53 protein-coding genes (1 of these 53 only partly in view) are annotated in these 57,045 nt (G+C 57.5%); 29 read left to right on the top strand and 24 right to left on the bottom strand.

Annotated features, from left to right (window positions below; genetic code table 11):
- On the top strand, positions 1 to 556 hold the 3' portion of the coding sequence (locus JL015_RS20200; RefSeq protein WP_201019693.1) for an SCO family protein. 80 nt of this gene lie to the left of the window's left edge; only the last 556 of its 636 coding nucleotides appear in the window; its start codon lies beyond the left edge, outside the window; the stop codon is at positions 554 to 556.
- A 47-nt stretch (positions 557 to 603) separates the two neighbouring features.
- On the opposite strand, the gene JL015_RS20195 is transcribed toward JL015_RS20200, so the two are convergent.
- The 3 genes from JL015_RS20195 to JL015_RS20185 are packed head-to-tail and all read right to left on the bottom strand — an operon-like array spanning position 604 to position 3,114.
- Entirely contained in the window at positions 604 to 1,377 is a 774-nt protein-coding gene (locus tag JL015_RS20195) for a MetQ/NlpA family ABC transporter substrate-binding protein (protein WP_201000896.1), read from the bottom strand.
- Between the two features lie 55 nt (positions 1,378 to 1,432).
- On the bottom strand, positions 1,433 to 2,107 hold the full coding sequence (locus JL015_RS20190; RefSeq protein WP_201019692.1) for a methionine ABC transporter permease: 675 nt from the start codon (positions 2,105 to 2,107) through the stop codon (positions 1,433 to 1,435).
- Complete coding sequence (locus tag JL015_RS20185) at positions 2,107 to 3,114, bottom strand: methionine ABC transporter ATP-binding protein (protein WP_201019691.1); 1,008 nt, start codon at positions 3,112 to 3,114, stop codon at positions 2,107 to 2,109. The genes JL015_RS20190 and JL015_RS20185 overlap by 1 nt, the downstream gene beginning before the upstream one ends.
- Positions 3,115 to 3,426: 312 nt before the next feature.
- Here JL015_RS20185 and katE point away from each other — a divergent pair, with 312 nt between their 5' ends.
- On the top strand, positions 3,427 to 5,574 hold the full coding sequence (gene katE / locus JL015_RS20180) for a catalase HPII (protein WP_201019690.1): 2,148 nt from the start codon (positions 3,427 to 3,429) through the stop codon (positions 5,572 to 5,574).
- Positions 5,575 to 5,627: 53 nt separating this feature from the next.
- On the opposite strand, the gene JL015_RS20175 is transcribed toward katE, so the two are convergent.
- The 4 genes from JL015_RS20175 to JL015_RS20160 are packed head-to-tail and all read right to left on the bottom strand — an operon-like array spanning position 5,628 to position 8,452.
- Positions 5,628 to 6,353, bottom strand: a complete 726-nt coding sequence (locus JL015_RS20175) for a PA5502 family lipoprotein (protein WP_201019689.1) — start codon at positions 6,351 to 6,353, stop codon at positions 5,628 to 5,630.
- 38 nt (positions 6,354 to 6,391) lie between these two features.
- A complete protein-coding gene (gene znuB / locus JL015_RS20170) occupies positions 6,392 to 7,180 on the bottom strand; it encodes a zinc ABC transporter permease subunit ZnuB (protein WP_201019688.1) in 789 nt (262 codons plus the stop codon).
- Entirely contained in the window at positions 7,173 to 7,970 is a 798-nt protein-coding gene (znuC, locus tag JL015_RS20165; protein WP_201000889.1) for a zinc ABC transporter ATP-binding protein ZnuC, read from the bottom strand. The genes znuB and znuC overlap by 8 nt, the downstream gene beginning before the upstream one ends.
- Positions 7,970 to 8,452, bottom strand: a complete 483-nt coding sequence (locus tag JL015_RS20160; protein WP_025257811.1) for a Fur family transcriptional regulator — start codon at positions 8,450 to 8,452, stop codon at positions 7,970 to 7,972. The genes znuC and JL015_RS20160 overlap by 1 nt, the downstream gene beginning before the upstream one ends.
- A gap of 67 nt (positions 8,453 to 8,519) precedes the next feature.
- Here JL015_RS20160 and znuA point away from each other — a divergent pair, with 67 nt between their 5' ends.
- Positions 8,520 to 9,461 (top strand): zinc ABC transporter substrate-binding protein ZnuA, encoded by a 942-nt coding sequence (znuA, locus tag JL015_RS20155; RefSeq protein ID WP_201019687.1) that lies wholly within the window; start codon positions 8,520 to 8,522, stop codon positions 9,459 to 9,461.
- 95 nt (positions 9,462 to 9,556) lie between these two features.
- On the opposite strand, the gene JL015_RS20150 is transcribed toward znuA, so the two are convergent.
- Positions 9,557 to 10,507, bottom strand: a complete 951-nt coding sequence (locus JL015_RS20150; protein WP_201019686.1) for a homoserine kinase — start codon at positions 10,505 to 10,507, stop codon at positions 9,557 to 9,559.
- Between the two features lie 37 nt (positions 10,508 to 10,544).
- Positions 10,545 to 10,829 (bottom strand): DUF2782 domain-containing protein, encoded by a 285-nt coding sequence (locus tag JL015_RS20145; RefSeq protein WP_201000884.1) that lies wholly within the window; start codon positions 10,827 to 10,829, stop codon positions 10,545 to 10,547.
- A gap of 74 nt (positions 10,830 to 10,903) precedes the next feature.
- On the opposite strand from JL015_RS20145, the gene polA reads away from it, so the two are divergent.
- Positions 10,904 to 13,672, top strand: coding sequence for a DNA polymerase I (gene polA / locus JL015_RS20140; RefSeq protein ID WP_201019685.1), 2,769 nt, complete (start codon positions 10,904 to 10,906; stop codon positions 13,670 to 13,672).
- Positions 13,673 to 13,878: 206 nt separating this feature from the next.
- Here polA and yihA read toward each other — a convergent pair whose 3' ends face one another.
- Complete coding sequence (gene yihA / locus JL015_RS20135; protein WP_201019684.1) at positions 13,879 to 14,517, bottom strand: ribosome biogenesis GTP-binding protein YihA/YsxC; 639 nt, start codon at positions 14,515 to 14,517, stop codon at positions 13,879 to 13,881.
- Between the two features lie 348 nt (positions 14,518 to 14,865).
- Here yihA and JL015_RS20130 point away from each other — a divergent pair, with 348 nt between their 5' ends.
- The 7 genes from JL015_RS20130 (at position 14,866) to JL015_RS20100 (ending at position 22,507) form a co-directional block, all read left to right on the top strand.
- Complete coding sequence (locus JL015_RS20130) at positions 14,866 to 15,480, top strand: c-type cytochrome (protein ID WP_201000878.1); 615 nt, start codon at positions 14,866 to 14,868, stop codon at positions 15,478 to 15,480.
- Between the two features lie 187 nt (positions 15,481 to 15,667).
- Positions 15,668 to 16,312, top strand: coding sequence for a thiol:disulfide interchange protein DsbA/DsbL (locus JL015_RS20125; protein WP_201019683.1), 645 nt, complete (start codon positions 15,668 to 15,670; stop codon positions 16,310 to 16,312).
- A 12-nt stretch (positions 16,313 to 16,324) separates the two neighbouring features.
- A complete protein-coding gene (locus tag JL015_RS20120) occupies positions 16,325 to 17,200 on the top strand; it encodes an endonuclease/exonuclease/phosphatase family protein (protein WP_201000874.1) in 876 nt (291 codons plus the stop codon).
- Positions 17,197 to 19,308, top strand: coding sequence for a GGDEF domain-containing protein (locus JL015_RS20115; protein ID WP_201019682.1), 2,112 nt, complete (start codon positions 17,197 to 17,199; stop codon positions 19,306 to 19,308). Before JL015_RS20120 ends, JL015_RS20115 begins: the two co-directional genes overlap by 4 nt.
- A 96-nt stretch (positions 19,309 to 19,404) precedes the next feature.
- On the top strand, positions 19,405 to 20,184 hold the full coding sequence (locus tag JL015_RS20110; RefSeq protein WP_201000870.1) for an N-acetylmuramoyl-L-alanine amidase: 780 nt from the start codon (positions 19,405 to 19,407) through the stop codon (positions 20,182 to 20,184).
- A gap of 85 nt (positions 20,185 to 20,269) precedes the next feature.
- A complete protein-coding gene (locus JL015_RS20105; protein WP_201019681.1) occupies positions 20,270 to 21,889 on the top strand; it encodes an EAL domain-containing protein in 1,620 nt (539 codons plus the stop codon).
- A gap of 132 nt (positions 21,890 to 22,021) precedes the next feature.
- The gene (locus tag JL015_RS20100; RefSeq protein ID WP_236250243.1) at positions 22,022 to 22,507 is read left to right on the top strand and encodes a hypothetical protein; all 486 of its coding nucleotides are present in this window, start codon (positions 22,022 to 22,024) and stop codon (positions 22,505 to 22,507) included.
- 217 nt (positions 22,508 to 22,724) lie between these two features.
- Here the strand turns inward: JL015_RS20100 and JL015_RS20095 are convergent, their stop codons facing one another.
- Both JL015_RS20095 and algB read right to left on the bottom strand, forming a co-directional pair.
- On the bottom strand, positions 22,725 to 24,512 hold the full coding sequence (locus tag JL015_RS20095) for a KinB sensor domain-containing domain (RefSeq protein ID WP_201019680.1): 1,788 nt from the start codon (positions 24,510 to 24,512) through the stop codon (positions 22,725 to 22,727).
- Between the two features lie 10 nt (positions 24,513 to 24,522).
- Positions 24,523 to 25,869 carry a sigma-54-dependent response regulator transcription factor AlgB gene (algB, locus tag JL015_RS20090; RefSeq protein WP_201000867.1) on the bottom strand — a complete coding sequence of 449 codons (1,347 nt, stop codon included), beginning with the start codon at positions 25,867 to 25,869 and terminating at the stop codon, positions 24,523 to 24,525.
- Positions 25,870 to 26,292: 423 nt separating this feature from the next.
- Here algB and JL015_RS20085 point away from each other — a divergent pair, with 423 nt between their 5' ends.
- The 4 genes from JL015_RS20085 to JL015_RS20070 all read left to right on the top strand — a co-directional run bounded on the left by JL015_RS20085 (position 26,293) and on the right by JL015_RS20070 (position 29,012).
- Positions 26,293 to 26,574 carry a hypothetical protein gene (locus JL015_RS20085; RefSeq protein WP_201019679.1) on the top strand — a complete coding sequence of 94 codons (282 nt, stop codon included), beginning with the start codon at positions 26,293 to 26,295 and terminating at the stop codon, positions 26,572 to 26,574.
- Positions 26,575 to 26,631: 57 nt separating this feature from the next.
- Positions 26,632 to 26,796: a DUF1328 domain-containing protein gene (locus JL015_RS20080; protein ID WP_025257796.1), complete on the top strand. Its 165-nt coding sequence runs from the start codon at positions 26,632 to 26,634 to the stop codon at positions 26,794 to 26,796.
- Positions 26,797 to 26,799: 3 nt separating this feature from the next.
- On the top strand, positions 26,800 to 27,264 hold the full coding sequence (locus JL015_RS20075; RefSeq protein WP_201000865.1) for an inhibitor of vertebrate lysozyme family protein: 465 nt from the start codon (positions 26,800 to 26,802) through the stop codon (positions 27,262 to 27,264).
- A 179-nt stretch (positions 27,265 to 27,443) separates the two neighbouring features.
- Positions 27,444 to 29,012, top strand: coding sequence for a SulP family inorganic anion transporter (locus tag JL015_RS20070; RefSeq protein WP_201019678.1), 1,569 nt, complete (start codon positions 27,444 to 27,446; stop codon positions 29,010 to 29,012).
- Here the strand turns inward: JL015_RS20070 and aroE are convergent.
- Both aroE and hemF read right to left on the bottom strand, forming a co-directional pair.
- Entirely contained in the window at positions 29,009 to 29,833 is an 825-nt protein-coding gene (gene aroE / locus JL015_RS20065) for a shikimate dehydrogenase (protein ID WP_201019677.1), read from the bottom strand. The genes JL015_RS20070 and aroE overlap by 4 nt on opposite strands.
- A gap of 107 nt (positions 29,834 to 29,940) precedes the next feature.
- The gene (gene hemF, locus JL015_RS20060) at positions 29,941 to 30,852 is read right to left on the bottom strand and encodes an oxygen-dependent coproporphyrinogen oxidase (RefSeq protein WP_201000859.1); all 912 of its coding nucleotides are present in this window, start codon (positions 30,850 to 30,852) and stop codon (positions 29,941 to 29,943) included.
- A gap of 172 nt (positions 30,853 to 31,024) precedes the next feature.
- Between hemF and JL015_RS20055 the strand changes: the two genes are divergently transcribed.
- Positions 31,025 to 32,002 carry an NADPH:quinone reductase gene (locus tag JL015_RS20055; RefSeq protein WP_201019676.1) on the top strand — a complete coding sequence of 326 codons (978 nt, stop codon included), beginning with the start codon at positions 31,025 to 31,027 and terminating at the stop codon, positions 32,000 to 32,002.
- Here JL015_RS20055 and JL015_RS20050 read toward each other — a convergent pair.
- The 3 genes from JL015_RS20050 to JL015_RS20040 form a co-directional block, all read right to left on the bottom strand.
- Entirely contained in the window at positions 31,999 to 32,556 is a 558-nt protein-coding gene (locus JL015_RS20050) for an L-threonylcarbamoyladenylate synthase (protein ID WP_117180589.1), read from the bottom strand. The two genes, JL015_RS20055 and JL015_RS20050, sit on opposite strands and share 4 nt — an antisense overlap.
- 38 nt (positions 32,557 to 32,594) lie before the next feature.
- A complete protein-coding gene (gene dprA / locus JL015_RS20045; protein ID WP_201019675.1) occupies positions 32,595 to 33,710 on the bottom strand; it encodes a DNA-processing protein DprA in 1,116 nt (371 codons plus the stop codon).
- A gap of 123 nt (positions 33,711 to 33,833) precedes the next feature.
- Positions 33,834 to 34,859: a LysM peptidoglycan-binding domain-containing protein gene (locus tag JL015_RS20040; RefSeq protein ID WP_201019674.1), complete on the bottom strand. Its 1,026-nt coding sequence runs from the start codon at positions 34,857 to 34,859 to the stop codon at positions 33,834 to 33,836.
- A 127-nt stretch (positions 34,860 to 34,986) separates the two neighbouring features.
- Here JL015_RS20040 and def point away from each other — a divergent pair, with 127 nt between their 5' ends.
- The 4 genes from def to trkA are packed head-to-tail and all read left to right on the top strand — an operon-like array spanning position 34,987 to position 39,201.
- Positions 34,987 to 35,493 carry a peptide deformylase gene (gene def / locus JL015_RS20035; RefSeq protein WP_201000852.1) on the top strand — a complete coding sequence of 169 codons (507 nt, stop codon included), beginning with the start codon at positions 34,987 to 34,989 and terminating at the stop codon, positions 35,491 to 35,493.
- A 56-nt stretch (positions 35,494 to 35,549) separates the two neighbouring features.
- Positions 35,550 to 36,494: a methionyl-tRNA formyltransferase gene (fmt, locus tag JL015_RS20030; RefSeq protein ID WP_201019673.1), complete on the top strand. Its 945-nt coding sequence runs from the start codon at positions 35,550 to 35,552 to the stop codon at positions 36,492 to 36,494.
- Positions 36,491 to 37,813, top strand: a complete 1,323-nt coding sequence (gene rsmB, locus JL015_RS20025; RefSeq protein ID WP_201019672.1) for a 16S rRNA (cytosine(967)-C(5))-methyltransferase RsmB — start codon at positions 36,491 to 36,493, stop codon at positions 37,811 to 37,813. Before fmt ends, rsmB begins: the two co-directional genes overlap by 4 nt.
- Before the next feature lie 14 nt (positions 37,814 to 37,827).
- Positions 37,828 to 39,201 carry a Trk system potassium transporter TrkA gene (gene trkA / locus JL015_RS20020; RefSeq protein WP_201000847.1) on the top strand — a complete coding sequence of 458 codons (1,374 nt, stop codon included), beginning with the start codon at positions 37,828 to 37,830 and terminating at the stop codon, positions 39,199 to 39,201.
- Positions 39,202 to 39,351: 150 nt separating this feature from the next.
- Here trkA and JL015_RS20015 read toward each other — a convergent pair whose 3' ends face one another.
- The gene (locus JL015_RS20015) at positions 39,352 to 40,239 is read right to left on the bottom strand and encodes a lysophospholipid acyltransferase (protein WP_201019671.1); all 888 of its coding nucleotides are present in this window, start codon (positions 40,237 to 40,239) and stop codon (positions 39,352 to 39,354) included.
- Between the two features lie 285 nt (positions 40,240 to 40,524).
- Between JL015_RS20015 and JL015_RS20010 the strand changes: the two genes are divergently transcribed.
- The 3 genes from JL015_RS20010 to JL015_RS20000 are packed head-to-tail and all read left to right on the top strand — an operon-like array spanning position 40,525 to position 43,664.
- Positions 40,525 to 42,354, top strand: coding sequence for a PAAR domain-containing protein (locus JL015_RS20010; protein WP_201019670.1), 1,830 nt, complete (start codon positions 40,525 to 40,527; stop codon positions 42,352 to 42,354).
- The gene (locus JL015_RS20005; RefSeq protein WP_201019669.1) at positions 42,347 to 43,006 is read left to right on the top strand and encodes a DUF2931 family protein; all 660 of its coding nucleotides are present in this window, start codon (positions 42,347 to 42,349) and stop codon (positions 43,004 to 43,006) included. Before JL015_RS20010 ends, JL015_RS20005 begins: the two co-directional genes overlap by 8 nt.
- On the top strand, positions 42,993 to 43,664 hold the full coding sequence (locus JL015_RS20000; protein ID WP_201019668.1) for a DUF2931 family protein: 672 nt from the start codon (positions 42,993 to 42,995) through the stop codon (positions 43,662 to 43,664). The genes JL015_RS20005 and JL015_RS20000 overlap by 14 nt, the downstream gene beginning before the upstream one ends.
- Positions 43,665 to 43,686: 22 nt before the next feature.
- On the opposite strand, the gene JL015_RS19995 is transcribed toward JL015_RS20000, so the two are convergent.
- Positions 43,687 to 44,256, bottom strand: a complete 570-nt coding sequence (locus tag JL015_RS19995) for a DNA-3-methyladenine glycosylase I (protein ID WP_201019667.1) — start codon at positions 44,254 to 44,256, stop codon at positions 43,687 to 43,689.
- Between the two features lie 79 nt (positions 44,257 to 44,335).
- On the opposite strand from JL015_RS19995, the gene glyQ reads away from it, so the two are divergent.
- From glyQ to JL015_RS19970, 5 genes are all read left to right on the top strand, one after another.
- Positions 44,336 to 45,283: a glycine--tRNA ligase subunit alpha gene (gene glyQ, locus JL015_RS19990; protein WP_122315186.1), complete on the top strand. Its 948-nt coding sequence runs from the start codon at positions 44,336 to 44,338 to the stop codon at positions 45,281 to 45,283.
- Positions 45,280 to 47,334, top strand: coding sequence for a glycine--tRNA ligase subunit beta (gene glyS / locus JL015_RS19985; protein WP_201019666.1), 2,055 nt, complete (start codon positions 45,280 to 45,282; stop codon positions 47,332 to 47,334). The genes glyQ and glyS overlap by 4 nt, the downstream gene beginning before the upstream one ends.
- 10 nt (positions 47,335 to 47,344) lie before the next feature.
- Complete coding sequence (gene gmhB / locus JL015_RS19980; protein WP_201019665.1) at positions 47,345 to 47,890, top strand: D-glycero-beta-D-manno-heptose 1,7-bisphosphate 7-phosphatase; 546 nt, start codon at positions 47,345 to 47,347, stop codon at positions 47,888 to 47,890.
- A gap of 60 nt (positions 47,891 to 47,950) precedes the next feature.
- Positions 47,951 to 48,721, top strand: a complete 771-nt coding sequence (locus tag JL015_RS19975; RefSeq protein ID WP_201019664.1) for a lysophospholipid acyltransferase family protein — start codon at positions 47,951 to 47,953, stop codon at positions 48,719 to 48,721.
- A 206-nt stretch (positions 48,722 to 48,927) separates the two neighbouring features.
- The gene (locus tag JL015_RS19970) at positions 48,928 to 49,695 is read left to right on the top strand and encodes a hypothetical protein (protein ID WP_201019663.1); all 768 of its coding nucleotides are present in this window, start codon (positions 48,928 to 48,930) and stop codon (positions 49,693 to 49,695) included.
- A gap of 60 nt (positions 49,696 to 49,755) precedes the next feature.
- Here the strand turns inward: JL015_RS19970 and JL015_RS27760 are convergent, their stop codons facing one another.
- The gene (locus tag JL015_RS27760) at positions 49,756 to 50,049 is read right to left on the bottom strand and encodes a GNAT family N-acetyltransferase (protein ID WP_268939679.1); all 294 of its coding nucleotides are present in this window, start codon (positions 50,047 to 50,049) and stop codon (positions 49,756 to 49,758) included.
- A gap of 346 nt (positions 50,050 to 50,395) precedes the next feature.
- On the opposite strand from JL015_RS27760, the gene JL015_RS19960 reads away from it, so the two are divergent.
- Positions 50,396 to 50,605 carry a hypothetical protein gene (locus JL015_RS19960; protein ID WP_201000827.1) on the top strand — a complete coding sequence of 70 codons (210 nt, stop codon included), beginning with the start codon at positions 50,396 to 50,398 and terminating at the stop codon, positions 50,603 to 50,605.
- A 126-nt stretch (positions 50,606 to 50,731) separates the two neighbouring features.
- On the opposite strand, the gene gyrB is transcribed toward JL015_RS19960, so the two are convergent.
- Genes gyrB through dnaA form a run of 4 tightly spaced genes read right to left on the bottom strand, consistent with a single transcriptional unit; the run spans position 50,732 to position 56,945 of the window.
- On the bottom strand, positions 50,732 to 53,149 hold the full coding sequence (gyrB, locus tag JL015_RS19955; protein WP_201019662.1) for a DNA topoisomerase (ATP-hydrolyzing) subunit B: 2,418 nt from the start codon (positions 53,147 to 53,149) through the stop codon (positions 50,732 to 50,734).
- A 4-nt stretch (positions 53,150 to 53,153) separates the two neighbouring features.
- Positions 53,154 to 54,257, bottom strand: coding sequence for a DNA replication/repair protein RecF (gene recF / locus JL015_RS19950; RefSeq protein WP_201019661.1), 1,104 nt, complete (start codon positions 54,255 to 54,257; stop codon positions 53,154 to 53,156).
- A gap of 22 nt (positions 54,258 to 54,279) precedes the next feature.
- Complete coding sequence (gene dnaN, locus JL015_RS19945) at positions 54,280 to 55,383, bottom strand: DNA polymerase III subunit beta (RefSeq protein ID WP_201000820.1); 1,104 nt, start codon at positions 55,381 to 55,383, stop codon at positions 54,280 to 54,282.
- A 38-nt stretch (positions 55,384 to 55,421) separates the two neighbouring features.
- Positions 55,422 to 56,945: a chromosomal replication initiator protein DnaA gene (gene dnaA / locus JL015_RS19940; RefSeq protein ID WP_201000818.1), complete on the bottom strand. Its 1,524-nt coding sequence runs from the start codon at positions 56,943 to 56,945 to the stop codon at positions 55,422 to 55,424.
- Positions 56,946 to 57,045 lie beyond the last annotated feature (100 nt).

Below are 57,045 nucleotides of genomic sequence, written 5' to 3'. Positions count from 1 at the left end.
GTCCGGCAAAGGCGCAGCCGATCAGACTGCCCTGATCGATGCGGGCATTATCCTGCTGCCGCAAAGCCGCAACCTGCCTGACCTGAGGATGATCGACCAGAACGGCGGCTCGGTAGCCATCAATCAGTTGAAGGACAAGTGGACGCTGCTGTTCTTCGGTTACACCTTCTGCCCGGACATCTGCCCGACCACGCTGGCGCAGATCCGCCAGATCAAGAGCGAACTGCCCAAGGACGTCGTCGGTAACTTGCGCGTGGTGCTGATCAGCGTCGACCCGAATCGCGACACGCCGCAACAGCTCAAGCAATACCTGGGTTATTTCGACAAGGAATTCATCGGGCTCACCACTTCGGTGGCGGATCTTCAGAGGCTGGCCAATGCGGTGAGCATTCCGTTCATTCCTGCCGATACCAGCAAGCCGAACTACACCGTTGACCACAGCGGGAACCTGGCACTGCTGGGGCCGGACGGCACTCAGCGGGGCTTCATTCGTGCACCGTTGAGCAGCCAGAAGCTGGTGGTGCAATTGCCAGGGTTGTTGCAGAGAAACCAGTAGGAGCGAATCGGGCGGCGCTCCGCCCGATTCGCTCCTACGCGGTTTTATCAGAACGCCGGAACCACAGCGCCTTTGTACTTCTCGACCAGGAACGCTTTCACTTCAGGAGTGTTCAGCGCAGCAGCCAGTTTCTTGATGGCGTCCGAATCCTTGTTGTCCGGACGGGCAACCAGAATGTTGGCGTAAGGCGATTCAGCACCTTCGATCACCAGTGCATCCTTGGTTGGATCAAGCTTGGCGCCCAGCGCGTAGTTGGTGTTGATCAGCGCCAGATCGACCTGGGTCAGCACGCGCGGCAGGGTTGCAGCTTCCAGCTCGCGGAACTTCAGGTTTTTCGGGTTGTTCGCAACGTCTTTAGGCGTAGCCAGGATGCTGGTCGGGTCCTTGAGGGTGATCAGACCGGCCTTGGCCAGCAACAGGAAAGCACGGCCTTCGTTGGTGGCATCGTTTGGCAGCGCGACGGTTGCGCCGTTTGGCAGGTCTTCCAGTTTCTTGAACTTGTCGGAGTAAGCGCCGAACGGTTCTACGTGAACCTTGGCAACGGTAACCAGATCGGTGCCTTTACCCTTGTTGAACTCATCCAGGTACGGCTGGTGCTGGAAGAAGTTGGCGTCCAGGCGCTTTTCGGCAACCTGTACGTTCGGCTGGATGTAGTCGGTGAAAACCTTGATTTTCAGGTCTACGCCTTCCTTGGCCAGTGTTGGCTTGATGAACTCCAGAATCTCGGCCTGCGGTACAGCAGTCGCGGCGATACTCAGGGTTTCGTTGGCCTGCGCAGACAATGCTGTAACGGCGGCAAATACGGCCAAAAGTTTTTTCATGCAACAGCTCCTTTTATGAGGCCCGCACCAAGCAGGCCCTTACCAACAAATTCGGTTAACGATGGGTGAAATGGGCAACCAGCTTGTCGCCGACGGTTTGCAGTATCTGCACCAGCACCAGCAGCAGTACGACCGTCACGAACATCACGTCGTTCTGGAAACGCTGATAACCATAGCGGATCGCAAGGTCACCCAGTCCGCCAGCACCCACGGCGCCGGCCATGGCAGTGAAGGACACCAGCGCAATGGCGGTCACGGTAATGGCCGCCAGAATGCCGGGGCGCGCTTCGGGCAACAATGCCTTGACGATGATCTGCCGGGTCGTGGCACCCATGGCCTGGGTCGCTTCGATGATGCCTTTGTCCACTTCACGCAGGGCGGTTTCCACCAGACGGGCGAAGAACGGCGTGGCACCGGCAATCAGCGGCGGCAGCGTACCGAGAATACCCAGCGATGTGCCGGTGATGACTTCGGTCAGCGGCATCATCACGATCAACAGGATGATGAAGGGCAGGGCGCGCAGCATGTTGACGATCAGCCCGACCGTCGCATACAGCTGCTTGTGTTCCAGCAACTGGCGAGGCGAGGTCAGGAACATCAGCACGCCCAGAGGCAGGCCCAGCAAGATGGTGAAGCCCAGCGAAACACTGAGCATGATCAGGGTATCGCCCGTGGCGACCCAGATTTCATACCAGTCGACGTTGGAAAACAGATTCAGGAAAGCGTCCATCAGCGCAGCACCTCCATGTGAACGTCAGCGGCGGTGAAGCGAGCGAAAGCGGCGTCAATGTCGCCGCCGGTAATGGCCAGCGTCAGTTGACCATAAGGTGTGTCCTTGATGCGGTCGATACGGCCCGCCAGGATGCTGTAATCCACGCCGGTTTCCCGAGCGACCGTGCCCAGCAATGGCGCGTAAGTCGATTCGCCCTGGAAGGTCAGGCGCACGATACGACCCTGAACATGAGCAAAATCGTCACGCTGCTCGTTCTCGTCGATCTGCTCATGCTCCTGCACGAAACGCTTGGTGGTCGGGTGCTGCGGATGCAGGAACACGTCGGCCACATTGCCCTGTTCGACAATCACACCGGCGTCCATCACGGCCACCTGATCGCAGACACGGCGAATCACGTCCATTTCATGGGTGATGAGCACGATGGTCAGTTTCAGCTCTCGATTGATCTCGGCCAACAGCTGCAAGACCGACGCAGTGGTCTGTGGGTCCAGAGCGCTGGTGGCTTCATCGCACAGCAAAATCTTTGGCTTGGTCGCCAGGGCGCGGGCAATGCCGACACGCTGCTTTTGTCCGCCGGACAATTGCGCCGGGTATTTCCTGGCATGGGCAGACAGTCCGACCCGCTCCAGCAGCTCGGCGACACGCTTGTCGATCAGCTCACGGGACAGGTCGCCCGCAAGTGTCAGCGGCATGGCCACGTTGTCGGCCACGGTCTTGGAAGCCAGCAGATTGAAGTGCTGAAAAATCATCCCGACCTGCTGACGGAAACGCCGAAGGCCGTTGGCGTCGAGTGCCGTGACATCTTCGTCGTCAACCACGATCTGCCCGCCACTCGGGGTTTCAAGGCGGTTGATCAGGCGCAGCAAGGTACTTTTGCCCGCGCCGGAATGGCCGATCAGGCCGAATACCTGGCCGTCTTCGACACGCAGGCTGGTGGGATGCAGAGCCGGAATATCCTTGCCTGCAACCCGATAGGTTTTGTGGACGTTATGAAACTCGATCACGGAGCGAACCTTGTGGGGGCGCGTTAAAAAATCAGCGCAGTGACCTGGGGCAGCCACTTGCTTCGTTACCTCGGCGGGGTAAGCCGGGCGCGCATTTTAGCCTGTCCGCACAGCACTGCTTAGCATTTATTTGCCAGCACACATGCTCAATTGGCATAACGCGACCGGTGGTGCCAATGGCCGGAAAATTTAATGAACGGCACTTTTCCAGACGGGTCACTCCTTTAACGCCGTGATTCCCTTGGCTTGCCAAGGGAGTTGAATCATAGAGCCTGACATGAAAGCCGGGCCAGAGAATGAGGAGCATGTCTGATGTCTACCCCGAGAAAACCACCCCTTACCTCTACGCCGAAAAGCGAACTGGCAGGAACAGACACTCTTGACCGAAGCAATACCAACGAAAAACTGGAAAACCTTGAGCCGTTTCGCTCCGATGCCACGGAGCAGGCGCTGCGCACCAATCAGGGCGTCAAGATCGCCGACAATCAGAACACGCTCAAGGCAGGCAGCAGAGGTCCTTCGTTGCTGGAAGACTTCATCATGCGCGAAAAAATCACCCACTTTGACCATGAACGCATCCCGGAGCGAATCGTTCATGCGCGAGGTACGGCCGCACATGGCTACTTCCAGAGCTATGACGATCACGCCACCTTGAGCAAGGCCGGCTTCCTTCGCGATCCTGGCAAGAAAACCCCGGTATTCGTGCGCTTCTCCACCGTGCAGGGGCCAAGGGGCTCGGGGGATACGGTACGGGATGTTCGCGGCTTTGCGGTCAAGTTCTACACCGACGAAGGCAACTTCGATCTGGTCGGCAATAACATGCCGGTGTTTTTCATTCAGGATGCGATCAAGTTTCCTGACTTCGTGCATGCGGTAAAACCCGAACCTCACAACGAAATCCCGACCGGGGGCTCGGCTCATGACACCTTCTGGGATTTTGTGTCGCTGGTTCCTGAGTCGGCGCATATGGTGCTGTGGACCATGTCCGATCGCGCCATCCCGAAAAGCCTGCGCACCATGCAAGGCTTCGGTGTCCACACCTTTCGCCTGATCAATACCGAGGGCAAGTCGACCTTCGTGAAGTTTCACTGGAAACCCAAGTACGGCGTCTGCTCCCTGGTGTGGGACGAGGCCCAGAAACTGGCGGGCAAGGACACCGACTATCATCGCCGAGACCTGTGGGAATCCATTGAAACGGGCGATTACCCCGAGTGGGAGTTAGGCGTACAGATCGTGGCCGAAGAGGATGAACATGCCTTCGACTTCGATCTGCTGGACCCCACCAAGATCATTCCCGAAGAGCTGGTACCGGTGACGCCACTGGGCAAGATGGTGCTCAACCGCAACCCGGACAACTTCTTTGCCGAGACCGAACAGGTTGCGTTCTGCCCTGGGCATATCGTGCCCGGCATCGATTTCTCCAATGACCCGCTGCTGCAGGGTCGACTGTTTTCCTATACCGATACCCAGATCAGTCGCCTGGGCGGTCCGAACTTCCACGAAATTCCGATCAACCGCCCGGTTTCGCCCAACCATAACGGGCAGCGTGATGCGCAGCATCGCATGACGATCAACAAGGGGCGGACATCCTACGAACCGAACTCCATTGATGGCGGCTGGCCGAAAGAAACGCCTGCCGCTGCGGTGGACGGCGGTTTCGAGTCGTATCCGGAGCGCATCGACGCCCACAAGATACGCGAGCGCAGCGAGTCCTTCGGGGATCATTTTTCACAGGCCACGCTGTTCTTTCAGAGCATGAGCACACACGAGAAAGAACACATCATCTCGGCTTACAGCTTCGAGTTGGGCAAGGTTGAGCGTGAGCATATCCGCGCCCGGACGGTGAACGAGATTCTGGCCAATATCGACCTGGAGCTGGCCAGCCGCGTGGCACAGAATCTGGGGCTGCCAGCGCCAAAGGCCGGGACTGTGGCCGCCAGATCCTCGTCTGTCAAACAGTCACCTGCATTGAGCCAGGCCAATCTGCTATCCGGCGACATCGCATCGCGCAAGGTCGCAATACTGGTGGCCAATGGCGTGGACGGAAAAGCTGTCGAGGCCATGAAAGCCGCACTGCAAGCCGAAGGTGCTCACGGCAAGGTATTGGGGCCGACTTCTGCCCCCGTGGTGACCGCCGACGGCAAGAGTCTGCCGGTGGATGCGTCTATGGAAGGACTGCCATCGGTGGCGTTCGATGCAGTGTTCATCCCCGGCGGCAAGGACTCGATAAAAGCCTTGAGCACCGATGGGGTTGCCTTGCATTACGTGCTGGAGGCTTACAAGCACCTCAAGGCCATCGCGGTATCCAGCGATGCCAAGGCATTACCGGATTTGCTGCATCTGGATCAAGACGCTGGATTGCTGGTCGTACAAGACGGCTCATACGATGCGTTCTTCAAGGCCATCGCACAGCATCGAGTGTGGGATAGAGAACCGAAAGCCAAGGCTGTACCTGCCTGATTGCGCAGGTTTTTTTCGCAAATGAATTGGCTCCTACATCTGTAGGGGCCAATTCATTCGCGAATAGGCCTGGCCGGCGTCAAGACAATCTGCGCTGACTCATTACGCTCGATCTGACGGCGCAGTTCCAGCTCGAAATCAGGATTGATCTTGACCACGCGCTTGGTCAGCAATGTTGCCAGCCATGGGTAGTCATCGGTGCGAGGAACCTGCAACAGCACTTCGCAATTGAATGCCACGGTATCCGAGGCAATCGCATCCAGTTGGCGACGTAATTGCGGCATATCGCCGATCTTGAGATCGATGGTGGTGCTGTCGGCTGCCGGGTCGATCAGTTTCGCAATGCGTCTGGCTTCGGCAGCGCGCAGTTCGGCTTCGGCCTTGTCCAGCTCGGCCTTGCGGGCATGAGCGATGGCGCCATTGACGCCGCTGGTGAGCGCCGGAGCCTTGGGCATCAGCGCACGGGCACGACTCAATGCAGCGGCGGCAGCATTCATGTCGCCCTTCTGCAAACCGATCTGGCTACGACTCAAATAGGCTTCCGCCAGCCGACGCTGAAAGGGCTCCAGCCGGATATCGGTAGGCGCCGCAGCTTGCAGAGCCGTCAACTGGTCTTCAGCAGTCGCCAATTCATTGCTGGTAATGCTTTGCTCAAGCTGTGCAAACCCGTCTGGCTTTGCTTCGGCCACAGGTGTTTCAACGGTTGGGGCACTCTGGCAGGCACCCAACAGGATGGAAAATGCGACAAGCAGCAGATAACGGGAGGCGAGCGGCTTCATTCCTGCGATTCTCTAAGTTGCGCAAAAAACGAGCAAGTCTACACCGCTCGCTTGGGGAGAACAAAGCTGAGCAAGAACAGTGCCGCAGCGGATACCACAATAGACGGTCCTGCCGGGGTGTCCTTGAACCATGACAACGATAGCCCAATACACACAGCCGTCACGCCCAGCACGCTTGCGCCCAGTGCCATTTGTTCTGGCGAACGGGCGTGACGCTGTGCCGCAGCGGCGGGAATGATCAACAACGAAGTGATCAGCAGAACCCCGACGATTTTCATTGCGACGGCAATCACCACGGCAATCAGCAGCATCAGCGTCATGCGCAACGAGGCCACCGGCAGGCCTTCGACCCTGGCCAGTTCCTCATGCACGGTTACCGCCAGCAGCGGTCGCCACAGGCAGACGATCAGCACCAGAACCAGTGCGCTACCACCCAGAATCCAGGCCAGATCCGTCGGGCTGATCGCCAACAGGTCACCGAACAGGTAAGCCATCAGGTCGATACGCACTTCATGCATGAAGCTCAGGACCACCAGCCCGAGTGACAAGGTGCTCGGAGCAAGAATCCCCAGCAGCGTGTCCGAGGCCAGCGGCTGGCGCTGTTGCAGGGTGACCAGCAGAATCGCCAGCAGCAGGCAACCGACGGTCACGGCAATCGTCGGGCTGACGTCCAGCAGAAAACCCAGCGCCACGCCAAGCAGGGCGGCATGGGAAAGGGTGTCGCCAAAATACGCCATGCGCCGCCAGACCACGAACGACCCGAGAGGCCCCGCGACCACTGCCAGGGCCAGACCTGCGAGCAAGGCGTAGAGTAGAAAATCAGCCATGCTTGCAGTTGTCTCCGTGGACATGGGTGTGAATAGGGGATGCAGGCGCTGCATCGCCACTCACGACTTCGCCATGCAGGTCATGGGCGTGGTCGTGATGGTGGTGATAGATCGCCAGGCTTTGTGCGTTCTTGCCGAACAGTTCGACGAACGCCGGATCGTTGCTGACCTGTTCAGGATGGCCGGAGCAGCAGACATGGCGATTCAGGCACACCACCTGATCGGTGGTGCTCATCACCAGATGCAGGTCATGGGAAACCATCAGCACGCCGCAACCGTGACGATCACGCAAACGGGTTATCAGGCTGTACAGCTCGGCCTGACCTGCCACATCGACGCCCTGCACCGGTTCGTCGAGAACCAGTAGCTCAGGCTCGCGCAACAAGGCACGGGCCAGCAGGACGCGCTGCATCTCACCGCCGGAAATACCCTGAAGCGGGCTGTCGATGACTTTTTCGGCACCGACTTCCTGTAGTGCTGCCAGCGCGGCCGCCCGATCCACACCCGGCACCAGACGCAGAAAGCGCAGCACCGAGAGCGGCAGAGTCTGGTCCACATGCAGCTTTTGCGGCATGTAGCCCACTCGCAAGCCGGGCTTGCGCCAGACCGTCCCGGCATCGGGCTTGAGCAGCCCCAGCACGGCACGCACCAGCGTCGTCTTGCCTGCGCCGTTGGGGCCGATCAGGGTGACGATTTCGCCGGGGCGAACATTCAACTGAATGTTGTGCAGAACGTTTTGCCCGGCAAGCGTGACGCCAACCTGCTCCAGGCGAATCAACGCATTACTCATCAGGCGGCCTTGCAGCCGGAACAGATGCCGACGATTTCGACGGTCTGGCCTTCAACCTGAAAACCGACTTCTTTGGCAGCATTGATCACGGCATCGCTGATGGAAGCATGCTGCAGTTCAATGGCGGCGTGGCACTCGCGGCAGATCAGGAACTGGCCCTGATGCGCGTGAGTCGGGTGATTGCAGCCGGTAAAGGCGTTGAGGGATGCGATCCGGTGGACCAGGCCGTTTTCCAGCAGGAAATCCAGCGCCCGGTAGACGGTTGGCGGCGCGGCGCGACGGCCGTCTTCGTCGCTCAACACGGCAAGAATGTCGTAGGCACCCAGCGGCTTGTGGCTTTGCCAGACCAGTTCCAACACGCGACGACGCAAAGTCGTCAGGCGCAGACCTTTGCTGGCGCACAGCGCATCGGCTTCTGTGAGCGCAGAATGCACGCAATGAGAGTGATCATGAGGACGGCTGGCCAGCGGTGTAATAGGCATGAGCGGCGACGATATTTGCTAGAGACGTTATTATGTTACCCGTTCCTGTCTTATATGAGTGGTCCAAGTGCGCCGTCTTTTTAACCTTTTTGTCGTTTTGTCGGCCAGTTGGCTGGCTGTTGCCCCCGTCCAGGCAGAGGTTCGGGTCCTGACCAGCATCAAGCCCCTGCAGTTGATTGCAGCGGCTGTACAGGATGGCGTGGGTACACCAGAGGTGCTGTTGCCGCCCGGAGCATCACCGCATCACTATGCCTTGCGTCCATCCGACGTACGGCGTCTGAACGAGGTCGAACTGTTCTACTGGATCGGCCCGGACATGGAGAGTTTCCTGCCGCGTGTCATTCAGGGCCGCAAGCTGCCTGCCGTTGCCGTGCAGTCCTTGCCCGGCATGCATTTGCGTCATTTCGAGGCAGACAATGCGTCACATGACGATCACGATCATGACCATAGTCATGGTGCAGACGAGCACGACCACGATCACCGGCCGGGCAGCCTGGACTCGCATTTGTGGCTGTCCTCGTTCAACGCCAGGGTGATTGCCGCGAAGATGGCTACCGACCTCGGTACCGCCGATCCGGAAAACGCCGCTCGCTACAAGAGCAATGCCGAAGCCTTCGCCAAGCGTCTCGATGCGCTGGATACCCGGATCAAAAGCCGCGTCAGCGCTGTGGCAGGCAAGCCGTATTTCGTCTTCCATGAAGCCTTTGATTACTTTGAAGAGGCTTATGGGCTCAAGCACACCGGCGTGTTCAGCGTCGCAGCAGAGATCCAGCCGGGTGCCCAGCATGTCGCAGCCATGCGCGAGCGTTTGAAGGAAGTGGGCAAGACCTGTGTGTTCAGTGAGCCACCCTTGCGCCCGCGCCTGGCCGAAACCCTGACAGCGGGCTTGCCGGTGAAACTGGCTGAACTGGATGCGCTGGGCGGCTACACGCCAGCCACTGCTCAGGGATACGAGCAGGTATTGCAGAAGCTGGGTGATGATCTGGCGGGGTGCCTGGAAGGTTTGTAGCTTGCTTCGCGAATAAATTCGCTCCTACGGAAATTTCATTTAATTCATGATGTTGTGTTTTTTGGTGGGAGCAAATTCATTCGCGAAAAGCCCGTTTACAAGGCAAACGGCAACGACAGATGAACATCCTGTCGCTGTGCCAGACGCTTCTCGAACTCTGCCGGGTCATGGATCAGCACGTCCTGTCCGGCAAAGGACTCAGCCGCAATCAGGCGTGACAGCCAGAAACGTACGCATCCCACGCGCAGCATGGTTGCCCAGAGTTTCGTTTCAGCCGCCGTAAACGGCCGCAAGGCGGCGTAAGCGCCCAGCAAAGCTCTGGCGCGTACCGGGTCGATCTGACCGCCTTCCAGCGAGCACCAGTCGTTCAACGCAATGGCCAGGTCATACAGCATCGGGCCGGAGCAGGCGTTGTAGAAGTCGATCAGCCCGGTCAGGTGCGTACCTTCAAACAGGGCATTGTCACGGAACAGGTCAGCGTGCAGGTTGGCGCGAGGCAGCGCCATGATCTGCGGCTTGAGCTCTTCGATTTCCTGCAAGACGTTTTCCAGCAGTGTTCTTTGCGGCTCGTCCAGGTGCGAAAGGAAATTCCTGCCCTCGCTGAGCATCCAGTCCAGGCCACGATCGGTCTTGCGCTCCAGAACATTGGCACGTGTCGCCAGATGCAGGTTGCCCAGCAGCTCGCCGATCTGCACGCAATGCTGAGTGTTGGGCTCGCTGATGTGCTTGCCCGGTAAACGCGGTTGCAGCAGCGCCGGCTTTTCCGCCAGCTCACGCAGCGCTTGGCCGTCAGTAGTGCGCAGGGCGTAAGGCACCGGCAAGTCGGCGTCGTGCAGTACGTCCAGCAGTTCGATGAAGAACGGCAAATCCTGAATCGGGCCACGCTCAACGAGGGTCAGGACGAATTCGCCCTGTTCCAGGCTGATGAAGTAATTGGTGTTTTCACTACCTGCGGCAATGCCTTGAAAGTCGAGCAAACGGCCGAGCCCGTACGGGGCAAGAAATGTTTCCAGCTCGGGCCGAGCCAGTGGGGTAAAAACGGACATATCAGGACTGCCAGCAAAATTAAGTGAATTTAGGGTGTTACCAGCTGAATATTTCCCATTGAGGAATCAGCATGTCCGGTTGGTCCGAACGGATGAAATTGGGACTCGTACCATCGGCGCGCACCAGAAAATAAGGTTTCCCGTTCTTGGGCGTGATTTTCACCGCATAAAGAAAGCCGTTCTGGCGGTACTCCTGAATGGTCTTGTCGCCGTCGGTGCGAATGGTAACGTCTGGAGCGTCCGCAGGAGAATCCTCGGCTGCAACCACCAGGGGACAAAACACCAACAGCCCAGCCAACAACAGTCGATTTGCCGTGCGCATGATAACCTTGTCCCTTTGTCGTCAATGGTCCTCGCATTCTAGCGCCGACCCCGCCGAAAAGGTTGATTCTGCTCATGAGCCAAGCGCCCCTCGTCCTGGTGGACGGTTCTTCTTACCTGTACCGCGCCTTTCATGCGCTGCCACCTCTCACCACGTCCAAAGGTTTGCCGACGGGTGCGGTCAAGGGCGTGCTGAACATGCTCAAGAGCCTGCGCCGGCAATACCCGAAAAGCCCGTTCGCGGTGGTTTTCGATGCCAAAGGCGGGACTTTCCGGGACGAACTGTTCGCCGAGTACAAAGCCAACCGTCCGAGCATGCCGGATGATCTGCGCGTACAGGTCGATCTGCTGCATGCCTGCGTCAAAGGCATGGGTTACCCGCTGTTGTGCGTGGAAGGTGTCGAAGCCGACGACGTGATCGGCACCCTGGCGCGCAGCAGCGCGGCGGCGGATCGACCGGTCATCATCTCCACCGGCGACAAGGACATGGCGCAACTGGTCGATGGGCACATTACGCTGGTCAATACGATGACCGGTAGCGTGCTGGATGTCTCTGGCGTTAAAGAGAAGTTTGGTGTCGGCCCTGAGCACATCATCGATTATCTGGCGTTGATGGGCGATAAAGTCGACAACATCCCCGGTGTTCCCGGCGTCGGTGAAAAGACAGCCGTAGGCCTGCTGGTCGGTGTGGGCGGTGGCTTGAAAGAGCTGTATGAAAATCTCGACTCGGTGGCGGGCATGGCGTTCCGGGGAGCCAAGACCCTGGCACCCAAGCTTGAAGAGCACCGTGCCATGGCGTTTCTGTCCTATGAACTGGCGACCATCAAGGTCGATGTGCCACTGGACATCACTCTCGACGACTTGCAGGTGGGTGAGCCAGATCTGGAAAAGCTCACGGAGCTTTACACCGAGCTGGAATTCAAGAGCTGGCTTGAGGATCTGCAACGGCAAGCCAAGCGCGCAGGCGTGGAAATCGTCAAGGAAGAAGTGGTTTCCGAGATCAAGCTGGACTATGTCACGGTCCTCACTCAGGAACTCTTCGACGTCTGGCTGGAAAAACTGCGCACCGCCAAACTGATCGCCTTCGATACCGAAACCACCGGGCTGGATGCGCAGAAGGCGCAACTGGTGGGCCTTTCCTTTGCGGTCAAGGCCGGTGAAGCCGCCTACATTCCGCTGACCCATTCCTACATGGGCGTGCCGGACCAACTGGACCGCGACACCGTGCTGCTGGCGCTCAAGCCGCTGCTGGAAGACCCGGCCATCCTGAAGGTCGGGCAAAACGCCAAGTTCGACATGAACATTCTGGCCAACTGTGCCATTGGTGGTGATCAGGAAAATGGCATTACCGTCCAGGGCGTTGCCTTCGACACCATGCTTGAGTCCTATGTGCTGAATTCCGTAGCGACCGCCCATGACATGGACAGCCTGGCCAAGAAATATCTCGGCCACCAGACCACCAGCTTTGAAGACATTGCCGGCAAGGGCAAAAAGCAGCTGACGTTCGACCAGATAGCTCTGGAGCAGGCCGGCCCGTATGCCGCTGAAGATGCTGACGTGACCTTGCGCCTGCATCAGACCCTGATTGAAAAGCTGGACGCTGCCCCAGAGCTGCGTCGCGTACTGACCGAAATCGAAATGCCACTGGTGCCGGTACTGGCGAAGATCGAACGCGAAGGTGCAAAAGTGGATGCCAACCTGCTCGGCATTCAAAGCGTCGAGCTGGGCAACACCATGGTCGAGCTGGAGCGTCAGGCTTTCGCAGTTGCGGGTGAGGAGTTCAACCTGGGTTCACCGACTCAACTCGGGAAAATCCTCTATGAAAAACTGAACCTGCCTGTTCTGGGCAAGACACCCACCGGCAAACCGTCCACGTCCGAAGATGTGCTGATCAAGCTGTCCGAGCTGGAGCAGGGCGCTGAGTTACCCACCTTGCTGTTGCAGTACCGCTCGATCAGCAAGCTGAAAAGCACCTACACCGACAGCCTGCCAGGACAAGTCAACCCAAGAACCGGGCGCGTTCACACGTCCTATAACCAGGCGGGCGCTGCAACGGGACGATTCTCGTCCAGCGAGCCCAACCTGCAGAACATCCCGGTGCGTACCGCAGAAGGACGCAGGATTCGTCAGGCGTTCATTGCCCAGCCGGGCTACAAACTGCTGGCAGCGGACTACTCGCAGATCGAATTGCGGATCATGGCGCATCTGGCCAGCGATGAAGGACTGCTGGATGCCTTCCGCAACGGTCTGGACGTACACCGTGCGACGGCGGCCGAAGTTTTCGGGGTCGAACTGGATCAGGTCACCAACGATCAGCGCCGCAGCGCCAAGGCGATCAATTTCGGGCTGATCTACGGTATGGGCGCATCGGGCCTGGCCCGGCAGATCGGCGTCGATGGCAAGCAGGCCAAGGCGTATATCGAGCGTTACTTCGCTCGCTACCCAGGCGTGCGGGAATACATGGAACGCACTCGCGAGAAAGCCAAGGAGCAGGGCTACGTCGAAACATTCTTCGGACGTCGGCTCTACCTGCCGGACATCAACTCCGACAACGGCATGAAACGCGCCGGAGCCGAACGCACAGCGATCAACGCACCGATGCAAGGCACAGCCGCCGATATCATCAAGAAAGCCATGGTTGCAGTGAACAGCTGGCTGGAAGAGTCGGACCTTGATGCCCGCGTCATCCTGCAGGTTCACGACGAACTGGTACTGGAAGTGCGCGAGGATCTGGTCGAGCAGATCAGCGAGCAGATTCGTCCGCACATGAGCGGCGCTGCGCAATTGGCCGTGCCATTGCTGGTTGAAGTGGGCGTGGGCAACAACTGGGACGAGGCGCACTGATCGTCGCGCCAACATGAACTTTTCGGCTGGCCGGGAACTTAACCGGCCAACCGTCAGTCAGAGAACTCGATTGGTTGAAAAACCCGTCATGCTCCTAGTTGTGTTAAGTGTTGGCAGATATCCGGATCCCGCCCTAAGGGTCTGGACCTTGAACCCCGAACTTCCCCCCTCCCCATATGAAGTCCGGGGTTTTTTTTGCCTGCGATTTACCCCCCGGCAGGCGCTTTGTCTTCCAGTTCCATCCAGTCGGCCAGAACGGTATAGGCTTCTTCCAGGCCCATACGCTTTGGGGCCGAGAACAACTGGATCGTGACAGCCTCGCCCCAGCCCTTGCGGATCTGTGACTGAACCTTGAGCAGCGTGTTCTTTGCTGCGCCGTAGGTCAGCTTGTCGGCCTTGGTCAGCAGGACATGCATCGGCATCTGGCTGGCGATTGCCCAATCCAGCATCAGGATGTCGAAGTCGGTCATTGGATGACGGATGTCCATCATCAGGATCAGGCCTTTCAGGCTTTCGCGACTGCCCAGATAGGCTTCCAGGTGGCGCTGCCAGTGCTGTTTGAGCGGAATCGGCACTTTGGCGTAGCCGTAACCGGGCAGGTCCACCAGACGACGGTCTTCATCCAGTTTGAAGAAGTTCAGCAGTTGCGTGCGCCCCGGCGTTTTCGAGGTGCGTGCCAGGCTGGCGTGGGTCAGCGTATTGAGTGCGCTCGACTTGCCCGCGTTGGAACGCCCGGCAAACGCGACTTCATAGCCTTCGTCATCAGGGCACTGATCGACCTTGGCGGCACTGAGCATGAACGTGGACTGTTGGCACAGGCCGAGGATGGGGTTCTTGAGTTGCATGTGATTTCCGGTGAAGGCCTTGCCTGCAAGGGGTGCGGCAAGAGGTGTCGTTTCCGTTTGGGTAGCGCGAGTATATAATGCCGCAAATTTTGTGTGTGAATTCCCGGGTGCATCGAGGGAAGAACACTGAAGCGAGAACTAATATGCGCATTAGAACGCAGTCCGCTTTCAACCTGAAAGGTTTTTACTGCGCAAGAGGACTTTGGAGCCCCTTTTGCCAGGATCGTAACAATGCCGCGCGTGAAATGTGCAAGGACCGCAGTAGTCAGCATTTGCGAACCGTCATCCTGGAGATGAGCAAATCACCTGCTACCTAACTTTTCACCATTAGCCGATCTGGATTACCTGATGAACAAATTATTCGTGAGTCTGCTGTTGACGCTTGGCATCTGTGGAACAACCCAGGCCGCCGACGTCACCGGTGATGCGGCCGCCGGTCAGGCAAAGACGGCCGTATGTGGCGCCTGCCATGGACCGGATGGCAACAGCCTGGCTCCCAACTTCCCGAAACTGGCAGGCCAGGGCGAGCGTTACCTGCTCAAGCAATTGCACGAAATCAAGGATGGCAAGCGCACGGTTCTTGAAATGACCGGGCTGCTGACACCGCTCAATGATCAGGATCTTGCAGACATCTCCGCCTATTACGCCAGCCAGAAAGGCAGCGTCGGCGCGGCTGATCCCAATCTGGTCGCCCGTGGCGAAGCCTTGTTCCGTGGCGGCAAGCTGGATCAGGGCATGCCTGCCTGCACCGGTTGTCACTCTCCTGATGGTACAGGCAACGTCTCGGCCGGCTTCCCGCACCTGGGTGGTCAGCACGCCGATTACATCAAGAAACAATTGACCGCCTTCCGCGAAGGCGATCGCGTCAATGATGGCGACACCATGGTCATGCGCTCCATCGCTGCCAAGCTGAGCAACAAGGATATCGAGGCTCTGGCCCAATATATCCAGGGCCTGCACTGATCGATACGCGAGCATTCGGGCAGAGAATCCAGAGGGTCAGGCGTGACGTGCTTCATGGCACAAGCAAAAAGGGTGGCCCGGGCCACCCTTTTTTTTGATCGCCAGCGTTACACTAAGAACTCAAGCCTTGGTGACCGGTCGAAAAACCCGTCGTTTGAAGGCGACTCAATCTGCCCAGGAGTAAAGCATGCGTAATCTGATCATCAGCGCCGCTCTGGTTGCTGCCAGCCTGTTCGGTATGTCCGCTCAGGCTGCCACCCCCATCGAAGCTGGTAAGCAATATGTTGAATTGGCCAGCGCTGTGCCTGTTTCCGAGCCAGGCAAGATCGAAGTTGTGGAATTGTTCTGGTATGGCTGCCCGCATTGCTATGCGTTCGAGCCGACCATCAACCCATGGGTTGAAAAACTGCCCGAAGACGTTCACTTCGTACGCATCCCTGCCATGTTCGGCGGCGCCTGGGATGCCCACGGCCAGCTGTTCATCACCCTGGACACCATGGGCGTAGAGCACAAGGTTCACGCAGCGGTATTCGACGCCATCCAGAAAGACCGCAAGCCTCTGCTCAAACCAGAAGACATGGCTGACTTCGTTGCCACCCAAGGCATCGACAAAGCCAAGTTCCTCGAGACCTTCAACTCCTTCGCGGTGAAGGGCAAGATCGCCCAGTACAAGGAACTGGCCAAGAAGTACGAAGTGACCGGCGTACCGACCATGATCGTTAACGGTAAATACCGTTTCGATCTGGGCAGCTCCGGTGGCCCGGAAGCGACCTTGCAGGTTGCTGACCAGCTGATCGCCAAGGAGCGAGCGGCCGGCAAGGCAAGCAAGTAAGAGCAGCCCGCCATGCGCCGCTGGGGCAAGGGCACGGAGCGAGTCGTTGGCCTGCATGATCCGCAGGTCAACGAACATCATCTGCTGCAAAGCGGGTTGCCAGCCGATGGCAGGCTTCGGTTGCTCAGCTTCAATATTCAGGTCGGTATCAGCACAGAGCGTTACCGGCATTACCTGACGCGCGGCTGGCAGCATCTGCTGCCACACGGCGGACGGGCAGGCAATCTGCAAAAGATTGGCGACCTGCTCAACGATTTCGATCTGGTGGCATTGCAGGAGGCCGATGGCGGCAGCCTGCGTTCAGGCTTCATCAACCAGGTCGAGCATCTGGCTCATCTCGGTTCCTTCCCCTACTGGTATCAGCAGCTCAATCGCAACCTGGGGCGTCTGGGACAACACAGCAACGGCGTTCTCAGCCGTCTGCGTCCCGGCAAGATCGAAGACCATCCATTGCCTGGGCCTGCCGGACGCGGTGCTATTCTTGTCCGTTTCGGGGAAGGCGAGGACGCGCTGGTGGTGGTCATGATGCATCTGGCCTTGGGTCCGCGTACTCGAACACGGCAACTGGCCTATATCCGTGAACTGATTGGCGGTTATCGCCATCAGGTACTGATGGGCGACATGAATACCCATGCCAACGACTTGCTGGAGCATTCGCCACTGCGCGATCTCGGCCTTCTGGCACCGCAGGTCGAGGCAACCTTTCCCAGTTGGCGGCCGCAACGCTGCCTTGATCATATTTTACTCAGCCCGACACTGACGCTTGAACGTGTTCAGGTACTGGCGCAACCCATTTCCGATCACCTGCCCGTTGCTGTAGAGATTCGCCTGCCGGCTTCGCTGTGTGGTGATTCGCTACCCGTGCTCTCTGGTAGACCCCTTGAATGAGCGAAGAAGCCGAGCGCTGGAAAGAGAAGTATCTCAAGGGTATCGAGCAGCAGGACAGGCTCGCAGAGCGCTGGAACGCCAGGCTCGACTTGCTGCGCCGAGGCCTTGTACGCAGTAGTCTCGCGGCGGAAGGTACGGACCGCTCTGTCGACGAATGCATGAAGGAAATGCGCGAAATCGTGCGCAAGGACGACATGGATGCGGGTCTGGCAGCCCTGATACCACGCCTTGAAAAGGCCGTGCTGGATTCCGAGCAGCGTCGTGAAATCAGGGTAGGGCAGATCAGCAACGCTCTGGGTGCGCTGGTGACCCAACTGCAAGCCTTGCCGCTGCCTCGGGAAGTGCGCAAGCCGCTCAAACGGTTTGCCAAGGACCTCGAAGACCGCGCCTCCCAGGCCCGGGAATTACCCTTGCTGCTGAGTGAGCTAAGCGGCTTGCAGGGCAAGGCGCTGACCCTGCTTGAAAAACATGAAGAGGGACCTCGTCCCGGAATCCTTCAACGTCTGTTCGGCACCCGTGAGGAATCGAGCGATGCGGCTCATGGCCCGGAAAACGCTCAGCCAGCCAATGCGGCTACACCTGCCGCTGCCGAACCTGAGCCTGAGCCTGAAAGCGTTAACGAGCCAAACGCAGCGACCGTACCGACACCGGCCCAACCTGCGCAGCCAGCACCAGCACCAGCACCAGCACCAGCACCAGCACCAGCACCAGCACCAGCACCAAAGGTTGAGGCTGAAGCTCCCAAAGTCGAGCAACAGCACGTAGAGACTCCCGCTCCCACTCCTGTGGTTGAGCCAGTAGTTGAAACGCCGCAACCCGTTGAAGTGGCAACCGTCCCGCCCGCGCCCGCCGAGAAAGCGGCACCCGCACCGGTTCCGGTTCCCCCGCAAGAGCTGGTTACGCCTACGCCCTCTGTTCCCTACGAGCATGTGCCGGTTGTGCAGGCACTCGCCGAGAGCGACAGCGCAGAAGCTGACGAGTCACCGGATGATGAGCCGACCGATGAGCAAGAGGCCGGTGAAGGGGACCCGAACTATTCCCTGCCTTACTCTCCGGAGCCGAGCTACAGCTCGGTGGCCGCTCATATCGAAGAGACCTTGCTGGGGTTGCTCAAGGACCTGACCTTGTCCGAGCATCATCGCCCGCAAGTCGAAGACATGCAGTCACGCCTCAAACACGGGCTTAACTGGTACGAACTGCTGCCGATCCTCGACGATCTTGCCATTCTGATGCTGGCGATCAATAACGGCGGCCAACAGGAGTTCGGGACCTATCTCAAGCAGCTCAACGAACGACTGGAGTCGTTTCAGAGCCATTTGCAGGCTGCCAGTGAAGACCATGCCGAGAACCAGTCCACCGCACGTGACCTGAACGAGCAATTGCGTGAACAGGTCGGCGGCTTGCAGAGCAGTGTCCAGGACGCCTCCGACCTGAACAGCCTCAAGCAAGTGCTCGACAACCGGCTGGAAGGCCTGCTCAGCACAATGGATCACTACCAGCGCAAACGGGATGATCGCGAACAGGAAGTCGCCTCGCGACTGCAAGGCCTGGCCGCCCGTGTCGCCAGCATGGAACAGGAAGCTCTGGGCTTCAGGACGCACCTGGAAGAGCAACGGCAAAAAGCACTGATCGACCCGCTTACAACCCTGCCCAACCGTGCGGCCTGGGGAGAACGGCTTGAACGGGAAATGGCGCAGTGGCAACAGGACAAGACCAGCCTGCTGGTCTGCATACTGGATCTGGATCACTTCAAGCGAATCAACGATGGCTATGGTCACCTGGCCGGTGACAAGGTGCTGAAGATCGTTGCCAGTGTGCTGAGAAAACGCATGCGCCCCACAGACTTCCTGGCGCGCTTCGGTGGCGAAGAGTTCGTCATGCTCATGCCGGCCACCCATGTCACGACGGCTTTGACACTGCTTGATGAACTGCGGGCTGCCGTCGAGCTTTGTCCGTTTCACTTCAAGGGTGAGCGGGTGACGATCACGGTATCCATGGGCGTGACCGCCTTCCGGACCGGCGAACGTAGCGATGTCGCCCTCAAACGGGCCGATCAGGCGTTGTATCGCGCCAAGGAAAACGGCAGAAATCGTGTCGAGCAGGGATGAATGAAACATCTGGAATCCATCGGCGCTTCACGGATGAAGCAATTTTGCCGCGCTTTGTTATGATGTTGCATTTGCTGCCGACGTAATCCGATTTCCATGAAGCTGATTTTCACTGCATTTCTCCTTCTGGTCCTGACTGCCTGCTCCAGCGGGCCAAAGCTCGACACCAGCCATCCCTCGGTCAACCATGACGGCCGGGTCCAGTACGTCATCATGCATTACACCTCCGCCTCGCTTGAGCGCTCGCTGGAGTTGCTGACCCATGGCGAGGTCAGCAGCCACTACCTGATCGGCGACGACAATCCGGCAACGATCTACAAACTGGTCGATGAAAGCGCACGCGCCTGGCATGCCGGAGAAAGTGAATGGGAAGGCCGTACCTGGCTCAACTCAAGCTCCATCGGCATTGAAATCGTCAATCCCGGCTACACGGATACACCCACGGGACGCCTCTGGTACCCGTACACCGAAAGCCAGATTCAGGCGATCACCGTACTGCTCAAGGACATCATCAAACGCAACAATATCGACCCCAGGCACATCATTGGGCACAGCGATATCGCACCGATGCGTAAACTGGACCCAGGCCCGCTGTTTCCCTGGAAACGACTGGCACATGAAGGCATAGGCATCTGGCCGGACGAACGGCTGGTCGCCCAGCGTCAGGCGCAGATGATGAATAACCTGCCAAGCATCACCTGGTTCCAGCAACAATTGGCACGCCTGGGTTACACCACTCCTCAGACCGGTGAGCTGGACACCGCTACACGCCACGTTCTCGCTGCCTTCCAGATGCATTACCGTCCAGAGCGCTTCGACGGCCAACCGGACATTCAGAGCGCGGCCATCTTGCAGGTGCTCAACCGGGCCGACTAGATCAGCCTTCAGGGCTGCGTTCTTTACCAAGCTATTTGCGCGCTTGTTGCTATACCTGAGGGATATTCCACTCGGATATCCACTGATGCTCATCGCGCAAACGCGCTTTCGCATTCACCTTTCCCACCCTTGGTTGCTGGCGTTGCTGGCAGCCTTGCTAAGCGCGGCTGTATTTTTGTTCGGCAGCTTCGGGCTGGCGATGCATCAGGCACGGCAGAACGAAAGCCTGCAAATGAACGCTCAGGGCGAGCGCTTCCTGATTCGACTGGAGCAGCTTTTCGGTCAGTTGCGTGCAGGGCTGGATCAGCTGGAACACCAGCCACTAAGGCGTTGCAGCCCGGAAATGGTCGGGCGCTTGCGTGAGGTCATTTCCAGCAACCGCTTCATTTATGAAGCCGCTTATGTCGGGGGCGCGCGCAGTTGCTCCAGCTGGCCACGTCCCAAGGTGCTCGACGAACCTCGGCCACCTGACATTCGTGGCCCGACCTACGATTATTGGCTCAATACCTCGGCCCAGCCGGACGACAACCTGGCCGCACTGGTGCTTGGGCGTGGGGATTTTCGGGTTTCGACTTCACGCGGCCATTTGACGGATGTGGTCGATCTTCCGGCTGGAGGCAGCCTGCTGGTGGTGCTCGATAACGGCACCCGAGCGATACCGGTGCTGGGGCCTGCACAAGCCTGGCCTCCCGTGCCGGACTGGTTGCCGAACAGCGATACAACGCTCATTACGGCACAGACCCAACTGATTTACCGCATGCCCACCCAAAGCCCGGAATACCAGTTGGTGCTGATAACACCGCGTATCGACTTGCAGGAAAAAATCACGGGAGCCTGGTGGTTACTGGTACCGGCCAGCCTGTTGATGTCCTTGTGCATTGCAGCGCTGGTCCTGCAATTGATGCAACAGCGCAAATCCCTGGGGGCCGAACTCTCGGGGGCGTTGCGGCGCGGGGAATTGAAAGTCCTCTACCAGCCCATTTTCAACCTCGAAACCCGCTTGTGCGTCGGCGCCGAAGCCTTGGTGCGCTGGCGCAGGCCGGACGGCACGCTGACCAGCCCGGACCTGTTCATCCCGTTGGCTGAAAATACCGGGCAGATTCGGCAGATCACCGATTTTGTCTTACAGCAGTCACTGGAAAAACTCGGGCCGCTATTGCGCGCCAACCCGCATCTATACGTCTCGATAAACCTGGCCGCCTGCGATGTCATCGCCCCGCGCATTGGCCGCGTAGCCGCCAGATTGCTGGCCCTGCACAAGGTTGCCGCCCGCCAGATCGCGTTTGAAGTGACCGAGCGCGGCCTGATCGACGTGGTCGTGGCGCGCAACCACCTGCAACTGCTGCGCGACCGTGGCCACCAGATCCTGATCGATGACTTCGGCACCGGCTATTGCAGCCTGGCCTACCTGCAGACCTTGCCGGTGGACTGCCTGAAAATCGACAAGGCCTTCATCGATGCATTAGGGCACGACGCCGCCAGCAGCGGCGTCGCCCCCCATATCATCCGCATGGCTCACGCACTGCAATTGCGCGTAATCGCTGAAGGGATCGAGTTCGAGTCCCAGGCCCATCTGCTCAAGAGCGAAGGCGTGGTCTACGGCCAGGGCTGGCTCTTCGCCCGCCCTTTGACTCCCACCAAGTTCTGCGAACTGGTCACGGGTGGCCGAAGAGGGACTGGGCGACGCAAGGATGATGTGGCGTGAAGACAACGACCATTTCAACGACACGCTACGCTGCTGTGCTTACAGTTCTTAATCAAATTGCCAGCAGAATCTTGTAAGTGGGCTGACTGGTACAATCTCGATCTTTGAGGTGTCTGGCTCTCTCGCAATGCAATGGAATGGAATGATCTGATAATCAATGGAACAACTTACAGTCTGGCGCATTTGCAGCCATTCGAGCGGGTATATGACATTGCTGGAGAGCAGGTCACCATTCATTTTGAATTTGGATTTCATTGCTTCACAGATGACAAGGGCAACGGCAAGCAGCTTTATTACAAGCGTGAGCATCGCTATTTTTGCCTTGCGCGCTATCACTACAGCAGCCAATTGCGTGACTACATTGATCGCCGTTTTTTTGAGGGGCTTGCTGTGCCGCATAACAGCAAGAAAAGTGGACAGCGCTACTTCTGCCTTGATCTGCATGACTACGCAATATTCTTTTCAATCACAAAGCCACAGGGCTCAGTCAACCGATTGAAGCTGCATGTGATCTCTGCATACGAGGTCGACCAATGGGGCCGACACTCTCTGCCCAGAGGCAAACCATTCAACGTGCGCTTCATTCTGGAGAAAAGGAATAAAGGGGAATCTGTGTAAAGCAAAAAGCCCCAATACTTTCGTATCAGGGCTTTTTGTGAATCTCTATATCGGCCTGTTCTTTCGGCTTTCGCCTATCCCGCTCACTGGCTAGGAGGGTTTTCACCCCGAAATCAACACCCCTTCCGAAGAAGGTTCCGGTCTGTGCTGACGATCAAAAGCTTAGCAAACAGTTGCTCTCCATTCAACGATTGGTTGAATGCCCCTCCACAACCCTCTAGAGCGGCAACGCCATATAAAACTGCGTCCCCTGTCCTGGCCGTGAATAGACGCCCATGCGCCCACCGTGCAGTTGCACGATTTCCTTGCACAGTGCCAACCCAAGACCGGCGCCACCTTTCTTGCGGCCAACCTGTACGAAGGGCTCGAAGATTCGGCCTTGTTGCCCGTAAGGAATGCCTTCGCCATTGTCTTCGATGCTGATGATTGCACGCTCGCCATGACGGCGGGCCTGTAAGCGGATCAGGCCGTTTTCAGGGGTATGGCGCAATGCGTTGTCCAGCAGGTTGTCCAGCACCCGTTCCAGTTGCGTCTGATCGGCATGCAGATGTGGGACTGGTTCCTGAATGTCCAGCATCAAGGTGATGTTGTGTTCCCGGGCTTGCTCCTCGAAACGGCCTCTGGCTTCTTCAAGCAAGTGCTTGATAGGGCAGGGGGCAAGCTTGAGTTTTTGCAGACCGTTCTGATAACGCGAGAAATTCAGCAGGTCGTTGATCAGTTGCATCAGGCGCTGCATTTCTTCGGTGATGGTATTGAGCAGGTCCGCTTCGCGGGACTCTGCCGCAAAATGCAGACGCTCCTGCAAAAGCCCGAACGCCATATGAATGCCGGTCACCGGCGTGCGCAGCTCATGAGAAGCACGCAGGACGAACTCGCTGCGCACGCGCTCGAAAGCCCGTTGCTCGGTCACATCGCGCAGCACCATCACTGCACCGAGAATGTGGCCTTTGGTATGACTGACGGGGGTCAGGCTGTAGGTCAGCAATCGGGACTCGCCCTCGATATCGATGCTCAAGTCTTCCGGTGCATGCTCCAGAGTCCCGCCACGCAAGATCAGGAATAACTGCTCATCCAGCTCTGGATGCTCAAGCGCTTCGCCAAGCCCGCGACCAAGGCGGCTCTCGTCCCAGCCAAGCTGGCGCTGAGCCACGGGATTCAAGTGCTCCAGGCGACCTTGCCGGTCGATCATCAGCAGGCCATCGTCGATACTGTCGAGCACCGCTTGCAGACGTTGCTGGCCGGCCAGTAACTCATCGACATTGGTGGCCTGATGCTGACGCAAAGCCTCGGCCATGATGCCGAAGCGCCGGGTCAGAAGGTTCATTTCGGCTGCCGAGGAGATGGGCAGCGTTACTTCATAGTTGCCCTGGCCGATATGGTCCGCCGCCTTGGCCAGAGCCTCGATGGGGGCGCCAAAGCGCTGGGCGATACCATGGGCAGTGATGAAGCCGATACACAACACGGCAATGCCTACCAGCCCAAGCAACCCGGCGATCCACAGCGCCCGCTCGCGGGAATAGGCTTCGGCAGTACTGATGTTCTCCAGCGCCCGGCGGTGGGTATCCAGCAAGTCGTTGCGCAAGACATCGAAGCTGCCTCGCAGCTCGGGGTTGTCATGCATTGCCCGCGTGTCGCCCTCAAAGCGCTGGTAGGCATCAATGAAGCGCTGGTAGTACTGACTCGTCTTCTCGAAGCGACCCTGCACCTTGTTTTGCGAATCACGTTCCATGCCCTCGACCAGCAGTTCATGAAACTGATCCTGATACTTCTGCAGCGCGAGCTTGTCAGGTGACGGGCTGATCATTATCACCAATTGATCGCCGAGGTTCTGACGCAGCTTCAGGCCCAGTTCGAGGTTGCTGAAGTTACTCTGGATCAGGGACTCCTGACTCTTGGCCATTTGCATGACGCTGACCAGCCCAAGCAGCAACCCAAGTAGCGCAACGGTTATCAGGGCCGAGATGCTTAGAAACAGACGGGTACGTAACTTCATTGCCAGTTTCATACAGAACAACTCATAAGTTGTACTGCTTGCGTTTGCGATAAAGGGTCGAAGAGTCGATGCCCAGGGTTTTCGCAGCCTGATCGAGTGTATCGCTGGTCGCCAGGACTGCGCCGATATGGGCCTTTTCCAGTTCGTCCAGGCTCAAGGCTGCGCCCACGCGAGGGGCGTTGTTGGTCGGTACTTCGGCCATGCCCAAGTGACTGACTTCGACTCGCTCCTGCGGGCAGATGATGCTCGCGCGCTCGATGACGTTACGCAACTCACGGATATTGCCGGGCCAGCGGTAGTTGAGCAGCGCAGCACGGGCTTCGTCGCTGAACCCGCGAGCCGGCCGGGCATAATCCTTGACGAAGCGCGCCAGGAACCGATCGGCCAGGGTCATGATGTCTTCGCTTCGCTCACGCAATGCCGGAAGGTGCAGGGTAATCACGTTCAGACGATACAGAAGGTCTTCACGGAAGCGCCCGCCGCGCACCATGTCTTCCAGATTCAGGTTGGTGGCCGCCAGAATCCGCACGTCGGCACGCCGGGTGACCGGGTCACCCACACGCTCGTATTCCTTGTCCTGGATGAAACGCAGCAACTTTGGCTGCAAAGTCAGTGGAAAATCGCCGATCTCGTCGAGAAACAATGTTCCGCCATCGGCCTGATTGACGCGGCCCAGTGTGCTTTCGCTGGCACCGGTAAACGCACCGCGGCTGTGACCGAACAGCTCGCTTTCCATCAACTCGGCCGTCAGGGAAGGGCAGTTGATGGTGACGCAGGATTTCTTGGCTCGTTTGCTCCAGCCGTGAATGGCGCGCGCCAATTCACCTTTACCAGTGCCGGACTCTCCCAGAATCAGAATGTTGGCGTCGGTCACGGCCACCTGCCGCGCCGTTTCCAGAATGGCCATCATCGACGGGCTGTGAGAATCAAGGCCGTCCTTGGGCTGGCGTATCTCGCCTTCCAAAGCTTCCAGACGGGCAGACAACTGCCGTACTTCCAGTTGCTTGGCAGTGGCAAGGCGCAGTTGATCCGGGCTGCAGGGTTTGACCAGGTAATCGGCGGCGCCAGCCTGGATCGCATCGACCGCCGTGTCGACCGCCGAATGGGCGGTAACGATCACTACGCGCATCCATGGTGCCTGGATACGCATTTGCGCCAGGACCTCCAACCCGTTGTCTTCGCCCAGACGCAGGTCCAGAAAACACAGGTCAAACACCTGACGCTGCATCAATGTGTCGGCCTGCGCTGCACTGTTGGCAGTGGCGACACTGTAGCCCTCATCTTCCAGACAGTACCGGAACGTGCGAAGGATTGCGGACTCGTCGTCCACTAGCAGAATACGGCCCTGATTCTCAGTGGCTGTCTCCATTTTTCCTACGCTCCTAAGTAAATGATCTTGGTTAGTCTCGGAATCATCGGGCAAGTTGCATGGTTGATTCTGATTGATTCTGTGACATGCATGTTAGCTATCTGTTCGTGCATTAGCTAACCGGCTGATTTTTCTGGCTATCTGTCTCCAGCCTGAGGCGACCTGAAGCCACCGAGCTGCATTGGCGCGGATTCCTCTCCCTGAACAAGCCTGCGGTGGTTCGTGCAGAACGCACGACTGTGAAGGGGGGATCGTGCAGCTTGCTGGCTGCCGTTTTTTTAAAAACATAGCAAACCATTGATTTAATTGAGTTTATTTCAAACGCAAAAAATGGCATGCAGTCTGCACTATCTCTTGCACCCAAGGTTGGATCTTACGGCCAGCCAAATTCATCAAGACCATTCAGGTAAACGGAGTTTAGGGATGAACAGCCAGCATATCGCCCATTTGCGTATTTCATCCCTGCACATACAGCAAGGCCTGTTCTTGCTGCTGGCCCTGCTCATTACCCTGATTGCCGTTCAACAGTTCCAGCGCTGGGATCAGTCTCGCGAAGCGACCCAGACCCAGCAGCAAATCATCAAGGTCAGCGCGTCCTATCAAAACCTGACGCGGACGGCCCAGATCACTGGACTCGGACCCCAGCCTGTTGACGGCGTGGTGTCTGTCGATGAAGTAGCAACGCCGCAAAAATGGGTCTTCTGATCCAGACAAACCGAACGAAACGTTCCAAATTCAAATAGCTGTAAAAGGAGTATCACCATGCTGAGTTGGGCTATCACGTTCTTGATCATCGCCATTGTCGCTGCCGTACTGGGCTTCGGCGGTATCGCAGGCACGGCAACGGGCATCGCCAAGATTCTGTTCATCGTGTTCCTGGTCATGTTCGTCGTGTCTTTCTTCTTCGGGCGCCGCGGTCGAGGCTGAGAAATGGGCAAATCTTTTCACTCACTGGCAGCCGCCCTGTTGATGGGCGGCAGTGCCATGGCAATAGCCGCCAACGATGGTCAGGCCCGGGTCAATGAGCTGTTGAGTTCTGCGCCCGAGTACCGTCAGACATGGACCAAGGTCATACAGAAAGAGGAACGGTTGCCCGACTGGATCATCAATCTTTCCGGTACTTCCGAACAGATGACCGCCGTCACCGAGGACCATGATCCCTATATCGTCGGAACACTGTGCGAAACCGCTGAAACCTGTCGCAGCAAACGCCTGATCGTGTCGTTCAGCCTCGATAAGGAAGATGCCTATGCAATGCTGGTCGAAGTGCCTGCCGGACTCCCGGCCGACAAATCGCCTACTAACCATGCGACCTACCGTTTTCTGGGTAAACCGGATGAAGGCATGCAAGAGCTGCTGAAAGAGCAGTTGCGCAAAGATCCGAACTGGTACTGATTCAGCACTCCACACCTATCTCAAGGACCAGGCATCCGGGCACGCTCCCGCATGCCTGGTCTCCCATTCCCTCGCTCTATTTATTCATTTGTGCAAATGGCGCAGGATGTGCTCGCGAGTGCATAAGCGCGGTCTGGCCGTGTACCCTTAATTGCCGCTAACCAATCGACGAGGGTTTCATGGGTTGGCTCAACCGCCACAAATTCCTGCCTTTTCTCGCCTGGCTTCCCAAACAGACTCGCGTCAGCGTCGGCCGTGATGCGCTGGTAGGACTGAGCGGTGCCATCCTCGCCTTGCCACAATCCATCGCTTACGCGCTGATCGCAGGACTGCCTCCCGAATATGGTCTTTACGCCGCCATCGTTCCGGTACTGATCGCTTGTCTGTGGGGCTCTTCGTGGCATTTGATATGCGGACCGACAGCCGCCATTTCCATCGTGCTGTATGCCAGCATCAGTCCTTTGGCCGTTCCTGCCAGCCAGGACTACATCACGCTTATCCTGTTGCTGACATTCATAGCCGGGGCATTCCAGTTGCTGCTGGGCATGATGCGCTTCGGCGCACTGGTGAACTTTGTCTCGCACTCTGTCGTACTGGGTTTCACTTTGGGCGCAGCCATCGTGATTGCATTGGGACAGATACCGAACCTGGCGGGAATCGATTTACCCAGTCAGAGCACTGCTCTCAACAGCCTGACAGCAGTCCTCGAACACAGCCCTGAGATCGACAAGCCCTCGCTGATTCTGGGCCTGCTGACTCTGGCGCTGGGCATTACCCTGAAATATCTGGTACCGCGCTGGCCAACACTGTTGATCGCCTTGGTATCGAGCAGCCTGCTTGTCTGGTTGTGGCCTGCAATGTTTGGCCAGGTGAAGGTGGTGAAGGCTTTCGCGGGGCAACTGCCACCGTTCAGCCCGCTGCCACTGGATCTGGACCTGATCCTCAAGCTGCTGCCGACTGCAGTTGCAGTGGGTATGCTCGGCCTGGTGAACAGTCTGTCGATTGCCCGCTCGCTGTCGGCACGCTCCCAGCAACTGATCAACGCCAACCAGGAAGTGCGCGCTCAGGGCCTGTCGAATATGGTCGGCTCACTGTTCTCCGGCTATCTGTCTGCCGGCTCCTTTACCCGTGCCGCCTTGAGTTATGAAGCAGGGGCACGCTCGCCATTGGCGGGCGTTTTCTCGGCGTTATGGGTCATGTTGTTCGCGGTCGCGGGGGCATCATTGATTGCCCACATCCCGATTCCGGGCATGGCGGCCTCGATTCTGTTGATCTGCTGGGGGTTAGTGGATCATCGCGGTATCGCGGCGTTGTTTCGGGTCAGTCGTTCCGAGTTTTTCGTGATGGCCCTGACCTGTGTCGCGACCCTGCTGCTGGAGTTGCAGACCGCAATCTATGCAGGTGTGCTGGCTTCGCTGTTCTTCTACCTCAAGCGCACGTCTCAACCCAAGGTGCAGCAATGGCGCGAAGGTGACGAAGAGATCATGCGCGTCGGCGGGTCGATTTTCTTCGGCGCCAGCCATTACCTGCAAACCCGCTTGCAGCGCACCGAAGGCAAGCGCGTGGTGATCGATGCCCAACAGATCAACTTCATCGACTATTCAGGCGTTGAAATGCTTCATCAGGAAGCCCGACGCCTGCTCAAGCAGGACCGGACCCTGACCCTGCGTCGCGCCCGGCAACAGGTCGTCGAAGAGCTGCAAAAGCTGGAGGGCGCGGATAAATGCCCGATCCTGTTCGAGGATTAGGCGCTCGCCAACTGCCGCCGCATCTCAGCCAGTACCTGCGCTGAATCCGGTCGCACGCCGCGCCATAGCAAGAAGGCTTCGGCAGCCTGTTCGACAAGCATGCCCAGACCGTCCACCGCCTGTGCCGCACCGTGCTCGGTCGCCCAGCGACAGAATGCCGTCGGCTCCTTGCCATACATCATGTCGTAACAGAAGGTATGACCCGCCTCGATCAGGCTGGAGGCAATCGGCGGCAACTCACCCGACAGGCTGGCGGAGGTGGCGTTGATAATCAGGTCCACCGGCTCTTCCAGCCAGTCGTAACCGCTGGCGAACACCGGGCCGAGGTCGGTAAAGAGCTGGGCCAGGTTTTCGGCTTTTTCCACCGTACGGTTGGCGATCACCAGTGCGGCGGGGTTCTGCGCGAGCAACGGCTCCAGAGCACCACGTACAGCACCGCCGGCACCGAGCAACAGGATACGTTGACCGCGCAGACTGAAACCGTAATTGACTGTCAGATCACGCACCAGCCCGGCGCCATCGGTGTTATCGCCCAGCAAGGTGCCATCGGCCTGTCTGCTCAGGGTATTTACCGCACCTGCGCGCTCGGCACGCAGGGTCAGGCTGTCGGCCAGACGATAGGCCTCTTCCTTGAACGGCACGGTCACGTTGGCCCCGCGCCCGGTCTGGAAAAAGCGTCGGGCGAAAGCCGTGAAATCGTCCAGCGGAGCCAGCGCGGTCTGGTAATCCAGTTGCTGTTCTGTCTGGCTGGCGAACAGGCTGTGGATCAATGGGGACTTGCTGTGGCCGATGGGATTACCGAATACGACGTACTGGTCCATTTGTGTTCCTGTTGATGTATTTATCGCCCGGTACAGCACTGTGGAGCGAATTCATTCGCGAAAAAGTATTCGCGGATAAATCCGCTCCTACAGAAACCAGGGCTCTGTCATTCGGCCAGCCAATCCCGGTCTTGCAGGAAGTACTCGGTCAGGCGCGCTTCTTCGCTGCCCGGCGCGGCCTTCCAGTCATAACCCCAGCGCACTTGTGGAGGCAGGGACATCAGGATCGATTCCGTGCGGCCACCCGATTGCAGGCCAAACAGCGTCCCACGGTCGTACACCAGGTTGAACTCGACGTAACGGCCACGTCGGAATTCCTGGAACTCACGCTGTTGCACGGTATAAGCCGTGGCCTTGCGGCGACGCACGATCGGCAGGTAGGCATTGATGTAGGCATCACCAATAGCGCGGATGAAAGCGAAACTGGTGTCGAAGTCCCAGTGATTCACATCGTCGAAGAACAGACCGCCAATACCGCGCGGCTCATTGCGATGCTTGAGGTGGAAGTAGCTGTCGCACCAGGCTTTGTAACGGGGATAGACGTCATCGCCAAACGGCGCACAGGCACGCTCGGCAACACGGTGCCAGTGTACGCAGTCCTCTTCAACGCCGTAGTAAGGCGTCAGGTCGAAACCGCCACCGAACCACCAGACCGGCTCTTCGCCTTCTTTTTCAGCGATGAAGAACCGTACGTTGGCGTGGGAAGTCGGCACATGCGGATTGTGCGGGTGGATTACCAGCGAAACCCCAAGAGCCTCGAAGCCACGCCCCGCCAGCTCAGGCCGGTGAGCACTGGCCGACGGCGGCAGGTTGCTGCCAAAGACATGAGAAAAGTTGACGCCGCCCTTTTCGATGACAGCACCATTTTCAACGACCCGCGTGCGACCACCGCCACCTGCAGGACGTGTCCAGGCATCTTCGACAAAGTGTGCGCTGCCATCTTCGAGTTCCAGGGCAGTGCAGATCCGGTCTTGCAGATCGAGCAGGTAGGCTTTTACGGCCTCGGTGCGGGTATTCATAGAGATCCCTAAGGCTGACGTCAAACGGCTGAGCACCCCGGATGCAAAGGGGCGCAGGCAAAGTGGCGCGTAGCATACCACTGGCCGACCTGCCTTCGCAGTTGACGAAGATCACCTGAAGGAGTCCGATAGCCCATCCAATGATCCGTTTAGACCAGCATGGAGAAAGCAAATGGCAAAGCGTATCCAGTTCAGCACCATCGGAGGACCCGAGGTTCTTGAATATGTCGACTTTGAGCCAGCCCAACCCGGCCCGCAGCAGGTTGTGGTTCGCAACAAGGCCATCGGCCTGAACTTTATCGATACCTATTACCGCAGCGGCCTTTACCCGGCACCTTCATTTCCTTCGGGGCTGGGCACGGAAGGCGCGGGCATAGTCGAGGCCATCGGCAATGAAGTGACACGCTTTCAGGTGGGCGACCGCGTGGCTTATGGCACCGGCCCGCTGGGTGGCTACAGCGAGCTGCATGTATTACCCGAGGCCAATCTGGTGAAGCTGCCCGACTCGATCAGCTTCGAGCAGGCGGCCGCCGTCATCCTCAAGGGCCTGACGGTACAGTATTTGCTGCGCCAGACGTATCTGGTCAAACCCGGCGAAACCTTTCTGTTCCACGCTGCTGCCGGTGGCGTCGGTTCGCTGGCCTGCCAGTGGGCAAAGGCCTTGGGAGCGAATCTGATCGGCACGGTCAGCTCGCCGGAGAAGGCAGAGCACGCCAAGGCGCTCGGTGCATGGGAAACCATCGATTACAGCCATGAAGACGTGGCCAAGCGGGTACTGGAACTGACCGAAGGCAAGAAATGCCCGGTGGTCTACGACGGCGTCGGCCAGGACACATGGCTGACCTCTCTCGATTGCGTGGCGCCTCGTGGCCTGCTGGTCAGCTTTGGCAATGCATCCGGGCCGGTTTCAGGCGTGAACCTGGGGATTCTGGCGCAGAAAGGCTCGCTTTACGTGACCCGCCCAACCCTGGCCAGCTATGCCAACAATGCGCAGAACCTGCAATCGATGGCCGACGATCTGTTCGACATGCTCGCCAGCGGCAAGATCAAGGTCAACGATATCCAGCAATACGCCCTGAAAGACGCCGCCCAGGCGCAGATCGAGCTGTCGGCTCGCCGCACCACGGGATCGACGATTCTGATTCCTTAACCTGGACGTACAACCTGGCCGGTCGCGACATCTCGGATGACACTGGGGTTTCGGCGACCGCCCAGGCTGCCGCCAAGCACCAGGTCGATTTGCCCACGGAAGTATTGCTCCACGCGCAGCCGTGTGCGGGCAGCCGGGCGACCGGCAGGGTTGGCGGAGGTCGAGATCAAAGGGCCGACCAGTGCGCACAGTTCACGTACGGTCGGATGATCGGTCACGCGCAGGGCCACGGTTTCATGCACACCCGTGATCCATTCAGGCAGCAGGTTCTGATGCGGCACCAGCCAGGTGTTAGGGCCAGGCCAGGTGCTGGCCATGCGGTCGATCCACTGCTCGGGAAAGTCCTCGAACAGAAAATCGAACTGGCGAATGTTGTCGGCGATCAGAATCAGCCCTTTATCCACAGGCCGCGACTTGATCGCCAGCAGGCGATACACCGCTTCCTCATCCCATGGGTCACACCCAAGCCCCCAGACTGCCTCGGTTGGATAGGCAATCACCGCTCCGGCCCGAATATCTCGAGCGGCTTGCTGCACGCGCCAACTGCTGACCATTGATGTTTCTCCGATAAATCCTGCCGGGCAGTTTAACCTCAGGGCGCCCGTGCGAACCATCGTCCAGCTTCATTGCTGATCATTCCATCCAGTTCCAGCTCGGTCAGGGCGGCCAGTACCTTGGGAAGTGGCCATTCACTGGCAACCGCCAACGCCTCGCTGGTATGCGGTGCAGCATGCAGGATCGTCAGCAATGGATGCCTGGAAGAGGAGGCAGGCTGCTCAGGCCCGGAAGCGGCGGGTGTCAGATGGTGCCAGTGCTGCAGGGCTTCAAGAATGTGATCGACGGTTTCGACCAGCACAGCGCCATCGCGGATCAACTGATGACAACCGCGAGCACCCGGGTGATGAATGGAACCGGGAATGGCATACACCTCTCGACCATGCTCGGCCGCAAGTCGCGCCGTAATCAACGACCCACTGCCCACACTGGCTTCCACCACCAGTACCCCCAGAGACAAACCACTGATGATTCGATTGCGGCGCGGGAAGTTGTTGGCCTGTGGGCCGGTATCCAGCGGGAACTCTGAAATCACTGCGCTACCTTGCGCAATCATCTGCGACGCCAAGTGTCGATGGCGCTGTGGATAAAGTTTTTCGAGGCCCGTCCCCAACACGCCGATTGTTGCCCCGCCAACGTCCAGAGCACCTTGATGCGCTGCGCCATCGATCCCCAAAGCCAGGCCGCTGGTAATGACAAAACCGGCACCTGCCAGGCTTCGGGCAAAAGCGCTGGCCGTGTCCATCCCCGGCTTCGACGCACGACGACTGCCGACCATTCCCAGTTGGGGCCGCTCAAGAATCGAAGGGTTTCCAGCAATGAATAACAGAGGCGGCGGGTCGGCAATTTCAGCGAGCAACGCCGGGTAGCCAGGGTCGTCCCACATCAATAAATGCTGGCCCGGACACTCAAGCCAGGCCAGTGCGGCGCTGGCTCCATCACGCACCAGCGGGTCGCGACGGGCCTCGGCACAGGCCGTCGGCAACCCCAAGGCTCGCCATGCACTGGCGGGCGCAGAGAGTGCTGCCGAGGCGGACCCGAATGCATCAATGAGTCTGGAAAAGCGTTTGGGTCCTACCTCCGGCAAGCGATGCAAACGCAGGCGCGCTTCCAGTTCGGCAGGCGAAGGGACAGCTTTTTCAAACAGTGGCATAAGATCGTCCTTGATCCATAGCCCACTTCAAGGAGTGGGCAAACCTGTGGATAACTCTGTTGACAACAATTTGATAAGTAAAATGTCCGGTGGAAAAATCCGTATCAATCCTGAGACATAGCGTCAGGGATTGCGGACCTTGTCCATAATGGCCAAAGATCTGTTCGCGTGCAGGACCAAGGCGTAACTGAGCTTTTCATAAGTGCGGAAAACCATCAGCAGCCCGGAACGTTCGTCGGGAATTTTCACCTGCTCGCCGGTCACCCGGTCGCGGACCATTTCGCCCGTCTTGAAGATCGCCAGCACATTGCCTTCGACCAGCCCGTCACGCCTGCCTTTGTTGAGCGTCACCACATCGTAGACGCCAACCTGGGTCACGCCTCTGGGCACATCGAGAATCAGGCCCTCAATGGCGCTCTGTGGAGAACTGGGCAGGAACGTCGAGTTGATTGCCCGCTCTTCACTGCTGAACAGACGGTCACCCAGGCGAACTTCCTGGGTAGAGCGCTGCAACACCAAGGTGGAGATATCGCCTTCTGTGGCAACGACTTCACCGCTGCCAATATCGTCGGCATTGATGCCCAGCACTTCCTTGGTACCCGGATCGGTATAGACCTTGCCCTGACGGAAAATGCCATAGCCCTGCTGATCCTGGTCCAGATTTCCGCGGGCGTAGATGCGGTCGCCCCGGCCACTGAGTACACGCTCGGCATTGCCTGCGACGATGTACGGGGCGTCCTCGAACTGGTCAGCGCTGTCGACGATCCGGTTGCTGATCAGAAACGCATTGATCGCGCCCAGCGGGATGCTCGGGATCGCTTCGATCGTCGGCGTACTGCGCACACGAGGCGACAATTTGATCGTTCCGCGGGACTCGGCACGGTTGAGGACAACACGTGGCTGACCATCGATGTAGACCAGCGACAGCGAATCGCCGGGATAGATGAGGTCCGGATCGCGTACTTGTGGATTGGCCCGCCATAACTCGCGCCATTTCCATGGTTCGCGCAAGAATTTGCCGGAAATGTCCCAAAGTGTGTCACCGGCAACGACGGTGTACGTTTGCGGGTGGCCTTCCTTGAGTTGCACTTGCGCCTGAACAAGACCGCTGGCGGTCAAAAGCAGCAGGGCGAGTAGTGATTTCCTCATGCGGTGAATCCCTTTATCATGTTGTCTCGCGTGAACATAAGTCCCATCAGTCATGGGGCTGCTCGCTTCGACATTCCAAGCCTGGCAGCCAATTTTGACTTTACCCTACAGTGCAGCCCTTACGTATATGGCCATTCTAAACATTCTCGAATTTCCCGATTCGCGCCTGCGCACCATCGCTAAACCCGTGGCGATAGTAGACGACGGCATACGCCAGTTGGTCGACGACATGTTTGAAACCATGTACGAGGCTCCTGGCATCGGTCTGGCAGCGACCCAGGTCAACGTCCACAAGCGTGTGGTCGTGATGGACCTGAGTGAGGATCGCACCGAGCCTCGCGTATTCATCAACCCTGAAATCGAAATGCTGACCGATGAAATGGATCAGTATCAGGAAGGCTGCCTCTCAGTGCCCGGTTTTTATGAAAATGTCGATCGTCCCCAGAAAGTTCGCATCAAGGCTCTGGACCGTGACGGCCAGCCTTACGAACTGATTGCCGAAGGTTTGCTCGCGGTCTGCATCCAGCATGAATGCGATCACCTGAACGGCAAGCTGTTCGTCGACTACCTCTCCAATCTCAAGCGTGACCGGATCAAGAAAAAGCTGGAAAAACAGCATAAGCAAAACGCCTGATCCCTCATCCAAAAAGGCCTGTGAAGGCCTTTTCTTTTTTACAGAACGAGAAGTCCATGACTGAGCCACTGCGCATCGTCTTCGCCGGTACTCCGGAATTCGCCGCCGAACATTTGAAGGCCCTGCTCGACAGCCCTCATCAGATCATCGCGGTCTACACCCAGCCTGATCGCCCGGCCGGTCGTGGACAAAAACTGATGCCAAGCCCGGTCAAGCAACTGGCGTTACAGCATGGCCTGCAAGTACTGCAACCGCCAACGCTGCGCGATGCAACGGCTCAACAGGAGCTGGCAGAGCTCAAGCCCGATCTGATGGTGGTGGTCGCTTATGGCCTGATCCTGCCGCAAGTGGTGCTGGATATTCCACGCCTGGGTTGCATCAACAGCCATGCCTCCCTACTGCCACGCTGGCGCGGCGCGGCGCCTATCCAGCGAGCCGTGCAGGCTGGCGATGCAGAAAGCGGTGTAACCGTCATGCGCATGGAAGCGGGGCTGGATACCGGCCCGATGCTGCTCAAGGTCGTCACGCCGATCACGGCAGAAGATACCGGCGGCACCTTGCACGACCGTCTTGCCGAACTTGGCCCGCCCGCTGTGTTGCAAGCCGTTGCCGGCCTGGCTGATGGCTCGCTGATTGGCGAAGTACAGGATGACAGCCTCGCCACTTATGCTCACAAACTGAACAAGGACGAGGCGCGCATCGACTGGAGCCGCCCGGCAGACGAGCTGGAGCGCCTGATCCGCGCCTTCAATCCATGGCCGATCTGCCACAGCACACTGAACGAAGAAGCCCTCAAGGTTCTGGCCGCCAGCCTTGCCGAAGGGCAGGGAGCGCCGGGCACGATTCTCGGCGCCAGCAAGGACGGCCTGATCGTAGCCTGTGGACAAGGTGCGCTGCGCCTCACCCGTCTGCAACTGCCGGGCGGCAAGCCGCTGAACTTCACTGATCTGTTCAACAGCCGTCGCGAGAAATTCGCCACCGGCACGGTATTGGGCCAATGAACCCGCGTCTGGCCGCAGCCAGGGCATTGGCCGCCGTGCTGAGCGGCAAGGCTTCGCTGAACAGTTCATTACCGACACAGCTGGATAAAGTCGAAGTCCGTGATCGCGGGCTGACTCAGGATCTGGCCTTCGGCACCGCACGCTGGCAGCCGCGCTTGTCGGCGCTGGCGGCCAGGTTGCTGCAAAAACCCTTCAAGGCGGCTGACGCCGATGTAGAGGCGCTTTTGCTGGTCGGGCTTTACCAATTGCTCTACAGCCGCATCCCCGCCCACGCCGCCATCGGTGAAACAGTGGGTTGCGCCGACAAGCTGAAAAAGCCTTGGGCCAAGGCATTGCTCAACGCCGTTCTGCGCCGTGCGCAACGTGAAAGCGAAGCGCTGCTGGCTGAACTGGAACACGACCCGGTGGTGCGCACCGCTCACCCGCGCTGGCTGCAAAAAGCCCTGAAAGCCTCGTGGCCCGAGCAGTGGGAAGCCATCTGCGCCGCCAACAACGCTCATCCGCCCATGATCTTGCGGGTCAATCGTCGGCATAACAGCCGTGCTCAATACCTTGAGCTGTTGAAAGCGGCAGGCATCGAAGCCATTGCCTGCACCTTCAGCCAGGACGGAATCCTGCTCGCCGAGCCGGGTGATGTGCGCTCACTGCCAGGTTTTGCAGAAGGCTGGATCAGCGTGCAGGATGAAGCAGCCCAACTGGCTGCCGATCTGCTGGAACTGGCTCCCGGTCAACGTGTACTCGATGCCTGCTGCGCGCCGGGCGGCAAGACTTGCCACCTGCTGGAAGTACAGCCACAGCTCAGTGGCGTGGTGGCTGTGGATCTGGAAGCCAAGCGACTGGTTCGCGTTCGGGAAAACCTTGACCGCCTTGGCCTGGATGCCGAACTGATCGCCGCCGACGCCCGCGAAACCACGCAATGGTGGGACGGCAAGCCATTCCAGCGCATTCTGCTCGATGCACCGTGCTCGGCAACAGGCGTGATCCGCCGTCACCCGGACATCAAACTGACCCGTCAGGCGGATGACATTGCCGCCCTGGCCACGCTGCAAGGCGAACTGCTGGACGCGCTCTGGCCGACCCTGCAAGTCGGAGGCATTCTGTTGTATGCCACCTGCTCGACGCTGCCAACGGAAAACACACAAGTGATCGAAGCCTTCCTGGCACGCACCAGCGGTGCCCGTGAACTGGATATCGCCGGGCAGTTCGGCCAGCAACCCGCAGGCATCAAGCAACCGCACGGTCGCCAGTTACTTGCACAGGAAGGCGGGCATGACGGCTTCTATTACGCAAAACTGATCAAGATCGCGGCGTCGGTCTGACAGGGAGATAGCAGTTGAAAATCATCATCCTGGGTGCAGGGCAGGTTGGCGGCACGTTGGCCGAACATCTGGCCAGTGAAGCCAACGACATCACGGTCGTCGACACCGATGGCGACCGTCTGCGTGATCTGGGCGACCGCCTGGATATCCGCACGGTTCAAGGCAAAGGCTCGTTTCCAACAGTGCTGCGCCAGGCCGGGGCCGATGATGCCGACATGCTGGTGGCCGTCACCAACAGCGACGAAACCAATATGGTTGCCTGCCAGGTTGCCTACACGCTGTTCCACACGCCGACCAAGATTGCCCGTGTCCGCGATGCGGCTTACCTGACCCGCGTCGAGCTGTTCGATAACGATGCGATTCCCGTGGATGTACTGATCAGCCCGGAACAGGTGGTAACCAACTACATCAAGCGTCTGGTCGAATACCCCGGCGCCCTCCAGGTGATCGACTTTGCCGAAGGCAAGGCACAACTGGTGGCCGTCAGAGCTTATTACGGCGGGCCGCTGGTGGGCCAAAAACTACGCCAGTTGCGGGCGCACATGCCCAATGTCGATACCCGCGTGGCCGCGATCTTTCGTCGCGACCGACCCATCACTCCCCATGGCGACACCGTTATCGAAGCCGATGACGAAGTGTTCTTCATCGCGGCAAAGGCCCACATTCGTGCCGTGATGGGCGAGATGCGACGTCTGGACGAAAGCTACAAACGCATCGTCATCGCAGGCGGTGGCAATATTGGCGAGCGCCTGGCCGAAGCCATCGAAAGCCGCTATCAGGTCAAGATCATCGAGATGAATCCGGCCCGTTGCCGTCATCTGTCGGAAACCCTCAACAGTACCGTGGTGCTGCAAGGCAGCTCTTCGGATCGCGACCTGTTGATGGAAGAAAACATCGGCAATACCGACCTGTTCCTGGCCCTGACCAACGACGACGAAGCCAACATCATGTCATCGCTGCTGGCCAAGCGGATGGGTGCGCGCAAGGTGGTGACACTGATCAACAACCCGGCGTATGTGGACCTGGTGCAAGGCGGGGAAATCGATATCGCTGTCAGCCCTCAACTGGCAACCATCGGCACCTTGCTGACCCACGTCCGGCGCGGCGATATCGTCAGTGTGCATTCGTTGCGCAGGGGAGCGGCCGAAGCCATCGAGGCTGTCGCCCACGGCGATGCCAAATCCAGCAAGGTCATCGGCAAGGCCATCAAGGACATCATCCTCCCGCATGGCACCACCATCGGAGCCATTATCCGCGACGAAGAAGTCCTGATCGCCCACGATATCACCGTGATCGAATCAGGCGACCACGTGATCCTGTTCCTTGTGGATAAAAAATACATCCGCGATGTGGAGCGGCTGTTTCAGGTGGGGTTGAGCTTCTTCTGATCAATTAATGCACAAACAAAACCTGTGGGAGGCAGCTTGCTGGCGAAAAGGCCTGAAAACCGGCAGATATTCTGCGTCTGTACGCTGAAGTCGCCAGCAAGCTGCCTCCCACAAAGTGACCTTAACTGATCGGCTACTCCCACACGTTGTTCAATACCAGCGCGCTTCGCCCGCTGGCCGCTTCTTGAAGCGCTTCATGGTCCACATGTACTGGCTCGGATAAGCCCGCACATATTTTTCGACCACCTTGCTCATGGCTGCCGCTGAGGTTTCGGTGTCAGTGCTGTACATCTCTTCGGGCGCAGCTTCCAGGACCACTTTGTAACCCGAGCCGTCCGGCAGGCGCATGGCGTGCAGAAATACGCCAACAGCCTTGCCGCCCGCCAGCATGTTGGGCACGAACTTACTGGTCAGAGCCTGGGTACCGCAGAAAGGCACGAAGATACCGGCCGATTCTGCCGGCTCCGGATCAGCAGGAATTCCTACCGAGCCCCCTTTGCGCACTTCCTTGATGACACTGAGGATGCCTTCCTTGGTCGAGGCCGCCACACGGTTGCCCAGCTGTACCCGTTGCTTGCGCAGCAACTCATCCACCGCTTTCAGCTTGGGCGGCCGATAGAAAATGATCGGTTTGCACTGGCTGCAATAGAAGTGGTTGAGCACTTCCCAGTTGCCCAGGTGGCTGGTGATGCCGACCACGCCCTTGCCGGAAGCGAGGGCATCCTTGAGCACATCGAGGCCTTCGACTTCACGCACCAGATCGATGGACTTCTGGGCAGGCCAGATCCAGGCGCAGGCGCTTTCAGTCAGGGTCTTGCCGATATCCATCAGGCTGCGGCCTACCAATCGGTCAAGCTCGGCCTTGTTCAACTCAGGAAAGCACTTGGACAGGTTGATCCGCGCCACTTCACGGGAACGGTTGGGAAGCTTCCACATCAACCAGCCAATCGAAGTGCCGACCCATTGCACGGCACGCCAGGGCAACAGAGCAAACAACCGCAACGCCCCGACAATCATGGCACCTTTGAACTTATCCACAGATCACTCCCAAACTCTTGAGGCAGGCATTGTAACCGCCAGCGCCATTGGCTGCGTATTGATCGCAGTAAACCACCCCGAATGCCAATGATTGCAGGCTCTGAGCACGCATCAGCAGTGCTGCATGTAGCCGATGGCTGTAGTTATCGGCCTACTCATTTCACCTAATCGACTGACAACGTACTTCGGGCCGCTACCCGATGGCGTCCCTCTTTTTTATCCATCCTCTCCCAGACATCCGAATAACCGCATGGAGGCGAATATCGAGCAGGGACAGGCAACGCAATGGAGAAAGGGCATTTCATTGGCCTGGGTGACCAGACCACCTGTGGCGGCAGGGTTCTGGAGGGCGACCATCGTTTGAGCATGTGCGGTCTCGCCCGCTCCCGTACAGGTGATCGGGTGACCTGCGGAGCGAACGGCAAGACCTATCGCATCACCGGCGGTATCCCGTGGATGCACAGCCAGGGGCTGTTGCTGGCCGGCACACTTCATAGCTCAAGCACTTGCCCCTGCAGCGCCAGGCTGATTCCCTCGGTTCTTACCGCCACCTATGGATGGCCGGACGCTCATGCCCGGCAGGCTTTCCGATCTGTAATCACCCCCCTCTACGGCTTTGACGCATCGGCTACGCAAGACCGTTCTAGCAAGGACAAACCTCTGGAAATAGAGGAAGAAGAGGAGGAGGTCGAGCAGGAACAGTTGATTACCCTGCGACTTGGCGTGTTTTTCGATGGTACCGGCAATAACCAGTCAAACAGCGAAAGCGTTGCCGGATGCATGGCACGCGACGTCAACTTGCAGGACATGGCCGAAGAGGTTCGTCGATTCTGCGCAGAGCATGGTTATGACGGTAACGGCAGCTCGCCTGACAACAGTTACGGCAATGACACCAGCAATATTGCCCGGCTTTATGATTTGTATCGGGATCAGGCGGATATCACCATTGACTCGGACGCCGAAGAGGCGGCCTTGAAGGTTTACATCGAAGGCATCGGCACAATCAGTGGTGGCACTGATTCGCTTTATAGCCAGGGGACTGGGCGTGGGGAGACGGGGGTTTTGGCGAGGGTTGAACAGACTCAAACGCTAATTTTCTCAAGCATGCGCAGGCTTAAAGAAAAAAACCCGAACCTCAAAATCAGACGCATTGAAGTAGATATTTTCGGTTTCAGCCGAGGTGCAGCAGCAGCCCGACATTTTGCCAATAACGTACTGAAAGGCTCCCAAAGCCTTTTGGCCAAAGCCCTGCCAACAACCATGCTGATCGAAGATTTTGCATGGCGCAGACAGCACGATATAACACTCAACTTCATCGGTCTGTTCGACACCGTGGCCGGGATCGTCTCACCGCTGGCAGGCGATTTCAGCCCGGGCAACGCCCATAACCCTGGCCTGGATCTGGGTTTACCGACCAGCGCTGCACGCAAGATCGTGCAGTTTGTGGCAAGGGATGAATACCGCCTGAACTTTGCCCTGACCCGCACTGGCAACGACATTGTCCTGCCTGGCTCCCACTCGGATATTGGCGGAGGTTACCTGCCTCGCACCCGTGAAAGGCTGCTGCTCAGTAAACCGGTGAGCAGCCTTGAGCGCCTGGATACACCCGACGAAAACTCATCGGCCTACCGCCAGACATTGCGCACCACCGACCCATTGCTCAATCGCCTGATCGAACAGGGCATCAAATTCAAGCCGGCAATCTGGTCAGTAAGGCAACCCCGTAGTCGCGATGCGCTATACCCGGAAAAACGGGTCTATGTGGCCGCCAGAATCGACCGGGAAGTGGACGGTGATTTATCGAAGGTTTATCTGCGTGTGATGCGTGAGCTGGGGTTGCGTCACCAAGTCCCCTTCCAAAAGCTGGCAGAAACATCTTCAGTGGCGCTGCCTGCCGAGCTGCTTCCTGTCCTGAAAAAAATCCAGGCGTTTGTCCTGGGAAACGGTTCTGCTCTGAATTTAACCCGATCAGAGGAAGCCATGCTGCTGCATCGTTACATCCATTTTTCCGCCAACTGGAATGCCATGAAAAACTGGAACAGCAGTGATCTGGACGTGGTGTTCATCAACCGGCCCACGGACGACTACAAGCGTGTGGTGCATGCCAATGAATAAGCTTCAGGTATCGGTAGTATTGATTGCTGCTTTGCTGATCAGCAGTTGCAGCGGCAACTATGGGGCCAAGCTGCCGTATGACTCTTGGCGACTCGGTTTTTTTGTTCCCGACTACATGGAGGTCTGGATCGAAACCGCTGACGTAGTGGATATGCAAGACCGCTGGTTCAAACGCGCCATGAGCGGATTGGCAGCAATCCAGACTCCTCCCCATCTGAAAGGAAACCCTAAAGGCTGGCCAATACGCGCCGGTGCGGGATCGGGAAAGCAAGTCACGGGGGCCGATCTGCCGCGCTTTATCTATGTCAGATGGCAGTCCCTGGCAGAACCTCAGACTTATCAGGCCTACATTGAGATTCCAGATGCCATTCGACAAGCCATGCGTGAAGGAGGAAAAACCTACTGCGAGGCAAGCAATGAATGGATCACTGACTATCGGGAAAATTTGGCTATTGGTCTAGCGCCAGGTGGAATCGCCAAAACATGGATCAGCGGGACATGCCTTGGCCCCATTGAAGTCAGCCGCGTACAAGGCACCATAGTCAAAAAAGGCCCACATGGAGGTGCATCAGGGGGCTATTACTATCGCAACCCAAACCCAGAATCCCAAGCCTACATCGACAAGTTCGGCATCCCCTATGAATCGTGGTGAAAGGAATACTCTAGTCGTCCTGGCTCTGGCAATGCTGCTTTTGGGATGCAGCGGCACCAATAGCTATGGGGCCAAACTGCCGTATGACTCTTGGCGACTGGGCTTTTTTGCTCCCGATTACATGGAAGTCTGGATCGAAACCGCTGATGTAGTGGATATGCAAGACCGCTGGTTCAAACGTGCCATGAGCGGGCTGGCAGCAATCCAGACGCCTCCCAACATGAAAGGAAACCCGAACGGCTGGCCTAAACGCGCCGGTGCGGGGTCGGGAAAGCAAGTCACGGGAGCCGATCTGCCGCGTTTTATCTATGTTCGATGGCAGTCTCTGGCAGAACCTCAAACCTATCAGGCCTACATTGAAATTCCAGAGTCTATTCGGCAAGCCATGCGTGAGGGAGGAAAAACCTACTGCAAGGCAAGCAATGAATGGATAACTGATTATCGGGAAAATTTGGCTATTGGTTTAGCGCCCGGTGGAATCGCCAAAACATGGATCAGAGGGACATGCCTTGGCCCGATTGAAGTCAGCCGTGTACAAGGCACGATATTTAAAAAAGGCCCGGATCTGGGACGAACCAACGGGCGTTATGCATTTGAGCTGGAGCCAGAATCCCAAGCCTACATCGACAAGTTCGGTATCCCCTATGACTCGTGGTGAAAGGGGCAGTCTGCTAAAAGCCCTAAGCACCTTGCCCTGACGCGGGAGCGAGCACGGCGTATCGGTCACAATCCACGGTATGGTCCATGACCATGCCGCTCGATTGCATATAGGCGTAGCAAATGGTCGGACCAACGAAGGTGAAGCCGGCTTTCTTCAAGGCCTTGCTCATGGCTTCGGCTTCTGGCGTGATGGCCGGGACCTGGCTGCGGTCCTTGAAGTGGTTGACCTTCTGCTGCCCTCCGACAAACGACCAGAGAAACCCGACCGGGTCGTCCAGTTTCAACCAGGCCTGGGCATTGCGGCGGGCCGCGTTGAGTTTGAGGCGGTTGCGGATGATGCCCGGTTCCTGCATCAACACTTCAATCTCGGCGTCGGTCATCGCGGCGATGCGATGGACGTCAAAGCCGAACATGACTTCGCGATATCGCGCGCGTTTTTTCAAAACCGTGATCCATGACAGACCGGCCTGGAACCCTTCGAGTAAAAGTAACTCGAAGAGCTTCTGCGCATCGCGCAGCGGCACTCCCCATTCCTGATCGTGATAAGCGATGTAAATAGGGTCTTCATTGCACCAAAAGCAGCGAGTCATAGGCCTTCCAAGGGTGGACGTGCAGCCGAATCGGGTATACTCCCGCTCTTTAAATCGCAGCCCAGCACAGGTGAATTTTGTGAGCCAGCCTACGCCAGCCGTGCGTACCTTCCAAGACTTGATCCTCGCCCTCCAGCAATACTGGGCAGAACAAGGTTGCGTGGTACTTCAGCCCTACGATATGGAAGTAGGCGCCGGCACTTTCCACACCGCCACGTTTCTGCGCGCCGTAGGCCCGGAAACCTGGAACGCCGCTTACGTACAGCCAAGCCGTCGCCCGACTGACGGCCGTTACGGCGAAAACCCGAACCGCCTGCAGCATTACTATCAGTTCCAGGTCATCCTGAAACCGAACCCGGACAACTTCCAGGAACTGTACCTGGGCTCGCTCAAGCACATCGGCCTCGACCCGCTGGTGCATGACGTCCGTTTCGTCGAAGACAACTGGGAATCGCCAACTCTGGGCGCCTGGGGCCTGGGCTGGGAAATCTGGCTCAACGGCATGGAAGTCTCGCAGTTCACCTACTTCCAGCAAGTCGGTGGTCTTGAGTGCTACCCGGTGACCGGCGAAATCACCTACGGCCTGGAACGTCTGGCCATGTACCAGCAGGGCGTGGACTCGGTCTACGATCTGGTCTGGGCTGACGGTCCATTCGGCAAAGTGACTTACGGCGATGTGTTCCATCAGAACGAAGTGGAGCAATCGACCTATAACTTCGAGCACGCCAACGTTGAAAAACTGTTCGAGCTGTTCGACTTCTATGAAAGCGAAGCCGCACGCCTGATCGAGCTTGAGCTGCCACTGCCAAGCTATGAAATGGTCCTCAAGGCCTCGCACACCTTCAACCTTCTGGATGCGCGCCGGGCTATTTCCGTGACTGCGCGTCAGCAGTACATCCTGCGTGTGCGCACGCTTGCCCGCTCTGTTGCCCAGAGCTACCTGCAAGCCCGGGCCAAACTTGGCTTCCCGATGGCACCGCCCGATCTACGCGATGAAGTGTTGGCTAAGCTGGAGGCTGCACAATGAGTGCTCAAGATTTTCTGGTCGAACTGGGCACCGAAGAACTGCCACCCAAGACCCTCAGTTCCCTGGGCGATGCATTTCTGGCAGGTATAGAGAAAGGCCTGCAAACCGCTGGCCTGACCTACAGTGCCAAGCAGGTTTACGCTGCGCCGCGTCGTCTGGCTGTGTTGATCACCGGTCTGGCCACGCAACAACCGGATCGCAGCGTCAATCTGGATGGTCCACCTCGTCAGGCCGCTTTCGACGCCGAAGGCAACCCGACTCAGGCAGCACTGGGCTTCGCCAAGAAGTGCGGCGTCGATCTGAGTGAAATAGATCAGAGCGGCCCCAAGCTGCGCTACAGCCAGAGCATCATCGGCAAGCCGACAGCCACGCTGCTGCCGACCATCGTCGAAGACTCGCTGAACGACCTGCCAATCGCCAAACGCATGCGTTGGGGTGCCCGCAAGGAAGAGTTCGTGCGTCCGACCCAATGGCTGGTCATGCTGCTGGGTGAGCAAGTGATCGACTGCACGATCCTGGCTCAGAGCGCAGGCCGTCATTCTCGCGGTCACCGCTTCCATCACCCGGAAGACGTGCGTATTTCCTCGCCTGCCAGCTACCTCAGCGACCTGCGGGCAGCTCATGTACTGGCCGACTTCAACGAACGTCGCCAGATCATCAGCAAGCGCGTCGACGAGCTGGCCGCCCAACAGGAAGGCACCGCTATCGTGCCTCCAAGCCTGCTGGACGAAGTGGCAGGTCTGGTCGAGTGGCCGGTTCCGCTGGTCTGTTCGTTTGAAGAGCGTTTCCTTGAGGTTCCTCAGGAAGCCCTGATCACTACCATGCAGGACAACCAGAAGTATTTCTGCCTGCTGGACAGCGAAGGCAAGTTGCTGCCGCGCTTCATCACGGTTGCCAACATCGAGAGCAAGGACCCGGCACAGATCATCGCCGGTAACGAGAAAGTGGTTCGTCCACGTCTGACCGATGCCGAGTTCTTCTTCAAGCAGGACAAGAAGCAGAAGCTGGAAACCTTCAACGATCGCCTGAAGAATGTTGTATTCCAGGCTCAGTTGGGCAGCGTCTTCGACAAGGCCGAACGTGTTTCCAAGCTGGCGGCATTCATCGCGCCACGCATTGGCGGCGACGCTCAGCGTGCAGCACGTGCCGGTATTCTTTCCAAGTGCGACCTGGCGACCGAGATGGTCGGCGAGTTCCCGGAAATGCAAGGCATTGCCGGTTACTACTACGCCAAGGCTGACGGTGAAGCAGAAGACGTCGCACTGGCACTCAACGAACAATACATGCCTCGCGGTGCAGGCGCAGAGCTGCCTACCACCTTGACCGGCGCTGCCGTGGCCATTGCCGACAAGCTCGACACACTGGTCGGTATCTTCGGTATCGGCATGCTGCCAACCGGCAGTAAAGACCCGTACGCATTGCGCCGTGCAGCGCTGGGTATCCTGCGCATCCTGATCGACAAGAAGCTGGATCTGGATCTGATCGAGACCGTCAAGTTCGCGGTCAACCAGTTCGGTGCCAAGGTCAAGGCTGCCGGTCTGTCCGATCAAGTGCTGGAATTCATCTTCGACCGCCTGCGTGCGCGTTATGAAGACGAAGGCGTCGAAGTTGCGGTTTATCTGTCGGTTCGTGCCTTGCAGCCAGGTTCTGCTCTGGACTTCGATCAACGGGTCCAGGCCGTACAGGCATTCCGCAAGTTGCCACAGGCAGCGGCGCTGGCAGCGGTGAACAAGCGCGTATCGAACCTCTTGAGCAAGGCCGAGGGCAACATCGCCCAGACCGTCGAGCCCAAGTATTTCGACAACGCCAACGAGTTCTCCCTGTACTCGGCCATTCAACAGGCAGACCACGCGGTCCAGCCAATGGCAGCCGAGCGTCAGTACAGCGAATCCCTGGCACGCCTGGCAACTCTGCGCGAGCCTGTGGATGCGTTCTTCGAGGCAGTGATGGTCAACGCTGACGACGCCAACGTGCGCGCCAACCGTTATGCATTGCTGGCACGTCTGCGCGGCCTGTTCCTCGGCGTTGCCGATATCTCGCTGCTGGGTTGAGGAATAGAGAGTGAAGCTGCTGATTCTCGATCGGGACGGAGTCATCAACCATGACTCCGACGCTTACATAAAGTCGGTGGAGGAGTGGATTCCCATTCCAGGCTCGATCGAGGCCATCGCAGCATTGAGCAAGGCCGGCTGGACGGTGGCAATTGCCACCAACCAGTCCGGCATTGCCCGAGGTTATTACGATCTGGCGACTCTGGATGCCATGCATGCGCGCTTGCGCGAGCTGGTGGCAGGGCAGGGTGGCGAGGTTGGCTTGATCGTTTATTGCCCGCATGGGCCGGATCAAGGTTGTGACTGCCGCAAGCCCAAACCGGGCATGCTGCAGACCATCGCCAATCATTACGCAGCAGACCTGAAAGGTTTATGGTTCGTGGGCGACAGCAAGGGTGACCTGCAGGCCGCTTTGGCCGTCGATGCTCAACCAGTTCTGGTAATGACCGGTAAAGGCCGCAGGACAATGGACGGTACGGTGCCGGCCGGCACTTTGATTTTTGACGATCTGGCGGCAGTTGCCGCAGAACTTATCCACAATAGCGTTTCGCTGTAATCCCTCAGGTTCAACGGTACGCTGAATGAGCGGGCACCTGCCCGTACGGTAAAAGTAACTATGTCGATCATGCAGGCAATCAGGACCTTTTTCTTTTACCTGTTGCTAGGCACCAGCTCTCTGCTGTGGTGCACACTGAGTTTCTTCATTGCGCCTTTTCTGCCATTCAAGGCTCGCTACCGGTTCATCAATGTCTACTGGTGCCGCTGCGCTATCTGGCTGACCCGCGTGTTTCTGAATATTCACGTGGAAGTGACCGGCGCGCACAACGTTCCAAAGACACCTTGCGTGATCATCTCCAACCACCAGAGCACTTGGGAAACCTTCTTCCTTTCGGCCTACTTCGAGCCCCTGAGCCAGGTGCTCAAGCGCGAGTTGCTGTACGTGCCGTTCTTCGGCTGGGCCATGGCCATGCTGCGTCCTATCGCGATTGATCGCGAAAACCCCAAGGCCGCACTCAAGCAAATCGCCAAGAAGGGTGACGAATTGCTCAAGGACGGCATCTGGGTACTGATCTTCCCGGAAGGCACCCGAGTCCCGTTCGGTCAGGTTGGCAAGTTCTCCCGTGGCGGCACCGCACTGGCCGTCAATGCCGAACTGCCCGTGCTGCCTGTAGCTCACAACGCCGGCAAGTACTGGCCGAAAGAAGGCTGGGCGAAGAAGCCGGGTACTATCCAGGTCGTCATCGGTGAACCCATGTACGCCGAAGGCACCGGCCCTCGCGCCATTGCAGCGCTCAACGACCGCGTCCAGGCCTGGAACGAAGCCACGCAGAAGTCCCTTGGGTCAGACGTTGCACCTGTCTCGAGCACCGAGAAAGTCGAAGTCTGATTTTGTGGATAACCTGTGCACCATTTTTGCGAAACCTTCAAAAAAATCGGCTAAGTCATTAATTTAGCTGCTTATTTCTGAAGCTGATTAATGAGCTAAAAACGTGCATAAGTTTTGCGAGTAGATAGAAAGCCGACCTTGAGGGTCGGCTTTTTAGTGGGCGCAACGCAAGCTCTGACTCACCTCTGAATCGACAAGGACGGCAAATGAAAGAAGTGATGCTTTTAGGCTCTGGAAGCAATTCTCTGTTTTGGGGAGGAGTGCTCGGATATTTATTGATCCTTGTACTGACGCTGATAAAGCAATTGATCCAACTGCACAACTCTCCTGTCATCAAGGAGTTTGCAGAGTATGCCTACTGGATTCTTGCAGGGGGTGCAGTGGTCGCTTTATCCATAGGATATGTCAGCCCCAGTGAACAGGGAGATCGCGTCTTTTCAACCTTGTGCTTTTACACGGGTCTGCTAATTCCCTTCATATGGAGAGCAAGAAAGCCTGGCCACCAATCATTGGATGGCGCTCTTTCAAGTGAGGCGTTATCGAAAGCGGCACTTTTTCTCTGGATAGTTTCGCTGTTTTTTCCGGTAGCAATCAAACATGGTCATAAAATCACCATGGGATGGAACCTACTGACTAGCGGATGGATCGGGCCATTGCGATTTCAATTTGCCTGGTATGCAAACCCTCTCTTTCTCATCAGTTTTCTAAGGCTGCAATCCTCACAAAGCACGACAGGACCCGCTTTTCTGGCGCTAATGCTATCGCTCAATACGATCACTTTCTTTTGGGACAATGCTTTGAGTTATAGCTATGGCTGGGGCTTGCTGCTCTGGTTCATGGCGTTATTCCTCATGGTGGCTGCAGCAGGTGCTTTTGAAATCAGTAAGGGGGAAGAACGGGAACTGGGAGAGTGGCTACGTTCACTAGGGCTTGTTGCCGCGATACTGATAGTCGGTATCGGTATTTCACTTTAACCAAAGATTCGAGTGGTGAATCGATCACTCGAACGTCTGCTTTATCTGAGTGCTCCTGATTTAAACGTCCGCCTGGGGTCTTCTGTATGCCATCCCCACAGAACGGGGTGCGGTGTGTACAAAACCGAACTGCGCATAGAGGTCTTGTGCCTGACCATCCGCAATGAGACTGACGTAGCCGCTTTCAGGAACGGTGGCTTCAATGTATTTCATAATTTCGGTCATGATGCGTTTCCCTAGACCATTGCCTTGGTGCTCCCTAAGGACGGCAATGTCCACCACTTGAAAGAAACATCCCCCGTCACCAATGACTCGTCCCATCCCAACCGGGAGTGCCCCATGAAGTATCTGCACAGCAAAGAGAGTATTGGGTAAGCCCCGTACCGATGCCTCTTCGGTCTTTGCACTGAGGCCAGAGCCAATACGAAGCGCTTGATAAGTCTGAACAGAGGGCGTCTTCAGCAGGCATGAATAAGTGGTCAATCGAATCACCGAGGCAAATGGGTTTCTAAGGTAGGGATTCACGGATACGGCAGCAGCAACGGCTCACGCTGTGCAGAAAGTCACGGTTAATTCGTCAACTTACCAGGGCTCATCAGCCACTACGGATAAGTGAAGTTACATCGAGTTGGCGGTATTCTGCAGGAAACCGATCGCGTAATAACAACGCTAATTTTTAGAGTCTCAAGGATCGCTTGGCATGATAGAAGAGCTGTTTGAGTTCGTTTTCCGTGCCATCTTTTACCCCATCGGCTGGCCTGTGGTAAAACTCATCACGCTAGGAAAGTACCCGTCCAAAAACGCCTGGTTTTCCACACGCCCGGAATCCGACTGGACAATGGGTATCGGAATTGCCATTTCGCTAATTGCGATGATGGCGGCATTGGCACAGTTTGAGGCCGTAAGATAAAGATCGAACTGCAGGTATGCTCGATTGAGCAAGCGCACAATCAAATGTAATCCATAAAAAAACCCAGCACTCGGCTGGGTTTTTTACAGGACGATAAAAACACGCCCACTTGCAGCTACAACAACCTTAGAAATCCAGGTTGGAAACTGCCAACGCATTGCTCTCGATGAAGTCGCGACGAGGCTCGACCGCATCACCCATGAGGGTGTTGAAGATCTGGTCGGCTGCGATTGCGTCTTCGATCGTGACCTTCAGCATGCGGCGCACGCTTGGGTCCATGGTGGTTTCCCAGAGCTGATCGGGGTTCATTTCGCCCAGACCTTTATAGCGCTGGATAGTGTGGCGCTTGGTGCTTTCGGCCATCAGCCAGGCGAGGGCGTCTTTGAACTCGGTGACTGGCTTCTTGCGCTCGCCACGTTGCACATAGGCGCCTTCTTCCAGCAGAGAGCTGATTTGTGCGCCCAGGGCAGTGACGGTCTTATAATCGTTGCTGCCGAAGAAGTCGCGGTTGAAGGTGACGTAGTTGGACAGACCGTGGGAGATCAGTTCGACCTCTGGCAGCCATACGTTACGTTCACGATCTTCACGCAGGCTGGCCTTGTACACCAGACCCGACTTCTCACCCGCACGCAGACGCTCATCGAACTTGGCCAGCCAGGCTTGCATGCCGGCATGGTCAGACAGTTGCTCGAGCGTGACAGGTGGCAGGTAAACGAAGTGCTCGGTCAGTTCCTGAGGATACAGACGAGAGAGGCGCTTGAGGGTCTTCATGACCATACGGAAATCGTTTACCAGGCGCTCCAGTGCTTCGCCGGAGATACCAGGAGCCGATTCGTTCAGGTGCAAGCTGGCATCTTCCAGAGCCGACTGGGTCATGTATTCTTCCATGGCGTCGTCGTCTTTGATGTACTGCTCTTGCTTGCCTTTCTTGACCTTGTACAGCGGTGGCTGAGCGATATAGATGTAGCCACGCTCGACCAGCTCCGGCAACTGACGGAAGAAGAACGTCAGCAGCAGGGTACGGATGTGCGAACCGTCGACGTCAGCATCGGTCATGATGATGATGTTGTGATAACGCAGTTTGTCGATGTTGTACTCTTCGCGGCCAATGCCACAGCCCAAGGCGGTGATCAAGGTGCCCACTTCCTGGGAAGAGATCATCTTGTCGAAACGTGCTTTCTCGACGTTGAGGATCTTACCCTTCAGAGGCAGGATCGCCTGGGTTTTACGGTTACGCCCCTGCTTGGCTGAACCGCCAGCAGAGTCCCCTTCCACGAGGTACAGTTCGGAAAGGGCAGGGTCTTTTTCCTGGCAGTCGGCGAGTTTGCCCGGCAGGCCAGCAATATCCAGAGCGCCTTTGCGGCGAGTCATCTCACGTGCCTTGCGGGCAGCTTCACGAGCCCGTGCAGCATCGAGCATCTTGCCAACGACAGCCTTGGCTTCGTTCGGGTTTTCCAGCAGGAAGTCAGAGAAGTATTTACCCATCTCTTGCTCGACTGCGGTTTTGACTTCGGACGATACCAGCTTGTCCTTGGTCTGCGAGCTGAACTTGGGATCCGGCACCTTCACCGAAATAATCGCAGTCAGACCTTCACGCGCATCGTCACCGGTTGTGGCGACTTTGTGCTTCTTGGCCAGGCCTTCCTGTTCTATATAGTTGTTCAGGTTACGAGTCAGTGCCGAGCGGAAACCAACAAGGTGAGTACCGCCATCGCGCTGAGGAATGTTGTTGGTGAAGCACAACAGGTTCTCGTTGAAGCTGTCGTTCCACTGCAAGGCAACCTCGACACCCACACCATCGTCACGCTGGACGTTGAAGTGGAAGACCTGGTTGACCGCTGTCTTGTTGGTGTTCAGATACTCAACGAAAGCACGCAGACCACCTTCATACTTGAACAGCTCTTCCTTACCACTGCGCTCATCCTTGAGGAAGATACCTACGCCGGAGTTCAGGAATGAAAGCTCACGAATCCGCTTGGCCAGGATGTCCCAGCTGAAGTGGATGTTCTTGAAGGTGTCGGCGGAAGGCTTGAAGTGAATCTGCGTACCCGTGCTATCGCTCTCACCAACGATTTTCATGGGCTCCTGTGGAACACCGTGAACGTAGGTTTGCTCCCAGATTTTTCCGCTACGACGTACAGTCAGTTGCAGAACTTCCGAGAGGGCGTTAACAACAGAAACACCTACACCGTGCAGGCCGCCGGATACCTTGTAGGAGTTGTCATCAAATTTACCGCCAGCGTGGAGCACGGTCATGATGACCTCTGCCGCCGAAACGCCTTCTTCTTTATGCACGTCAACCGGAATACCGCGGCCGTTGTCGCGCACAGTAATGGATTCGTCTAGATGGATGGTGATGCTGATATCGTCGCAGTGGCCAGCCAAAGCTTCGTCGATCGAGTTATCAACCACCTCGAACACCATATGGTGTAGACCGCTGCCATCGTCTGTATCACCGATGTACATTCCGGGACGCTTGCGTACGGCATCAAGTCCTTTCAGCACTTTAATGCTGGACGAGTCGTACGTTTGGTTTTCGCTCATGCAATCACTCCCGATGGTCGTGGGTCTGGGTGATACGGCCTTGTTCCACGTGGAACAAAGCAACTGGCGTTTCCGTCTGCCAGCCTTCCCTCAAAAATTCTTGATCTACACAGGTGATAAAAACCTGGCAGCGTAATTCTTCCAGCAAGCGACAAAGTGCGCGACGGTGGTTGTCGTCCAGTTCGGAAGGCAAGTCATCCACCAGATAAATACATTGGCCGCGGCGAGCCTGGCTAACCAGATGCCCTTGAGCAATGCGCAATGCACAGACCACCAACTTCTGCTGGCCACGGGACAATATATCCGCAGCATTGTGTGCGCCCAGTCTAAGACGCAAATCAGCGCGTTGCGGTCCGGCTTGTGTATGGCCCATCTGCTGATCACGGAGCAAGGATGAAGCGAGCACGGTGCTCAGCTCTTTTTCCTTATCCCAGCCTCGGTAGTAGCTCAGGGTCAAACCTTCAAGCTCAACAAGTTCGCTCAAAGTTTGTTCAAAGACGGGTTTCAAGGCCTTGATGTAGGTGCGACGAAATTCATCGATTTCATCACTGGCCAGGCACAGTTCCCGATCCCATGCCGCTTGCGAAGCGGCGTCAAGTGTACCATGCCGCAGCCATGAGTTCCGCTGCCGCAGGGCCTTCTGCAGGCGCTGCCAAGTGGACATGAAACGAGGTTCCACGTGGAACACTCCCCAGTCCAGAAACTGCCGGCGTATTTTCGGTGCGCCTTCCAGCAACCTGAAACTGTCAGGGTTGATCAGTTGCAGCGGAAGTATCTCGGCCAGTTGCGCAGCGCTACGTGCATTCTGTCCATCTATACGGATCTGAAACTCGCCTTGCCTGTCGCGGGAGATCCCGAGATTGCTCTGGCCACTCTCGGCCAGTTGAACCTGACCAAAGACGGTACAAGCAGGCTGTTCATATTGAATGACGGGAAGAAGACGGCTGCTGCGAAACGAACGTGCAATGCCCAGCAAGTGAATGGCTTCCAGCACGCTGGTCTTGCCACTTCCGTTGGCACCATAAAGGATGTTGATACGCGGGGAGGGGGAGAAGGTCACTGGGTGCAGGTTGCGCACCCCAGTGACCGAGATGCGGCTAAGAGACATCTAGATAGCGCTGAACATGGGGTTACAGACGCATCGGCATGACAACGTAGGCGGAATCATCGTTATCCGATTCTTGTACCAGAGCACTGCTGTTGGAGTCCGACAGAATCAAGCGCACTTGTTCTGTTGTCATCACACCCAGCACGTCTAGCAGATAGCTCACGTTGAAACCGATTTCCAGGGAGTCACCGCTGTACTCTACGCTGATCTCTTCTTCTGCTTCTTCCTGCTCAGGGTTGTTCGCCTGAATCTTCAACTGACCACTTGCCAGTTGCAGGCGGATACCACGGTATTTTTCGTTCGACAGAATGGCGGTACGGCTGAAAGCTTCACGCAATGCCTGACGATCACCCAATACCAGCTTGTCACCACCTTTAGGCAGAACACGCTCGTAGTCCGGGAATTTGCCGTCTACCAGTTTGGAGGTAAAGGTGAACTCACCGGTCGTGGCACGAATGTGGTGCTGACCCAATACGATGCTGACGATGCCGTCCTGCTCGGTGAGCAGACGCGCCATTTCCAGAATGCCTTTACGTGGCACGATCACTTGATGACGGTCGGCTTGCTCGATCTGTGCAGACATCGAGCACATGGCCAGGCGGTGGCCGTCAGTGGCGACAGCACGCAAGATGCCAGCGCTGACTTCAAGCAGCATGCCGTTGAGGTAGTAACGGACATCCTGTTGAGCCATGGCAAAACTGGTGCGCTCGATCAAACGACGCAGCTTGCTTTGCACCAGGTCGAAAGTCAGTGAGCCCGGGCCTTCTTCAACGGTTGGGAAATCGTTGGCAGGTAGCGTGGACAAGGTGAAACGGCTACGACCTGCCTTGACCACCACTTTGGAGTCATCGACCTTGATGTCGATCAGCACGTCGTTCGGCAGGCTCTTGCAGATATCCATCAGCTTGCGCGCAGGGACAGTGATTTCCCCTGGCTCAGCAGGCTCTTCGAGTTGGACACGACCCACCAGCTCCACTTCCAGGTCAGTACCTGTCAGGGAAAGTTGCTGGCCTTCGACGACCATGAGCACATTGGATAGCACCGGCAAGGTCTGACGGCGTTCAACCACGCCGGCGACCAATTGCAGGGGTTTCAACAGGGCTTCGCGTTGAATGGTGAAATGCATGGTCTAGTCCCTTGCCTTAATAAGCTGCACTGGCGTCATCATGTAGTCAGAGTCCGCAGCAGGTTCTTGTAGTCCTCGCGGATATCCGCGTCGGATTCCTTGAGTTCGTTGATCTTGCGACATGCATGCAGAACAGTCGTGTGGTCGCGGCCACCGAATACATCACCGATTTCCGGAAGACTGTGGTTGGTCAGTTCCTTGGAAAGCGCCATCGCCACCTGACGTGGACGTGCGACGGATCGGGAACGACGCTTGGACAACAGGTCGGAGATCTTGATCTTGTAGTACTCGGCGACAGTGCGTTGAATGTTATCCACACTCACCAGCTTGTCCTGCAACGCCAACAAATCTTTAAGCGACTCACGAATCAGTTCGATCGTGATATCACGGCCCATGAAGTGCGAGTGAGCGATGACACGCTTGAGCGCACCTTCGAGTTCACGGACGTTGGAGCGAATGCGCTGCGCAATGAAGAATGCAGCGTCATGGGGTAATTCGACCTTGGCCTGATCAGCTTTCTTCATCAGGATCGCAACGCGGGTTTCCAGCTCTGGCGGCTCGACGGCCACCGTAAGCCCCCAGCCAAACCTGGATTTCAGTCGTTCTTCCAGGCCTTCGATCTCTTTAGGGTAACGGTCACTGGTGAGAATGACCTGCTGCCCACCTTCGAGCAATGCGTTGAAGGTGTGGAAAAACTCTTCCTGGGAACGCTCCTTGCGGGCGAAGAACTGAATGTCATCGATCAGCAACGCATCGACCGAGCGGTAGAAGCGCTTGAACTCATTGATCGCGTTCAGTTGCAGCGCCTTGACCATATCGGCCACGAAGCGCTCCGAGTGCAGATAGACAACCTTCGCGTTCGGGTTCTTCTTGAGCAGATGGTTGCCCACCGCATGCATCAAGTGAGTCTTACCCAGACCGACGCCACCATAAAGGAACAGCGGGTTGTAACCATGCTTGGGGTTATCCGCAACCTGCCAGGCCGCAGCACGGGCCAACTGGTTGGACTTACCTTCGACAAAGTTTTCAAAAGTGAACGTGCGGTTCAGGTAGCTGGTGTGCTTGAGCGCACCTTCGACCTGGACAGTGCGCTGCTCGGCACGCGCTGGAGCCTGCTGCGAACTGGCACCCGCCATCGGATCGAAACTGTCACGCGAAGGTTCGTCGTGAGTCTCGGGGCTCTGGACCGGAGCTGGAGCAGCAGCCACCACAGGCGCAGCAACAGGTGTTGAAACGCTGCTGACGTTGTTGGCCGACAGCGCCTGCGAAGCAGCAGCGGCCAACGGTGCATTGGGTGCCGCACGCGGTGCCGAGCTGCGCTTGCTTCCTATTAATAAGGAAAGAGCAGGCGCCATACCCTGGCCGTGCTCGCCCAACAGCTCAAGCAGACGACTCAGATACTTTTCGTTTACCCAATCGAGAACGAAACGGTTTGGTGCATACACACGCAACTCGTCGCCTTCGGCTTCGACCTGTAGCGGACGGATCCAAGTGTTGAATTGCTGGGCAGGCAGCTCATCGCGCAAAAGCTCCACGCACTGCTGCCAAAGTTCCACTGACACGGATATCCCCTAAGTCGAAAGCCGGTGAGGCAAAAACATCCGCCATTGTAACGATCAGACGCCGACTTATCCACATGTAGGTTGCTCACAAACAAGGAGA

This window comes from Pseudomonas cichorii (assembly GCF_015471405.1).
Taxonomy (GTDB): domain Bacteria; phylum Pseudomonadota; class Gammaproteobacteria; order Pseudomonadales; family Pseudomonadaceae; genus Aquipseudomonas; species Aquipseudomonas serbiensis.
Note: the sequence above shows the minus strand (reverse complement) of the source record. Positions and strands in the feature narration are given on the sequence as shown.

Excerpts from the sequence above, each read along its gene's own strand:
- JL015_RS20195 (WP_201000896.1), bottom strand. The coding sequence starts at position 1,377 with ATGAAAAAACTTTTGGCCGTATTTGCCGCCGTTACAGCATTGTCTGCG.
- JL015_RS20190 (WP_201019692.1), bottom strand. The coding sequence starts at position 2,107 with ATGGACGCTTTCCTGAATCTGTTTTCCAACGTCGACTGGTATGAAATC.
- katE (WP_201019690.1), top strand. The coding sequence starts at position 3,427 with ATGTCTACCCCGAGAAAACCACCCCTTACCTCTACGCCGAAAAGCGAA.
- JL015_RS20175 (WP_201019689.1), bottom strand. The coding sequence starts at position 6,353 with ATGAAGCCGCTCGCCTCCCGTTATCTGCTGCTTGTCGCATTTTCCATC.
- znuB (WP_201019688.1), bottom strand. The coding sequence starts at position 7,180 with ATGGCTGATTTTCTACTCTACGCCTTGCTCGCAGGTCTGGCCCTGGCA.
- znuC (WP_201000889.1), bottom strand. The coding sequence starts at position 7,970 with ATGAGTAATGCGTTGATTCGCCTGGAGCAGGTTGGCGTCACGCTTGCC.
- JL015_RS20160 (WP_025257811.1), bottom strand. The coding sequence starts at position 8,452 with ATGCCTATTACACCGCTGGCCAGCCGTCCTCATGATCACTCTCATTGC.
- JL015_RS20150 (WP_201019686.1), bottom strand. The coding sequence starts at position 10,507 with ATGTCCGTTTTTACCCCACTGGCTCGGCCCGAGCTGGAAACATTTCTT.
- JL015_RS20145 (WP_201000884.1), bottom strand. The coding sequence starts at position 10,829 with ATGCGCACGGCAAATCGACTGTTGTTGGCTGGGCTGTTGGTGTTTTGT.
- polA (WP_201019685.1), top strand. The coding sequence starts at position 10,904 with ATGAGCCAAGCGCCCCTCGTCCTGGTGGACGGTTCTTCTTACCTGTAC.
- yihA (WP_201019684.1), bottom strand. The coding sequence starts at position 14,517 with ATGCAACTCAAGAACCCCATCCTCGGCCTGTGCCAACAGTCCACGTTC.
- JL015_RS20130 (WP_201000878.1), top strand. The coding sequence starts at position 14,866 with ATGAACAAATTATTCGTGAGTCTGCTGTTGACGCTTGGCATCTGTGGA.
- JL015_RS20125 (WP_201019683.1), top strand. The coding sequence starts at position 15,668 with ATGCGTAATCTGATCATCAGCGCCGCTCTGGTTGCTGCCAGCCTGTTC.
- JL015_RS20120 (WP_201000874.1), top strand. The coding sequence starts at position 16,325 with ATGCGCCGCTGGGGCAAGGGCACGGAGCGAGTCGTTGGCCTGCATGAT.
- JL015_RS20115 (WP_201019682.1), top strand. The coding sequence starts at position 17,197 with ATGAGCGAAGAAGCCGAGCGCTGGAAAGAGAAGTATCTCAAGGGTATC.
- JL015_RS20110 (WP_201000870.1), top strand. The coding sequence starts at position 19,405 with ATGAAGCTGATTTTCACTGCATTTCTCCTTCTGGTCCTGACTGCCTGC.
- JL015_RS20105 (WP_201019681.1), top strand. The coding sequence starts at position 20,270 with ATGCTCATCGCGCAAACGCGCTTTCGCATTCACCTTTCCCACCCTTGG.
- JL015_RS20100 (WP_236250243.1), top strand. The coding sequence starts at position 22,022 with ATGGAATGGAATGATCTGATAATCAATGGAACAACTTACAGTCTGGCG.
- JL015_RS20095 (WP_201019680.1), bottom strand. The coding sequence starts at position 24,512 with ATGAAACTGGCAATGAAGTTACGTACCCGTCTGTTTCTAAGCATCTCG.
- algB (WP_201000867.1), bottom strand. The coding sequence starts at position 25,869 with ATGGAGACAGCCACTGAGAATCAGGGCCGTATTCTGCTAGTGGACGAC.
- JL015_RS20085 (WP_201019679.1), top strand. The coding sequence starts at position 26,293 with ATGAACAGCCAGCATATCGCCCATTTGCGTATTTCATCCCTGCACATA.
- JL015_RS20080 (WP_025257796.1), top strand. The coding sequence starts at position 26,632 with ATGCTGAGTTGGGCTATCACGTTCTTGATCATCGCCATTGTCGCTGCC.
- JL015_RS20075 (WP_201000865.1), top strand. The coding sequence starts at position 26,800 with ATGGGCAAATCTTTTCACTCACTGGCAGCCGCCCTGTTGATGGGCGGC.
- JL015_RS20070 (WP_201019678.1), top strand. The coding sequence starts at position 27,444 with ATGGGTTGGCTCAACCGCCACAAATTCCTGCCTTTTCTCGCCTGGCTT.
- aroE (WP_201019677.1), bottom strand. The coding sequence starts at position 29,833 with ATGGACCAGTACGTCGTATTCGGTAATCCCATCGGCCACAGCAAGTCC.
- hemF (WP_201000859.1), bottom strand. The coding sequence starts at position 30,852 with ATGAATACCCGCACCGAGGCCGTAAAAGCCTACCTGCTCGATCTGCAA.
- JL015_RS20055 (WP_201019676.1), top strand. The coding sequence starts at position 31,025 with ATGGCAAAGCGTATCCAGTTCAGCACCATCGGAGGACCCGAGGTTCTT.
- JL015_RS20050 (WP_117180589.1), bottom strand. The coding sequence starts at position 32,556 with ATGGTCAGCAGTTGGCGCGTGCAGCAAGCCGCTCGAGATATTCGGGCC.
- dprA (WP_201019675.1), bottom strand. The coding sequence starts at position 33,710 with ATGCCACTGTTTGAAAAAGCTGTCCCTTCGCCTGCCGAACTGGAAGCG.
- JL015_RS20040 (WP_201019674.1), bottom strand. The coding sequence starts at position 34,859 with ATGAGGAAATCACTACTCGCCCTGCTGCTTTTGACCGCCAGCGGTCTT.
- def (WP_201000852.1), top strand. The coding sequence starts at position 34,987 with ATGGCCATTCTAAACATTCTCGAATTTCCCGATTCGCGCCTGCGCACC.
- fmt (WP_201019673.1), top strand. The coding sequence starts at position 35,550 with ATGACTGAGCCACTGCGCATCGTCTTCGCCGGTACTCCGGAATTCGCC.
- rsmB (WP_201019672.1), top strand. The coding sequence starts at position 36,491 with ATGAACCCGCGTCTGGCCGCAGCCAGGGCATTGGCCGCCGTGCTGAGC.
- JL015_RS20010 (WP_201019670.1), top strand. The coding sequence starts at position 40,525 with ATGGAGAAAGGGCATTTCATTGGCCTGGGTGACCAGACCACCTGTGGC.
- JL015_RS20005 (WP_201019669.1), top strand. The coding sequence starts at position 42,347 with ATGAATAAGCTTCAGGTATCGGTAGTATTGATTGCTGCTTTGCTGATC.
- JL015_RS20000 (WP_201019668.1), top strand. The coding sequence starts at position 42,993 with ATGAATCGTGGTGAAAGGAATACTCTAGTCGTCCTGGCTCTGGCAATG.
- JL015_RS19995 (WP_201019667.1), bottom strand. The coding sequence starts at position 44,256 with ATGACTCGCTGCTTTTGGTGCAATGAAGACCCTATTTACATCGCTTAT.
- glyS (WP_201019666.1), top strand. The coding sequence starts at position 45,280 with ATGAGTGCTCAAGATTTTCTGGTCGAACTGGGCACCGAAGAACTGCCA.
- JL015_RS19975 (WP_201019664.1), top strand. The coding sequence starts at position 47,951 with ATGTCGATCATGCAGGCAATCAGGACCTTTTTCTTTTACCTGTTGCTA.
- JL015_RS19970 (WP_201019663.1), top strand. The coding sequence starts at position 48,928 with ATGAAAGAAGTGATGCTTTTAGGCTCTGGAAGCAATTCTCTGTTTTGG.
- JL015_RS19960 (WP_201000827.1), top strand. The coding sequence starts at position 50,396 with ATGATAGAAGAGCTGTTTGAGTTCGTTTTCCGTGCCATCTTTTACCCC.
- gyrB (WP_201019662.1), bottom strand. The coding sequence starts at position 53,149 with ATGAGCGAAAACCAAACGTACGACTCGTCCAGCATTAAAGTGCTGAAA.
- recF (WP_201019661.1), bottom strand. The coding sequence starts at position 54,257 with ATGTCTCTTAGCCGCATCTCGGTCACTGGGGTGCGCAACCTGCACCCA.
- dnaN (WP_201000820.1), bottom strand. The coding sequence starts at position 55,383 with ATGCATTTCACCATTCAACGCGAAGCCCTGTTGAAACCCCTGCAATTG.